General features: G+C 72.2%; 50 protein-coding genes (1 of these 50 cut by a window edge). 30 read left to right on the forward strand and 20 right to left on the reverse strand.

What is annotated here, in order from left to right:
* Positions 1-616: 616 nt before the first annotated feature.
* Positions 617-1,699: a 3-deoxy-7-phosphoheptulonate synthase gene (locus ABJI51_RS00005; protein WP_348946712.1), complete on the reverse strand. Its 1,083-nt coding sequence runs from the start codon at positions 1,697-1,699 to the stop codon at positions 617-619.
* A gap of 285 nt (positions 1,700-1,984) precedes the next feature.
* Between ABJI51_RS00005 and ABJI51_RS00010 the strand changes: the two genes are divergently transcribed.
* A complete protein-coding gene (locus ABJI51_RS00010) occupies positions 1,985-3,010 on the forward strand; it encodes a 6-phosphofructokinase (protein WP_348946713.1) in 1,026 nt (341 codons plus the stop codon).
* Positions 3,011-3,062: 52 nt separating this feature from the next.
* On the opposite strand, the gene ABJI51_RS00015 is transcribed toward ABJI51_RS00010, so the two are convergent.
* From ABJI51_RS00015 to ABJI51_RS00030, 4 genes are all read right to left on the reverse strand, one after another.
* Entirely contained in the window at positions 3,063-3,938 is an 876-nt protein-coding gene (locus ABJI51_RS00015) for a CU044_5270 family protein (RefSeq protein ID WP_348946714.1), read from the reverse strand.
* Positions 3,931-4,515, reverse strand: coding sequence for an RNA polymerase sigma factor (locus tag ABJI51_RS00020; protein WP_348946715.1), 585 nt, complete (start codon positions 4,513-4,515; stop codon positions 3,931-3,933). Before ABJI51_RS00020 ends, ABJI51_RS00015 begins: the two co-directional genes overlap by 8 nt.
* A gap of 65 nt (positions 4,516-4,580) precedes the next feature.
* Positions 4,581-6,017 carry an aromatic amino acid ammonia-lyase gene (locus ABJI51_RS00025; protein ID WP_348946716.1) on the reverse strand — a complete coding sequence of 479 codons (1,437 nt, stop codon included), beginning with the start codon at positions 6,015-6,017 and terminating at the stop codon, positions 4,581-4,583.
* A 35-nt stretch (positions 6,018-6,052) separates the two neighbouring features.
* Positions 6,053-6,535 (reverse strand): group II truncated hemoglobin, encoded by a 483-nt coding sequence (locus tag ABJI51_RS00030; RefSeq protein WP_348946717.1) that lies wholly within the window; start codon positions 6,533-6,535, stop codon positions 6,053-6,055.
* A 67-nt stretch (positions 6,536-6,602) separates the two neighbouring features.
* Between ABJI51_RS00030 and ABJI51_RS00035 the strand changes: the two genes are divergently transcribed.
* The 8 genes from ABJI51_RS00035 (at position 6,603) to ABJI51_RS00070 (ending at position 14,991) form a co-directional block, all read left to right on the forward strand.
* The gene (locus tag ABJI51_RS00035; RefSeq protein WP_348946718.1) at positions 6,603-6,935 is read left to right on the forward strand and encodes a winged helix-turn-helix transcriptional regulator; all 333 of its coding nucleotides are present in this window, start codon (positions 6,603-6,605) and stop codon (positions 6,933-6,935) included.
* 21 nt (positions 6,936-6,956) lie between these two features.
* Positions 6,957-7,622: a DUF2461 domain-containing protein gene (locus ABJI51_RS00040; protein ID WP_348946719.1), complete on the forward strand. Its 666-nt coding sequence runs from the start codon at positions 6,957-6,959 to the stop codon at positions 7,620-7,622.
* 101 nt (positions 7,623-7,723) lie between these two features.
* Positions 7,724-9,148, forward strand: coding sequence for a pyruvate kinase (gene pyk / locus ABJI51_RS00045; protein WP_348946721.1), 1,425 nt, complete (start codon positions 7,724-7,726; stop codon positions 9,146-9,148).
* A gap of 36 nt (positions 9,149-9,184) precedes the next feature.
* Positions 9,185-10,081, forward strand: a complete 897-nt coding sequence (locus ABJI51_RS00050; RefSeq protein ID WP_348946722.1) for an acyl-CoA thioesterase — start codon at positions 9,185-9,187, stop codon at positions 10,079-10,081.
* A gap of 352 nt (positions 10,082-10,433) precedes the next feature.
* Positions 10,434-11,339: a helix-turn-helix domain-containing protein gene (locus tag ABJI51_RS00055; protein ID WP_348946723.1), complete on the forward strand. Its 906-nt coding sequence runs from the start codon at positions 10,434-10,436 to the stop codon at positions 11,337-11,339.
* A gap of 12 nt (positions 11,340-11,351) precedes the next feature.
* The gene (locus tag ABJI51_RS00060) at positions 11,352-11,555 is read left to right on the forward strand and encodes a DUF397 domain-containing protein (RefSeq protein ID WP_348946724.1); all 204 of its coding nucleotides are present in this window, start codon (positions 11,352-11,354) and stop codon (positions 11,553-11,555) included.
* A gap of 151 nt (positions 11,556-11,706) precedes the next feature.
* Positions 11,707-11,907 (forward strand): hypothetical protein, encoded by a 201-nt coding sequence (locus tag ABJI51_RS00065; RefSeq protein WP_348946725.1) that lies wholly within the window; start codon positions 11,707-11,709, stop codon positions 11,905-11,907.
* A gap of 60 nt (positions 11,908-11,967) precedes the next feature.
* The gene (locus tag ABJI51_RS00070) at positions 11,968-14,991 is read left to right on the forward strand and encodes a helix-turn-helix transcriptional regulator (protein ID WP_348946726.1); all 3,024 of its coding nucleotides are present in this window, start codon (positions 11,968-11,970) and stop codon (positions 14,989-14,991) included.
* Positions 14,992-15,091: 100 nt separating this feature from the next.
* Here ABJI51_RS00070 and ABJI51_RS00075 read toward each other — a convergent pair whose 3' ends face one another.
* From ABJI51_RS00075 to ABJI51_RS00085, 3 genes are all read right to left on the reverse strand, one after another.
* Positions 15,092-16,702: a succinic semialdehyde dehydrogenase gene (locus ABJI51_RS00075; protein WP_348946727.1), complete on the reverse strand. Its 1,611-nt coding sequence runs from the start codon at positions 16,700-16,702 to the stop codon at positions 15,092-15,094.
* Between the two features lie 101 nt (positions 16,703-16,803).
* A complete protein-coding gene (locus tag ABJI51_RS00080; protein ID WP_348946728.1) occupies positions 16,804-17,730 on the reverse strand; it encodes a hypothetical protein in 927 nt (308 codons plus the stop codon).
* Between the two features lie 72 nt (positions 17,731-17,802).
* Positions 17,803-18,420, reverse strand: coding sequence for a TetR/AcrR family transcriptional regulator (locus ABJI51_RS00085; RefSeq protein ID WP_348946729.1), 618 nt, complete (start codon positions 18,418-18,420; stop codon positions 17,803-17,805).
* Positions 18,421-18,514: 94 nt separating this feature from the next.
* On the opposite strand from ABJI51_RS00085, the gene ABJI51_RS00090 reads away from it, so the two are divergent.
* Together ABJI51_RS00090 and ABJI51_RS00095 are read left to right on the forward strand one after the other, a co-directional pair.
* Complete coding sequence (locus ABJI51_RS00090) at positions 18,515-19,666, forward strand: acyl-CoA dehydrogenase family protein (protein ID WP_348946730.1); 1,152 nt, start codon at positions 18,515-18,517, stop codon at positions 19,664-19,666.
* Positions 19,667-19,679: 13 nt separating this feature from the next.
* A complete protein-coding gene (locus tag ABJI51_RS00095; protein WP_348946731.1) occupies positions 19,680-20,816 on the forward strand; it encodes a CaiB/BaiF CoA transferase family protein in 1,137 nt (378 codons plus the stop codon).
* Here the strand turns inward: ABJI51_RS00095 and ABJI51_RS00100 are convergent.
* Positions 20,813-21,343, reverse strand: coding sequence for a GNAT family N-acetyltransferase (locus ABJI51_RS00100; protein ID WP_348946732.1), 531 nt, complete (start codon positions 21,341-21,343; stop codon positions 20,813-20,815). The two genes, ABJI51_RS00095 and ABJI51_RS00100, sit on opposite strands and share 4 nt — an antisense overlap.
* 370 nt (positions 21,344-21,713) lie before the next feature.
* Positions 21,714-22,487, reverse strand: coding sequence for a crotonase/enoyl-CoA hydratase family protein (locus ABJI51_RS00105; RefSeq protein ID WP_348946733.1), 774 nt, complete (start codon positions 22,485-22,487; stop codon positions 21,714-21,716).
* Between the two features lie 102 nt (positions 22,488-22,589).
* Between ABJI51_RS00105 and ABJI51_RS00110 the strand changes: the two genes are divergently transcribed.
* The 5 genes from ABJI51_RS00110 (at position 22,590) to ABJI51_RS00130 (ending at position 25,488) form a co-directional block, all read left to right on the forward strand.
* On the forward strand, positions 22,590-22,757 hold the full coding sequence (locus ABJI51_RS00110) for a hypothetical protein (protein WP_004558947.1): 168 nt from the start codon (positions 22,590-22,592) through the stop codon (positions 22,755-22,757).
* Positions 22,758-23,083: 326 nt separating this feature from the next.
* Entirely contained in the window at positions 23,084-23,566 is a 483-nt protein-coding gene (locus ABJI51_RS00115; RefSeq protein WP_348946734.1) for a helix-turn-helix transcriptional regulator, read from the forward strand.
* A gap of 117 nt (positions 23,567-23,683) precedes the next feature.
* Positions 23,684-24,595: a lytic transglycosylase domain-containing protein gene (locus tag ABJI51_RS00120; protein ID WP_348946735.1), complete on the forward strand. Its 912-nt coding sequence runs from the start codon at positions 23,684-23,686 to the stop codon at positions 24,593-24,595.
* Positions 24,596-24,743: 148 nt separating this feature from the next.
* Positions 24,744-25,133 (forward strand): hypothetical protein, encoded by a 390-nt coding sequence (locus ABJI51_RS00125; RefSeq protein ID WP_431605550.1) that lies wholly within the window; start codon positions 24,744-24,746, stop codon positions 25,131-25,133.
* Between the two features lie 10 nt (positions 25,134-25,143).
* Positions 25,144-25,488, forward strand: coding sequence for a DUF3817 domain-containing protein (locus ABJI51_RS00130; protein ID WP_348946737.1), 345 nt, complete (start codon positions 25,144-25,146; stop codon positions 25,486-25,488).
* Here the strand turns inward: ABJI51_RS00130 and ABJI51_RS00135 are convergent.
* Positions 25,466-26,890 carry an MFS transporter gene (locus ABJI51_RS00135; protein WP_348946738.1) on the reverse strand — a complete coding sequence of 475 codons (1,425 nt, stop codon included), beginning with the start codon at positions 26,888-26,890 and terminating at the stop codon, positions 25,466-25,468. The two genes, ABJI51_RS00130 and ABJI51_RS00135, sit on opposite strands and share 23 nt — an antisense overlap.
* A 133-nt stretch (positions 26,891-27,023) precedes the next feature.
* On the opposite strand from ABJI51_RS00135, the gene ABJI51_RS00140 reads away from it, so the two are divergent.
* Entirely contained in the window at positions 27,024-27,608 is a 585-nt protein-coding gene (locus tag ABJI51_RS00140; protein WP_348946739.1) for a TetR/AcrR family transcriptional regulator, read from the forward strand.
* On the opposite strand, the gene ABJI51_RS00145 is transcribed toward ABJI51_RS00140, so the two are convergent.
* Both ABJI51_RS00145 and ABJI51_RS00150 read right to left on the reverse strand, forming a co-directional pair.
* Positions 27,609-29,198, reverse strand: a complete 1,590-nt coding sequence (locus ABJI51_RS00145) for a solute symporter family protein (RefSeq protein ID WP_348946740.1) — start codon at positions 29,196-29,198, stop codon at positions 27,609-27,611.
* Complete coding sequence (locus tag ABJI51_RS00150) at positions 29,195-29,632, reverse strand: DUF485 domain-containing protein (protein WP_348946741.1); 438 nt, start codon at positions 29,630-29,632, stop codon at positions 29,195-29,197. Before ABJI51_RS00150 ends, ABJI51_RS00145 begins: the two co-directional genes overlap by 4 nt.
* A 1,015-nt stretch (positions 29,633-30,647) precedes the next feature.
* On the opposite strand from ABJI51_RS00150, the gene ABJI51_RS00155 reads away from it, so the two are divergent.
* From ABJI51_RS00155 to ABJI51_RS00170, 4 genes are read left to right on the forward strand one after another with little or no spacing between them, the layout of a single operon-like run.
* Positions 30,648-34,577, forward strand: a complete 3,930-nt coding sequence (locus tag ABJI51_RS00155; protein WP_348946742.1) for a sensor histidine kinase — start codon at positions 30,648-30,650, stop codon at positions 34,575-34,577.
* Positions 34,574-35,026 (forward strand): roadblock/LC7 domain-containing protein, encoded by a 453-nt coding sequence (locus ABJI51_RS00160; RefSeq protein ID WP_348946743.1) that lies wholly within the window; start codon positions 34,574-34,576, stop codon positions 35,024-35,026. The genes ABJI51_RS00155 and ABJI51_RS00160 overlap by 4 nt, the downstream gene beginning before the upstream one ends.
* A gap of 7 nt (positions 35,027-35,033) precedes the next feature.
* Positions 35,034-35,753 (forward strand): DUF742 domain-containing protein, encoded by a 720-nt coding sequence (locus ABJI51_RS00165; RefSeq protein WP_348946744.1) that lies wholly within the window; start codon positions 35,034-35,036, stop codon positions 35,751-35,753.
* A 28-nt stretch (positions 35,754-35,781) separates the two neighbouring features.
* Positions 35,782-36,345 (forward strand): GTP-binding protein, encoded by a 564-nt coding sequence (locus tag ABJI51_RS00170; RefSeq protein ID WP_004561255.1) that lies wholly within the window; start codon positions 35,782-35,784, stop codon positions 36,343-36,345.
* 40 nt (positions 36,346-36,385) lie between these two features.
* Here the strand turns inward: ABJI51_RS00170 and ABJI51_RS00175 are convergent, their stop codons facing one another.
* Complete coding sequence (locus ABJI51_RS00175; protein ID WP_348946746.1) at positions 36,386-36,946, reverse strand: dihydrofolate reductase family protein; 561 nt, start codon at positions 36,944-36,946, stop codon at positions 36,386-36,388.
* Between the two features lie 160 nt (positions 36,947-37,106).
* Here ABJI51_RS00175 and icmF point away from each other — a divergent pair, with 160 nt between their 5' ends.
* The gene (gene icmF, locus ABJI51_RS00180; protein WP_348946747.1) at positions 37,107-40,340 is read left to right on the forward strand and encodes a fused isobutyryl-CoA mutase/GTPase IcmF; all 3,234 of its coding nucleotides are present in this window, start codon (positions 37,107-37,109) and stop codon (positions 40,338-40,340) included.
* Here the strand turns inward: icmF and ABJI51_RS00185 are convergent.
* Positions 40,337-40,714 (reverse strand): CPCC family cysteine-rich protein, encoded by a 378-nt coding sequence (locus tag ABJI51_RS00185; RefSeq protein ID WP_348946748.1) that lies wholly within the window; start codon positions 40,712-40,714, stop codon positions 40,337-40,339. The genes icmF and ABJI51_RS00185 overlap by 4 nt on opposite strands.
* Positions 40,715-40,747: 33 nt before the next feature.
* On the reverse strand, positions 40,748-41,455 hold the full coding sequence (locus ABJI51_RS00190) for a class I SAM-dependent methyltransferase (RefSeq protein ID WP_348946749.1): 708 nt from the start codon (positions 41,453-41,455) through the stop codon (positions 40,748-40,750).
* A 77-nt stretch (positions 41,456-41,532) separates the two neighbouring features.
* Here ABJI51_RS00190 and ABJI51_RS00195 point away from each other — a divergent pair, with 77 nt between their 5' ends.
* Complete coding sequence (locus ABJI51_RS00195) at positions 41,533-42,363, forward strand: LLM class F420-dependent oxidoreductase (RefSeq protein WP_348946750.1); 831 nt, start codon at positions 41,533-41,535, stop codon at positions 42,361-42,363.
* A gap of 7 nt (positions 42,364-42,370) precedes the next feature.
* On the opposite strand, the gene kstR is transcribed toward ABJI51_RS00195, so the two are convergent.
* Complete coding sequence (gene kstR / locus ABJI51_RS00200) at positions 42,371-42,997, reverse strand: cholesterol catabolism transcriptional regulator KstR (protein ID WP_013224372.1); 627 nt, start codon at positions 42,995-42,997, stop codon at positions 42,371-42,373.
* Positions 42,998-43,137: 140 nt separating this feature from the next.
* On the opposite strand from kstR, the gene ABJI51_RS00205 reads away from it, so the two are divergent.
* From ABJI51_RS00205 to ABJI51_RS00215, 3 genes are all read left to right on the forward strand, one after another.
* Positions 43,138-45,192, forward strand: coding sequence for an acyl-CoA dehydrogenase family protein (locus ABJI51_RS00205; RefSeq protein ID WP_348946751.1), 2,055 nt, complete (start codon positions 43,138-43,140; stop codon positions 45,190-45,192).
* 164 nt (positions 45,193-45,356) lie between these two features.
* On the forward strand, positions 45,357-48,392 hold the full coding sequence (locus tag ABJI51_RS00210) for a DEAD/DEAH box helicase (RefSeq protein ID WP_348946752.1): 3,036 nt from the start codon (positions 45,357-45,359) through the stop codon (positions 48,390-48,392).
* A complete protein-coding gene (locus ABJI51_RS00215) occupies positions 48,392-49,552 on the forward strand; it encodes an SWIM zinc finger family protein (protein ID WP_348946753.1) in 1,161 nt (386 codons plus the stop codon). Before ABJI51_RS00210 ends, ABJI51_RS00215 begins: the two co-directional genes overlap by 1 nt.
* On the opposite strand, the gene ABJI51_RS00220 is transcribed toward ABJI51_RS00215, so the two are convergent.
* Positions 49,553-50,788, reverse strand: coding sequence for an alpha/beta hydrolase (locus ABJI51_RS00220; protein ID WP_348946754.1), 1,236 nt, complete (start codon positions 50,786-50,788; stop codon positions 49,553-49,555).
* 64 nt (positions 50,789-50,852) lie between these two features.
* Here ABJI51_RS00220 and ABJI51_RS00225 point away from each other — a divergent pair, with 64 nt between their 5' ends.
* A complete protein-coding gene (locus tag ABJI51_RS00225) occupies positions 50,853-52,238 on the forward strand; it encodes a WS/DGAT/MGAT family O-acyltransferase (RefSeq protein WP_348946755.1) in 1,386 nt (461 codons plus the stop codon).
* On the opposite strand, the gene ABJI51_RS00230 is transcribed toward ABJI51_RS00225, so the two are convergent.
* Together ABJI51_RS00230 and ABJI51_RS00235 are read right to left on the reverse strand one after the other, a co-directional pair.
* A complete protein-coding gene (locus tag ABJI51_RS00230) occupies positions 52,222-52,719 on the reverse strand; it encodes a nitroreductase family deazaflavin-dependent oxidoreductase (RefSeq protein WP_348946756.1) in 498 nt (165 codons plus the stop codon). The two genes, ABJI51_RS00225 and ABJI51_RS00230, sit on opposite strands and share 17 nt — an antisense overlap.
* Positions 52,720-52,733: 14 nt before the next feature.
* Complete coding sequence (locus ABJI51_RS00235; protein ID WP_348946757.1) at positions 52,734-53,567, reverse strand: alpha/beta fold hydrolase; 834 nt, start codon at positions 53,565-53,567, stop codon at positions 52,734-52,736.
* A gap of 89 nt (positions 53,568-53,656) precedes the next feature.
* Here ABJI51_RS00235 and ABJI51_RS00240 point away from each other — a divergent pair, with 89 nt between their 5' ends.
* The 3 genes in view from ABJI51_RS00240 to ABJI51_RS00250 are tightly spaced (at most 5 nt apart) and all read left to right on the forward strand, a layout consistent with a single transcriptional unit that may run on beyond the window.
* Positions 53,657-54,706 carry an acyl-CoA dehydrogenase family protein gene (locus ABJI51_RS00240; RefSeq protein ID WP_348946758.1) on the forward strand — a complete coding sequence of 350 codons (1,050 nt, stop codon included), beginning with the start codon at positions 53,657-53,659 and terminating at the stop codon, positions 54,704-54,706.
* Between the two features lie 5 nt (positions 54,707-54,711).
* Positions 54,712-55,866: an acyl-CoA dehydrogenase family protein gene (locus ABJI51_RS00245; RefSeq protein ID WP_348946759.1), complete on the forward strand. Its 1,155-nt coding sequence runs from the start codon at positions 54,712-54,714 to the stop codon at positions 55,864-55,866.
* Positions 55,863-56,482, forward strand: partial view of a bifunctional MaoC family dehydratase N-terminal/OB-fold nucleic acid binding domain-containing protein gene (locus ABJI51_RS00250; protein WP_348946760.1) — the 5' portion only. The gene runs 289 nt beyond the window's last position; only the first 620 of its 909 coding nucleotides appear in the window; the start codon lies at positions 55,863-55,865; its stop codon lies off the right edge, out of view. The genes ABJI51_RS00245 and ABJI51_RS00250 overlap by 4 nt, the downstream gene beginning before the upstream one ends.

A 56,482-nucleotide genomic window follows, 5' to 3' on the forward strand; every position in this document is an offset into this window, starting at 1 on the left:
CACCACAGCGGCGCGACCACCCGGCCCCGGCAGCTCGCCGCCTGCCGTACTCGCGCAGCTCGCCGCTCGGTCGCCCGTCGCGCAGCCAGGCCGGGGAGCGACTCTGCCGAGGCCCGAGCCGCTGAGGTCTTGAGCTGGGTCGTGGTGCGCCCCAAGGTGGCCTTCGGTGCGTTGAGCGCACCCAAGGCCGCCTTCGGCCCGCCACCCCCGCCCTCAACGCCAGGCGCTTCGCCCCGCGGTGCCGGTCCAACGCACCGAGGGCCACCTTGGGCGCGTCCCCGGAACCGGCCGCCACCGGACACCCCGAAACTGTCGGGCCCCCGGGTAACGTGAAATCCGGGGGACCCGCCGGGAAGTGATCGAGGAGTACTTCCGGCGCCGCTGAACCCTGGACGCCCGGGCTCCGCCACGCTCCCGGCCGCCGCCCTCACGACATGAACGACTCTTTCCTGTCGCCGGACGAGGTGAACGACTCGTTCATGACGTCCGGTCACCCCGCGGCACAGCGCCGGCCCCTCCGGTGGTGCGAACGGTCCGTTCGCACCACCGGACACGCCGAAACTGTCGGACCCCCCAGGTAACGTGAAATCCGGGGGACCCCCAGGCCGGGGACCCCTCAGCGGCGCGCCCGAACAGCGGCGGCCAGCTCGTCCAGGAGCGGGGCGGTGTCGTCCCAGGCCAGGCACGCGTCGGTGATCGACTGGCCGTACGTCAGCAGCTCCGGGCGCCCCAGCTCGAGGTCCTGCCGTCCGCCGGCGAGGAAGCTCTCCATCATCAGCCCCACGATCCCGCGCTCGCCCGCAGAAATCCGGGAGGCCAGCTCGCGGACCACCGCGCCCTGCCGCACGTGGTCCTTGCCGCTGTTGCCGTGCGACGCGTCGATGATCACCCGCTCCGGCAGTCCCGCCTTCGCCAGGCGGGACAGCGTGTCCGCCACCGTGGCCGCGTCGTAGTTCGGGCCCGTGTTGTGACCGCGGAGGATCACGTGGCAGTCCGGGTTGCCCGACGTTGTCAGCAGGGCCGCCAGGCCGTCGGTGTTGATGCCCGGGAACACGTGGCTCGCCGCCGCCGCCCGGGTTGCGTCCACCGCCACCTGGACGTCGCCCTCGGTCGAGTTCTTGATGCCCACCGGCATCGACAGCGCGCTGCACAGCTGGCGGTGGACCTGGCTGGCCGCCGTCCGCGCGCCGATCGAACCCCACGTCACGATGTCGGCGATGAACTGCGGCGTGATCGGGTCGAGGAACTCGCACCCCACCGGCAGGCCGAGCGCCGACACGTCCAGCAGCAGCTTGCGCGCCAGCCGCAGGCCCTTGTTGACCGCGAACGTGCCGTCCAGGTCCGGGTCGTTGATCAGGCCCTTCCAGCCCAGCGTGGTGCGCGGCTTCTCGAAGTACACGCGCATCACGACGTGCAGCTCGCCGCGCAGCTGCTCGGCCTTCTCGGCGAGACGGCGGGCGTAGTCGAGCGCGGCGTCCGGGTCGTGCACCGAGCAGGGGCCGACGACCACCAGCAGCCGGTCGTCCCGGCCTTCGAGGATGTCGACCGTCTCGGCGCGGCCGTGCCGCACGACCTTCGCGACCGCGGCGTCGACCGGATGGTCTTCACGCAGCAGGGCGGGCGAAATGAGCGGGCTGATCGACGTGGTGCGCGCGGCGTCGAGGTCGCCGATGGTGGCGGGACCGGCGGAGAGCGTCATGGCGGGGGTGTTCCTTCCTGGTGACACCGACCCGCGGGGGACTCGCCGAGCCGGTTTCGAGATCCGGCTCGGGGTGGTTGGTCAGCGCAGGTTCACGCCGCCGTGCCCACCCGGGGCCGGCTTCGTAAACCAGAAATAGCGCTGCACGGGCTCACCGTAGCACACGCCGGGCGCCCGGCCGATTCGCCAGGTGGTAGGGGCTGCACCGATCCAGAGGAAAGCCGCTACGCTGGCTCTCGACGAAATGTGACTGTCATCTCCCGAGAACACAGACGGAGGCTTCTCATGCGTGTCGGTGTGCTGACCGGCGGCGGCGACTGCCCGGGGCTCAACGCGGTGATCCGCGCGGTGGTGCGTAAGGGCATCGAGGTGCACGGCTGGGACTTCGTGGGCTTCCGCAACGGCTGGAACGGCCCGCTGACCGGCGACAGCCGCCCGCTGGGCCTGAACGACGTCGAGGACATCCTCACCCGTGGCGGCACGATCCTGCGCTCCTCGCGGACCAACCCGTACAAGGTCGACGGCGGCGTCGACAAGATCAAGCAGGTGCTGGCCGACCAGGGTGTCGACGCGCTGATCGCGATCGGCGGCGAGGACACCCTCGGTGTCGCCAAGAAGCTCACCGACGACGGCGTCGGCGTCGTGGGCGTGCCCAAGACGATCGACAACGACCTGGGCGCCACCGACTACACCTTCGGTTTCGACACCGCGGTCTCCATCGCGACCGAGGCGATCGACCGGCTGCACACCACGGCCGAGTCGCACCACCGCGCGCTGGTCGTCGAGGTCATGGGCCGGCACGCCGGCTGGATCGCGCTGCACTCCGGCCTGGCCGGCGGCGCGAGCGTGATCCTGGTGCCGGAGAAGCACTTCAACGTCGACCAGGTCGTCTCCTGGGTCGAGCGCCGCTTCGAGAAGGAGTACGCGCCGATCATCGTCGTGGCCGAGGGCGCGCTGCCCGAGGGCGGCGAGGAGAAGCTGCTGACCGGCGAGAAGGACGCCTTCGGGCACGTCCGCCTCGGCGGCATCGGCACCTGGCTGGCCGACGAGATCGCCTCCCGCACCGGCAAGGAGTCCCGCGCGGTGGTGCTGGGCCACGTCCAGCGCGGCGGCACCCCGACGGCCTACGACCGCGTCCTCGCGACGCGCTTCGGCCTGCACGCGGTCGACGCGGTCGCGGACGGCGACTTCGGCGTGATGGTCGCCCTGAAGGGCACCGACATCGTCCGCGTGAAGCTGTCCGAGGCGACGGCCGAGCTGAAGACGGTCCCGGTCGAGCGCTACGAGGAAGCCGAAGTCTTCTTCGGCTGAGTCCCGCTTCGTGAAGGCCGCCTCGAGAACTTCGAGGCGGCCTTCACGGCTTTCACGGCCGCTGGCCGACCGCGTCGACGACGCCCCGGCTCACGACCGCACCGGTCGTCCCGTCGCCGAGGTAGGCGAAGGTCACCGGGTCGAACAGGAACTCGTCCTGGTTGCCGATCCCGGCCCCGGTCGTGCTGTTCCAGGTGATCCCGAGGACCGGCCGTCCGGTGGCGTCCTTCGCGTCGGTGCGGGCGACCAGCCCGGGCACCTTCGCCAGAGCCTCGTAGAGCGCGGCCCGCGCCGCCGGGCGCAGGTGGCTCCCGGCCAGGTCGACGGCTTCGGTGCCGAGGTCGTGCAGAGTGTCGCCTTCGCCGTGGGTGCTCCTGTGCAGGTACGCGAGCATGGCGTCGGCGTCCGTCGGCAGGTCCGGGTGGACGGCCGGGCGCGGCGCGCACCGGCTGGTCACCGTCCGCCCGCGGCCTTCCTGCACGACGCGCTTGCCGTTGCGGCAGCCCGCGAGGGGCGTTTCGTGGCCGAAGACGATCTCGAGCCCGTCGTGGGTTCCGTCCACCGACACCCAGAACTCGTTCTCCCGGCCGTCCGCGAGGCGGGTCCGGGTGTAGAGGAACTGGTCCGGCCGGGGCTCGGTGTCCGGCAGGGCGCGGGCCCTGGCGGCCGCGGCGTACAGGATCTGCACCGGGTCGGTGACTGCCCGGGGAGCCGGGGAGACCGCCGGATCACCCGGCACGACGACGACGGCGGCGACGGCCGCGGCCAGCCCGGCCGCGGCGATCGAGCCCCACACGACGGGCCGACGGCGACGCCGGGGCCGCGCGGCCGTGGCGGCGACCAGCTCGGCCCGTTTGCGAGCCAGCTCGCCAGGCGCCGGAAGCCCGGCCGGGCCGGCGAAGTCGCGCAGCAGCTGCATCTCATCCATGGGTGGAGACCTCCTCGGCGGGCGCGTGCCCCAGTTCCGCGCGGACCTTCCTGCGGGCCCGGTTCAGGCGTGACCGGACGGTGCCGACCGGGATCCCCAGCGCCGCCGCGACCTCCTCGTAGGCCAGGCCTTCCCAGGCGACGAGCAGCAGGACGTCGCGGTCGCGCCGGGCCAGCCCGGCCAGTGCCCCGGCCAGCCGTCCGGTCATCGCCTGCGCCGTCACCCGCTCGGCCACCCGGTCCGCGTGACAGCCGTGGTCGGCGGGCGGGCCGAGTGCGGCGCGCAGCCGGTACTCGCGGGCCTCCGCGCGGCGGCGCTGGCCGGCGAGGTTGGTCGCGATGCCGTAGAGCCACGGCCGCGCGCTCGGGAACGCCGGGTCGTAGCGGGCGCGGGCGCCGAACGCGATCAGGAACGTCTCGCCGATCAGGTCGTCGGCGGCCTGGCTGCCGAGCCGCCGGGCGAGGTAGCGATGGATCTGCGGGGCGTGGCGGTCGAAAACCGCCGCGAACCGCTCGGGGTGTTCCAGAGACGCGGTGATCACGTCCGCGTCGTCCCCGGTTTCACCTGGTGAACTCATGAACCGCCTGCCTGTCGTGAGGCCATCTGCCCCGTTGTTGGCAGAACGGGCGAACCGGGTTCACGCTAGATGCGCGCCAGCCGCTCCAGGACGCCGGCCGCGGCGGCGATGTCGCCGGTGAGGGGCCGGTCTTCGAGGCTGGGATCGAGTACCGCGGACGCCGCTTCGAACGCGTCGCGCACCGGCAGGTCCACCAGGTCCGCGTCCCGCATCCGCAGCGCGCGGACCGCCGCCACCAGCTCGCAGCCCAGCACCTGCTGGTAGGCCGCGCAGGCGGCCGTCGCCGCGCGGGCCGCCTGCGTCGAGAAGCTCGCGTGGTCCTCGATGCCGCGCGAGACCACCGCCGTGCCCAGCGTCGCCGGGAGCGCTGCCTGCCGCAGCTCCGTCAGCGCGTCGTGGGCCACGTACTCCAGGATCATCACCCCGGAACTGCCCGCCGGGCCCGCCGCCAGGAACGGCCGCAGCCCGGTGAACTCCGGCTCCACCAGGTCGCCCAGCCGCGCCACCGACAGCTCCGCCACCTGGTGCACGGTCGCCCGCGCCTGGTCCAGCGCCGTCGAGACGTACGCGGTGTGGAAGTGCGCGTGGTGGTAGGCGTCGCCGTGGACCGTCGAGATCATCGGGTTCTCCGTGCTGGCGTTGATCTCCACGGCCAGGACGTCGCGCAGGTGGTGGACCGCGTCCAGGGCCGGGCCCTGCACCTGCGGGAACGCCCGCAGCCCGAACGGGTCCTGCAGCCGCCGTCCCGGCTTCGGTGTCTGGTGCATGCCCAGCAGCCGCCGCATCTCCGCCGCGCACGCGACCTGCCCGGCGTGCGGACGCGCTTCGTGCACCGGCGTCGCGTACGCCTCGGGGTTGCCGTCGAGCGCGACGTAGGTCAGTGCCGCGACGGCGTGGCTCGCGCGGGTCAGCGTGTCCAGCCGCATCGCCGCGAGCGTGGCCTCGGCGAGCGTGGCGGCGTTGCTGCTCATGAACGCCAGCGCGTCGCCCGCGTGCACCGGCACCGGCGGCACGTGCCCGTGCACCCACGGCCGCTCGCCGGTGAGGGCGAGCGCCGTCTCGGCGAGCGGCGCCAGGTCGCCGGTGCCGATCGCGCCGAGCCGGTGGACCAGCGGCAACGCGCCGCTGCGGACCGCTTCGGCCAGCGCGCCGATCAGCTCGGGGCTGATCCCGGAGCGCCCGGCCAGCAGCTGGTTGAGCCGGATCAGCAGCATCGCCCGCACCTGGCCGGGCGGCATCGGCTCGCCGCTGCCGCCCGCGTGGCTGCGCAGCAGCCGCAGGCCGTGCGCGGCCGAGCCGTCGACGGTGTCGTCCTTGTTGGCCCCGACCCCGGTGGTCCGGCCGTAGACGACCCGCCGCGTGCTCAGTTCCCTGGCGAGCTTCCACGCATGGTCCGCCGCGCGCAGGGCGGCGAGCGAGACGTCGATGCCCAGCGGACCCTCGGTGCGCGCCGCGGTCACGACGTCCGCGCACCGCAGGGTCCGGCCGTCCACCCGGATCACGGCAGCCTCCTCTCCCGGCTGCCCTCACTATGCGGCTACGACGACGGCGGCTGCCAGGGCGGCATCGGCCAGTCCCAGCGCGGCACGGGCTCGTGCAGGTTCGGCTCGGCACCCGGCGCCGAGAACAGGACGGCCAGCCTGCTGCCCCACTCGACGTACCCGGCGAACGCCGCGCGGAACTCCGGGTCGGCGGGCAGGCCTGCCTCGTCGGCCGCGTCCAGCAGCAGCGTCACCCAGCGCCGCCGCTGCGGCTCGGTGATGCCGCGGCCGAGGTGGCGGCCGATCATGTGGGCGTGCCCGCCGTGGTTCGCGGTGTAGGCGGCAGGCCCGCCGAAGACCTCGCCGAGCCAGACCGCGACGTGCTCGGCGTGGTGCGGGTCCATGTGCCGGAAGACCGGTTCCAGCAACGGGTCTTCGAGGACGTGGCCATAGAAGATGGTCAGCAGCTTCACGAGGGCCTCGTGGCCGCCGGCCCATTCGTAGAGGGTGGGCGTCGGCGGGGTTTCTGGCACGATCACCGGATCAGGCAACCAGTGGTTCCCCGGCCCGGGCAACCACGTACTTTCCGGTGCGTAGGGGAGCGGGATGAAGCGGTACCACTGCGCGGTCGAGCTGGCCGTCGACCTGATCGGCGGCAAGTGGAAGCCGGTGATCCTGGCCCACCTCAAGGAAGGCGCCCACCGCTACGGCGAGCTGCGCCGCCGGATGCCCGGCGTGAGCGAGAAGATGCTGACCCAGCAGCTGCGCGAGCTGGCCGCGGACGGCCTGGTCCGCCGCGAGGAGTTCGACGGCCGCGTCCCGCACGTCGAGTACCACCTGACGGCGGTGGGGGAGGAGCTGCGCCCGGCCCTGACCGCGCTGTACGAGTGGGGCGAGCGGCGCGCGGCGGAACGCGGAGTCACGTTCGGGCCGGGGTGACCGGCCGTTATCTTCGTCCGGGTGAAGTTCAGCGGATTCGGCGAGTACGCCATCGACTTCTACGACGGTCTCGTCGAGGACAACTCCAAGCCCTACTGGGACGACCACGTCGAGACGTACAAGTCCGACGTGCGCGCGCCGATGGAGGCGCTGCTGGCCGAGCTGGCCCCGGAGTTCTCCGGCGGCTTCGGCGAGCCGAAGGTGTTCCGGCCCTACCGTGACGTCCGCTTCGCCAAGGACAAGACGCCGTACAAGACCCACTGCGGCGGGGTGATCGAGCAGGGCCGCGGCGGTGGCGCCTACTACGTCGAGGTCGGCCCGGCGGGCCTGCGTGTCGGCGGCGGCTGCTTCCACCTGGCGTCCGACCAGCTCGCCCGGTTCCGCAAGGCGGTCGACACCGAACTGCACGGCGAAGCGCTGCGGAAGATCCTCGCCAAGCTGGAACGCACCGGCTGGGAGGTCAAGGGCGACCGCCTGAAGTCGAAGCCGCGCGGGTTCGCCGAGGACCACCCGCGCCTGGACCTGCTGCGCTACCGCTCGATGTACGCCGTCCGCGGCTGGGAGCCGGACGACGTGCTGCACGAGCGGGGCGCGCTCGACCGGGTCCGCAAGGCGTGGCGGCAGCTGCGCGAGTTCAACGAGTGGGCCCGCGACCGGATCGGCCCGAGCGAGCAGCCGCGCCGCTGAGCGTGACCGCCTGCCTCTGCAGCGTGAGTTTTCTGAACACTTTCTTGAACATTCGGGATCGGTACAGACGAACGCGCGGAGAGGGACTACCCTGTGCAGACGTGAGCCGACGCGCGAAGATCGTTTGTACCCTTGGCCCCGCCACCGCCACGCCGGAGAAGATGCGGGCGCTGGTCGACGCGGGGATGGACGTGGCGAGAATGAACTTCAGCCACGGCAGCCACAGCGACCACAAGCAGGTCTACGACCTGATCCGGGCCGCGGCCGCGGAGAGCGGCCGGGCGGTCGGCATCCTCGCCGACCTGCAGGGCCCGAAGATCCGCCTCGGCACGTTCGCCGGCGGGCCGGTCGAGTGGCACAACGGCGACATCGTCCGGATCACCGTCGAGGACGTCGCCGGCACCCACGACCGCGTCTCGACCACCTACAAGGGCCTGGCCAAGGACGCCAAGCCCGGTGACCGCCTGCTCGTCGACGACGGCAAGGTCGGCCTGGTGGTCAAGGGCGTCGAGGGCCCGGACGTCGTCTGCGAGGTGACCGAGGGCGGCCCGGTCAGCAACAACAAGGGCGTCTCGCTGCCCGGCATGGACGTCTCCGTGCCGGCGCTGTCGGAGAAGGACGTCGAGGACCTCGAGTTCGCGCTCGAGCTGGGGGTCGACTTCATCGCCCTGTCCTTCGTCCGCTCGCCCGCCGACATCGACCTCGTCCACCAGGTGATGGACCGGGTCGGCAAGGGCCGCCTGCCGGTCGTGGCCAAGATCGAGAAGCCCGAGGCCGTCTACAACCTCGAAGCCATCGTGCTGGCCTTCGACGCGGTCATGGTCGCCCGCGGCGACCTGGGTGTCGAGCTGCCGCTGGAGCAGGTCCCGCTGGTGCAGAAGCGCGCCATCCAGATCTGCCGCGAGAACGCGAAGCCGGTCATCGTCGCGACGCAGATGCTCGAGTCGATGATCAACAACTCCCGGCCGACCCGCGCCGAGGCCTCCGACGTCGCGAACGCGGTCCTCGACGGCACCGACGCGGTGATGCTGTCCGGCGAGACCAGCGTCGGCCGGTACCCGATCGAGACCGTGCAGACGATGGGCCGGATCATCGAGGCGGTCGAGACCGACTCGCCGATCGTGCCGCCGCTGTCGCACGTCCCGCGCACCAAGCGCGGCGTGATCTCCTACGCCGCCCGCGACATCGGCGAGCGGCTGAACGCGAAGGCACTGGTGGCGTTCACGCAGTCCGGCGACACCGTGCGCCGCCTGGCGCGGCTGCACACGCGGCTGCCGCTGCTGGCCTTCACGCCGGAGGAGAGCGTCCGCAGCCAGCTGGCGATGACGTGGGGCACCACGACCCGGATCGTGCCGTCGGTCGACTCGACCGACCAGATGATCCAGCAGGTCGACCACGCAATGCTGGAGATGGGCAAGTACCAGAAGGGCGACCTGGTCGTCATCGTGGCGGGCTCCCCGCCGGGCACCGTCGGGTCGACCAACCTCATCCGCGTGCACCGGCTCGGTGAAGACGACCACGCTTGAGAGACCGACCGCTCAGTATGGACGTAAAGTCCGGGCATGACTGAAATGGCCAGGACGGCCGCCACCGAACTCGACCAGCCCGGTGGCGGCCAGCCCGTGCTGGACCGCCTGATCGCGCTGCTCGACCTGGAGAAGATCGAAGAGAACATCTTCCGCGGCGTCTCGCCCGCCCACTCGCCGGTGCGGGTGTTCGGCGGGCAGGTCGCGGGGCAGGCGCTGGTCGCGGCCGGGCGCACGGTGCCCGAGGAACGCCGGGTCCACTCGCTGCACGCGTACTTCATCCGCGGCGGCGACCCGAGCGTGCCGATCGTCTACGAGGTCGACCGGATCCGGGACGGCCGCTCGTTCACCACCCGCCGGGTCGTGGCGATCCAGCACGGCAAGGCGATCTTCTCGCTCTCGGCGTCGTTCCAGAAGGACGAGCCGGGCATCGAGCACGCCGAGGAGATGCCGGCGGGCGTGCCCGCGCCGGAGACGCTGCCGACGCTGATGGAGCGGGCCGAAGGCTACGCCATCGGTGCGCACGGCCGGCCACGGCCGATCGACGTCCGGTACGTCAACGAGCCGCCGTGGGTCACCCGCGAGACCGGTGAGCGGCCCGCGCGCAACCAGGTGTGGATGCGGGCCGACGGGAAGCTGCCCGACCAGCAGCTGCTGCACGTCTGCGTGCTGACCTACGCCTCGGACATGACGCTGCTGGACTCGGTGCTCGCGCGCCACGGCGTCTACTGGGACACCGACAAGGTGCTCGGCGCCAGCCTCGACCACGCGCTGTGGTTCCACCGGCCCTTCCGCGCCGACGAGTGGTTCCTCTACGACAGCGCGTCGCCGACCGCGTCCGGCGCCCGCGGCCTGGCCACGGGCCGGTTCTTCGCCGAGGACGGGACGCTCATCGCGACGGTCGTCCAAGAAGGACTCCTGCGCGTCCTCTGAACTCCCGGACGGGTAATCACCCTTACGGGCGATGAATAAGCAGGAATGTTCTCTCTGCGAATAGGGCATTCGCCCCGGGAAGGGGCCCGGGACCGATCGGGGGACGGCCCCGGACTCCTGTGCCGAATGATCGGGCGGCACGCCGCACGATCATCGTCTACCCTGCTCAGAGGCCGGTCGAAGCCACGGACGGCTGAACACCGGGCGCTCGTCGCAGTGCAGGGTGCGAGGATACAAGAGCATTCTGCAAATTGCAGATCGATGCCGTGAATCGCCCCCGTGTGAATGCTCCACGAGGTGTGCGCCCGGCTGGTTAGATACAGGAAGCACGTCGACATCCGGAGGTGCCGCGATGGCAAGGGGACAGAGCCCCACGGTTCGCCGCCGGAGGCTCGCGGGCGAGCTGCGGAGGCTCCGCGAGGCCGCGGACCTGACCATCGACGAGGTGGGCGAGAAGCTGGAGTGCTCCGCCTCGAAGATCAGCCGCATCGAGACCGGCCACGTCGGCGTCACCCCGCGTGACGCCCGGGACATGCTGGCCCTCTACGGCATCACCGGCGACGAGCAGGAAGCACTCGTCCAGCTGGCCAGGGAGGCCCGCAAGCGCGGCTGGTGGCACGCCTACAACGAGGTCTTCACCGGCACGTTCGTCGGGCTCGAAGCCGACGCCAGCTCGCTGTGCGCGTTCCAGGCACTGCTCGTGCCGGGCCTGCTGCAGACCGAGCGGTACGCCCACGCGGTGATCCGCGCGCTGCGGCCGGACGCCGAGGACGCCGAGATCCGCCGCCGCGTCGCCGCCCGGATGGCGCGCCAGGAGCTGCTGTCCGAGACGCCGCCGCCGGAGTACTGGGCGGTGATGGACGAAGCCGTGCTGCGGCGCGTCGTCGACAGCGCCGAGGTGATGGCCGAGCAGCTCTACCGCATGGTCAGCGTGGCCGAGAAACCGAACGTGACCATCCAGGTGGTGCCGTTCGGGGCAGGCGCGCACCCCGGCATGGAGGGCCCCTTCCTGATCATGGGCTTCCCCGAGCAGGCCGATCCGGACGTCGTCTACGTCGACGACAGCACGTCCAGCGGCCTGTACCTGGAGGAACCCGCAGACGTCCGGCGCTACGGGCTGATGTTCGACCATCTGCGCGCGGCCGCACTGAAACCGGACGACTCGGTGGAGCTGATCGCCGAGGCGGCCGGCCGGTTCGCCGAACAAGCGGCGGCCGGATCGGCTCCAGTGCACCATCCGGAACCGAGGACACAGTAAGGAGTGGGGACCATGGAAGCAGAGCTGTCCGGGGCGCGGTGGCGCAAGAGCAGCCACAGCGGCGGCGGCAACGACTGCGTCGAGGTCGCGTTCGTCGCCGGTGGCGCCGCGGTGCGGGACTCGAAGGACCCCGAAGGGGGTGCGTTCCGCCTGCCCGCGTCGGGCTGGCGGGGGCTGCTGGCCGCGGTGCGGTCCGGCGGCCAGTCGTCCGACTGAGGCGGTTCGCGAAGACCCCTTACCCCCGCCGAGCTGGGCTCGGCCGGGAGTAAGGGGTCTTTTCGTGCCCAGTCCTACGTGATCACCCGATGCCCGGGGTGGTGCCTCAGGACGAACCTGAGTGCTACCAACGGACAGACAGGGGAACACGATGCACAGCGATCTGATGCTCGACGCGGTCCGCGCCGAAGTGGCGTACCGGACCGAGGAACTGCGGAAGGCCGGGCGCAGCGCCTGGGCCGTCCGCGCCCGCCGCGCCGCCCGGCACGTCCGGGCCGCGCACACCGAGGTCGCGGTACCGGCGCAGCAGCGCCGCGAAGCCGCGCGGGCGACCGCCGAAACCGCCCGGTAGGCCCAGGTGACGGCGGTCATGGCGATAAGCGGTCGGAAACTGTCGGTGGGGTAGGACAGAATGCTCCTCGTGCCCCGACTCGGCTCCGGAATCCCGCTCGTCGCCCGTACCCACGAGATGCGGCGGCTCCGCGCCGCCTTCGCCAGGGCCGAACGTGGCGAAGCCGGCGCGGTGCTGCTCTCGGGGGACGCCGGGGTCGGCAAGACCCGGCTGCTGACCGCGCTCGCCGAGCATGTCGAAGGCTGCGGTGCGCTGGTGCTCACCGGCCGCTGCATCGACGTCCGCGAAGGCGGTCTTCCTTATCTTCCGTTCGCCGAGGCGCTCGCCCCGCTGGGCAGCGCGACCGACCCGGTGGTCGCCGCCGCGGTGCGGGCCCGGCCCGCGCTCGGGCGGCTGCTGCCGCAGGGCCAGGGCTTCGAGGAGCCCCGTGCGGCCGAACACCCGCCGATGACCTCCAACGACCGGGAGACGATGGTCCGTCCCCGGCCCGAGCAGGACCTCGGTCAGCTGCAGTTGTTCGACGCGGTACTGGGGGTGCTGACCGAGGTCGCCCAGGCGCGCCCGGTGGTGATCCTGCTGGAGGATCTCCACTGGGCCGACGCCTCGACCCGCAACCTGCTGTCCTTCCTGCTCAGCCGCCTGCGCGCGCAGCGGCTGCTGGTCGTGGGCAGCTACCGCGAGGAGGACGTGCACCGGCGGCACCCGCTGCGCGGCCTGCTGTCGGAGCTGGTCCGGCTGGCCACCGTCGAACGCGTCGACCTGCGGCCCTTCGGCGCCGCCGACGCCCGCCGGTTCGTCGAGGCGCTGGCCGACGAGCCGCTGTCCCCGGACGTCGTGGCCGACATCGTCGCCCGTTCCGAGGGCAACCCGTTCTTCGCCGAGGAGCTGCTCGCCACCAAGACCGAGTGCAACGACCTGCCCGCCGGGCTGGCCGAGGTACTGCTGTCCCGGCTCGAGCGGCTCTCGCCGGACGCCCGCAAGGTCGTCCGGGTCATCTCGGTGGCCAACGAGCCGGTCATGCACGCCGCGCTCGCCGAGGTCTCCGCGCTCGGCGAGCTGGAACTGGACGAGGCGCTGCGCGAAGCCGTCCAGCATCACGTCCTGGTGGTGCTCTCCGACGGCTCGTACACGTTCCGGCACGCGCTGCTGCAGGAAGCGGTGTACGGCGATCTGCTGCCGGGGGAGCGGTCGCGCACGCACGCCGCGTACGCCGCGCGCATCCAGGCGCGGCCGCAGGGTCGCGGGCACGACGCGAAGCTGGCCTACCACTCGATGCAGAGCAGCGACCTGGTCACCGCGCTGCCGGCGTTCCTGCGCGCGATGGCCGAGGCCGAGAAGCTCGGCGCGCCCGGCTCGGCCCTGCAGCACGTCGAGCAGGCACTGTCCATCTGGGACGCCGTCCCGCCGCAGGACCGGCCCGAGGGCTTCGACGAGCTGCGGCTGCTGCACGAGGCGTCCTACTTCGCCGGCACGTCCGGCGAGCCGGAACGGGCGGTCGCGTTCGCCCGCTCGGCCACCCAGGCGCTGACCCCGGACATCCCGCACGACCGCGCCGCGAAGGTGTGGCGGCGGCTGGCCGAGGCGCTGCTGGCGCTGGAAGGCACCCTCGACGAGGCGGTCGCGGCCATCGACCGGGCCTGGGACCTGGTGAAGGACACCGAGCCCAGCTCGGCACGGGCCTGGGTGCTGGCCAGCCGTGCCGGGTTCCTGCGGCTGCAGGACCAGCCCGAGGCGGCGCTGGAGAGCGCGCTCGCCGCGGTCGCCGACGCGCAGGCGGTCGGCGCGGCGGGCGCGGAGGCGTCGGCACTGGTCACCCTCGGCACGCTGGCCGACTCCGCGGGCGACGTCGCCGAGGCCCGCGAGCGGCTGCGCCAGGCCGAACGCAAGGCACGGGACGCGGGAGCGTTCAACACCGAGATCCGCGCGGCGTACTTCCTGTCGCTGAGCTACTTCGACCACGGCGACTACGCGGCGGCACTGGAAAACGGGGCACGCGGGGTGGCGCGGGCGGAGGAAACCGGGCTCAGCTGGAGCGTCTTCGGCCTGGAGCTGCGGGCCGGGCAGCTGCAGCAGCGGTACCTGATCGGTGACTGGCCGGACGAGAGCGCGGGCCGCGCCGGGCGCGGGGTGTCGAGTGCGGTCGCCGCCCGGATCCTGGCGATCTGGTCGCTGTTCGTCGTCGCCCGCGGCCGGTTCGGCGAAGCCGCGAAGCTCCTCGACGGGCTGCGGCAGCACTGGACGGCGGACGTGCAGATCCCGCTGTCGGCCGGAGCCGCCGGGATCGAGCTGGCGTACTGGCGGGGCGAGCACGCCGAGGCGGTCCGCCAGGCCGAAGAGCTGGTCGGCTGGCTGGAACGGATCGAGCCGGGGCTGCTGGCGGGCATCCGGGTGTCGGCGCTGGGCGTGTCCGCCGCGGCCGCGCTGGCCGCCGGCGCGCGGGTCCACGGCGACCCGGCCGCGGCCGAAGCCGCGGTGGCGGCCGGCGAGCGGCTGCTGGCCCACGGCCGGATGTGCGCGGTCATCGGGCAGCCGCGGTCGGGAACGCTCGGACCGGAGGGCCGGGCCTGGCTGACCCGCCTCGAGGCGGCGGCCTCCTGCCTGCACGGCCGGGGCGACGCCGCGCAGTGGGCGGCCGCGGCCGAGGCGTTCGGCTACGGCGCCGTCTACGAGCAGGCGATCTGCCGCTGGCACGAGGCCGAGGCCCTGCTGGCCGCGGACGCCGACGCGAGCGAAGCCCTGGAGTCGGCCCACGCGGTGGCCGTCCGCCTGGGCGCGATCCCGCTGCGCGACGCGGTCCGCGACCTCGCGCACCGCGCCCGCGTCGAGCTGGCCGGCGCGCAACCCCCACCCCCGGCCCGCCCGGTCACCGACCCGCTGACCGACCGCGAGCGAGACGTCCTGGAGCGCGTCGCGCTGGGCCGCACGAACCGCCAGGTCGGCGAAGAGCTGTACATCAGCGAAAAAACGGTGAGCGTCCACCTGTCCCGCGTGATGGCCAAGCTGGGCGCAAGCCGCCGCGCGGAAGCGGTGGCCATCGCCTACGACCGAGGTCTCCTCACGGCCCCGACCGCAGAACACGCGTGATCAGACCCGTAACCGGCGTGATTGGGGCCGTAACTCGCGTGATTGAAGCCGTTACGGCCCCAATCACGCGAGTTACGGCCCTGATCACGTGAGTTACGGGTCAGCGGGGGAGGCGGCGGAGGGCTTTGAGGCCGAAAGTCATGCCGCGGGACCACAGCGAACCCGGGACCGCGCGCGGCGGGCGCAGGGCCAGGCCGCGCTGCAGCGCGATCGACTGGGACTCCGTGTACTTCAGCAGGCCTTCGGCGCCGTTGCGGCGGCCGACTCCCGAGTCCTTCATCCCGCCCATCGGGACGCCGACGCTGCCGAACGTCGCCGCGTAGCCCTCGTTGACGTTCACCGTCCCGGCCTTGAGCCGGGCCGCGACCTCCCAGCCCGCGCGGGCGTTGCGGGACCAGACGCTGGCGTTGAGCCCGAACGGCGTGTCGTTGGCCCGGTCGATCGCGTCGGTGACGTCGGTGTAGCCGTAGATCGACACCACCGGCCCGAACGTCTCCTCCGCGAACAGCACCATCTCGGGCGTGACGCCGGAAAGCACCGTCGGCTCGTAGAACAGCGGCCCGAGGTCGGGCCGCGCACGGCCGCCGGTGAGCACCGAAGCGCCCTTCGCGCGCGCGTCCTCGACGTGCGCCGACACCGTCGCGAGCTGCTCTTCCGACGTCAGCGACCCCATCTGGGCGTGGTAGTCCAGCGCGCCGCCGAGCTTCAGTGCGGCGGTGCGGGCCACGAACGCCCGGGTGAACTCGTCGCGGATGTCCTCGTGGACGTAGATCCGCTCGACCGACACGCACAGCTGCCCGGCCGAGGAGAAGCACGCCGTCACCGCGCCCGCCGCGGCCTTCGCGACGTCGGCGTCGGGCAGCACGATCATCGGGTTCTTGCCGCCGAGTTCCAGCGAGTACGACGTCAGCCGCCGCGCCACCTGCCCGGCCAGCTCCTTGCCGGTCGGCGTGGACCCGGTGAAGCAGAGGTAGTCCGACTCCTCGATCAGCGCGGTGCCGATCTTCGACCCGCGGCCGAGCACGATCTGCCACGTCCCGGCGGGCAGCCCGGCCTCCTCGGCCAGCTCGTGCAGCCACAACGCCGAAAGCGCGGTTTGGTTGTCCGGCTTCTGCACGACGGCGTTGCCCGCCGCCAGCGCGGGCAGGACGTCCATCGCGGTCAGGGCCAGCGGGTAGTTCCACGGCGAGATGATCCCGACGACGCCCTTCGGGTGCCGGATCTCGCCGGCGCGGGTCAGGCCGGGGATGACACCGGCGACGCGCCGCGGAGCGAGGATCTTCGGCGCGTGCCTGCCGTAGTAGGCGGCGACCAGCGCGGTCGCGCTGACCTCGTCGAACGCGTCGAGCCGCGCCTTGCCCGCCTCGACCTGCACCAGGTCGAGCACCTCGTCCTGCCGGGCCAGCACCAGGTCGTGCAGCCGGGTGAGAACGCGGGCGCGGTCGGCGGGGGAGCGGCCCGCCCACGCCCGCTGGGCGGTCCGCGCGCTCGCGAACACCGCGCGGACGTCGGCGTCGGTGGCCTGGGGCAGGCTCGCGATCGGCTGCCCGGTGAAGGGCGCGCGCATCCGGATCGGCGCCGAGTCCGCGCCGCCGGTCACGCGGGCGACGAGTGCGGCCGCCCGCGCCGCGCCGGGCGCTCCGGCGACACCGCCGACGGTCGGAGGCAGGGACGTGTCTTCGACTGCGTTCGCGGGGGTCGTGCTGGTCATGACGTCTCCGTTCGCGGAGTCCGCGCCACGGCGCGCAGAGGTTACCGACGAGTACACCATACCGTCGGTACGTCAGTTGTCCAGTCTGATGTGAATAAGATTCACGTATTGGGCGGGTTGAGCGGCGGGAGCTGGTAGTTCGGCTCGGTCGGCTCCTGCTTCCCCGGCGCCGGATGCGGGTACGCCTGCGTCGCCCCGCCGTAGGGATCGTCGAGGCGCGAGGACAGCGAGTCCGGCTGGGCGGGGAAGGGCTGCGAAGGCGGGCCGCTCTGCGCCGGGAAAGGCTGCGACGGCGGAGAGCCGGGATACTGCGGCCCGACATCCCGCGGCTGCTGCACCGGATACTGCGGCGGCACTGGATAAGGCCGCGACTGCTGCTGCGGGTACGGCTGCCCGTACGGCCCCGGCGGCGGTCCAGCCGGAACCGGAGCCGGGGCAGGCGCCTTCCGCAGTCCGGCCAGCACGGCGAACACCAGCGCCGCCAGCGCGACGACCCCGCTGCCGAGCAGCACCCAGAACCCCGTCCCGGTCGAGTACTGCGACCGGATGGACCCCTGGTCGGACTCGTAGCTCAACGTCGCCGAGACGTCCATGCCGAGCATCCACACCGCCGCGGTCACCCCGGCACCCCCGGCGACCAGGGCCGTCCGGGCGCCCGAGCGGACGCCCTCGCCCGCCGAGCGCCGGGTGCCCGCGAACGCCAGGCCCGCGCCGGCCAGCAGCACGACCGCGCCCGCGGCGAGCGGGATGCCGTAGCGGGCGACGTGGGTGTTCTCGTAGAACTGCTTCGCCTCGTCGCTCGGCTCGACGTTGAACGAGCGCGACCACGCGCTGATCGTCTGGCTGGTCTCGGTCTTGCCGTTGACGACCTGCTCGAACGTCGTCTGCGGCAGGAACGACCCGGCCAGCACGAGCACCGCGGCGAGCGCGCCGAGCATCCCGGCGAGCAGCCGGAGGAGCGCGCCCGGGTCGGCGGGCGGCTGCGCGGGCGGCGGGCCGTAGGAGTAGGGGTACGGGCCGGTAGTCATCGAGGCTCCCCTCTGTCCGGGGGATTGGACCACGAATCCGGCCGCGGAATAAGGGGATTTCGGCCCTGCTGGTCAGCTCGGCGCAGTCGTGGCGTCCTGGTAGAGCAGGACGGCGATGCGCTTCCACTCGTCCAGCAGCTGGCGGCGCCGGTTCGGGTCGCCGCCGAGTTCGGCGTCCAGCGCCAGCCCGCGGGTGAGGTTCACGGTGAGCCAGAACAGCATTTCCGCGCGCTCGGGCGGCAGCTCGCCGGCGACCTGGGTGACGTGCTCCAGCGTGGCGCGGCCGAGCGCGCGGTCGACCGGCCGGATGGCCGCGCGCAGCTCGGCGTCGGTGCGGGCGGCGACCCACAGCTCGGTGACGGCGGTGGAGAGCGTGCCGGAGTAGCCGGTCCACAGCAGGTCGATCGCCGCCGCGACGCCGGTGCCGCCGCCGGGCAGGTCGTCCAGCGACGCCGCGAGCCGGCGCCGCAGCTTCGTCGTCAGGTGCTCGACGGCGGCCGCCATCAGCTCGGCTTTCGTCGTGAAGTGGTGCTGGACCGCGCCCTTCGAGACCCCCGCGCGGGCGCAGATCTCCTGCACCGACGTGCGGGCGTAGCCGAGGTCCACCAGGCAGTCGATGGTGGCGTCGAGCAGCGCGGTGCGGGTCTGCTCGCGCCGCTGCGCCTGGGTCCGGTGCGCCGTCTCGGTCACCGCGGCCTCCCTGCTTTACCTACCGGACGGAATGGATGTACATTCCGATCAGAACTTACATGCCGAGCGTCATGTTTTCCAGCAGGAGGGTCCCGTGCCGCTGCAACTGCCCAAGAGCTCCTGGAACACGACCGAGCTCGACGACCTCCGCGAGCTGGCGCGGTCCTTCCTGCAGAAGGAGGCCGTCCCGCACCAGGAACGCTGGGCGGCGGAGAAGAAGGTCGACCGCGAGCTGTGGACCAAGGCCGGCGAGGTCGGCCTGCTCTGCCTGTCCGTCCCCGAGGAGTACGGCGGGGGCGGCGGCACCTTCGCGCACGAGGCCGTCCTCTACGAAGAGCAGGCCAGGGCCGGCGACAGCGCGTGGGGCGTCACCGTCCACAATGGAATCGTCGCGCACTACCTGCTCGCCTACGCCTCGGAAGAGAAGAAGCGCGAGTGGCTGCCGAAGCTGGCCAGTGGCGAGATGGTCGGCGCGATCGCGATGACCGAGCCCGGCACCGGCTCCGACCTGCAGAACATCAAGACCCGCGCGGTCCGCGACGGCGACCACTACGTCCTCAACGGCGCGAAGACGTTCATCACCAACGGGTTCCACGCCGATCTCGTTGTCGTCGCGTGCAAGACCGACCCGGACGCGGGCGCGCAGGGCGTCTCGCTGATCGTGGTCGAAACCGACACCCCGGGCTTCCGCCGCGGCCGCGTGCTGGACAAGGTCGGGCTCAAGGGCCAGGACACCGCCGAGCTGTTCTTCGACGACGTGCGGGTGCCCGCCGCCAACCTGCTCGGCGACGCCGAAGGGCAGGGCTTCGTCCAGCTCATGCTGCAGCTTCCGCAGGAACGGCTGATCATCGCCGTCACCGCGGTGGCCGGGCTGGAGGCCGCGGTCGACCTGACGCTGGAATACACCAAGGAGCGCACGGCGTTCGGGCGGCCGCTCTTCTCCTTCCAGAACACCAAGTTCACCCTGGCCGAGGCGGCGACCGAGGCCGCGGTGGCGCGGGCGTTCCTCGACCAGTGCATCGAACGCCATCTGCGCGGTGAACTCGACGTCCAGGGCGCGGCGATGGCGAAGCTGTGGACCACCGAGCGTGTCAACAAGGTCGTCGACGACTGCGTGCAGCTCTTCGGCGGCTACGGCTACATGACCGAGTACCCCATCGCGCGCGCCTGGGCCGACGTCCGCATCTCCCGGATCTTCGGCGGCACCAGCGAAATCATGAAGGAAATCATCTCCCGCTCGCTCTGAAAGGGTCCCGCTCATGAAGGCAGGTCCGCTCGGTGGCCTGAAGGTGGTCGAACTCGCCGGTCTCGCGCCGGGGCCGTTCGCCACGATGATCCTCGCCGACCTCGGCGCCGACGTCGTCCGCGTCGACCGCGCGCAGCCGGGGGAGGACGTCCTCGGCATCCAGACCGACCCGCTCGCCCGCGGCCGCCGGTCGGTCGGCATCAACACCAAGACGCCCGAGGGTGTCGAGCTGGTGCTGAAGCTGTGCGACACCGCCGACGTCCTCATCGAGGGCTTCCGGCCGGGCGTCGCCGAACGGATCGGGCTCGGCCCGGACGTCGTGCACGCCCGCAACCCGCGCCTGGTCTACGGCCGGATGACCGGCTGGGGCCAGGACGGGCCGCTCGCCACGGCGGCCGGGCACGACATCAACTACATCGGCATCGCCGGTGCTCTGGAACCGATCGGGCGGGCGGGCGAACGACCGGTGCCGCCGCTGAACCTCGTCGGCGACTTCGGCGGCGGCGGCCTGCTGCTGGCCATGGGCATCCTCGCCGCGCTGTACGAACGGAACACCTCCGGGCGCGGCCAGGTGGTCGACGCGTCGATGGTCGACGGCGCCGCCCTGCTCACCACCAGCCTGCACGGCATCAAGGCGGCCGGGCTCTGGGCAGGGGAGCGCGGCGAGAACATGCTCGACGGCGGCGCGCCCTTCTACGACACGTACGAGACGGCGGACGGCAAGTACGTCGCCGTCGGCGCGATCGAGATGCGGTTCTGGGGCGAGCTGGTCAAGGTCCTCGAACTGGACCCGGCCGAGCTGCCGCTGCACATCGACAAGACGCAGTGGCCCCGGCTGCGCGAGATCGTCGCCGCGGCGATCGCCAAGCACACGCGCGACGACCTCGTCGCGCGCGCGGAAGGCACCGACGCCTGCATCACGCCGGTGCTCTCCCCGGAGGAAGCGCCGTCCCACCCGCACAACGCGGCCCGCGGCACGTTCGTCGAGATCGGCGGCATGGTCCAGCCCGCGCCGGCGCCACGGTTCGGCCGGACCCCGCCGGACACGCCGGAAGCCCCGCGCCCCAAGGGATCCGACACCGAAGCCGTGCTCGCCGAACTGGGCGTCACGGACCTCGGCGCGCTGCGGGCGGCGGGCGTGATCGCCTAGGTCTTCGCGAGGTCGGAGCGCACGACCGAGTAGACGACGCTGTCGCGCCACTCGCCGTCTCGGAAGCCGTAGCCGCGAAGCACGCCTTCGCGCGTGAAGCCGGCCTTCTCGAGCGAGCGTTGTTCGGCGCGGTTGCCGACCTCGGTCGTCGCTTCGACGCGGTTCAGCTGCGTGTGGGCGAAGAGGTATTCGACGAGCAGGCGCTGCGCTTCGGTGCCGTAGCCGTGCCCGCGTGCTTCGGGCATCAGGACGAGACCCATGTTCCAGCAGAACGACGTCGGCCCGGTGCGGCTGCGGTGCCACGAGACGAGGCCGAGCACGCGCCCGCCGAGCGTCGGCACGAGCATGCCGCCCTCGGTGGTGAGCATCCCGGTTTCGTGCCACCGGCGGCGCAGATAGCCGGGATCGTGCCAGCCGAACCACTGGTGCTCCCCGGCGGCGACGGGATCGTTGGTCAGCTCCTCCAGCAGCCCGAGATCGCCCTCGGCCACCGGCCGCAGCACGACTCCGGAGACATCGTCGTCCATCCGCCGACCCTATCGGCCGCCCGACCGGAAGCCGTATGGCCACACGCAAGAGCCCCCAGTCGAGTCACGCCCGTGCGCGGAGAGGCATCACCCGTGATCGAGAAGCCGACACGCGTGATTGAGCGGTCGACACGCGTGATCGAAGGGGCGACACGGCAGGCCGGTCGTGTCGACTCTCCAGTCACGCGTGTCGACCCTTCAATCACGCGAGTCGACCCTCCAGTCACGCGTGTCGACTCTCCGATCACGCGAGTCGACTCTCCAGTCACGCGAGTCGACTCTCCAATCACGCGAGTCGACCCTCCGATCACGCGAGTCGACCCTTCAATCACGCGTGATGCCTCTCCAATCACGCGACATGCCTCTGGCGTCAGGTGAACTTGCCGTGGCGGCCTTCGCCGCCCGCGAAGCGGGCCGCGCCGTCGACCGCTTCCGCCGCCAGTACTCCCGTTCCCATCGCCGCGGTGAACTCCGCGGCCAGGGCGGCTTCCTCCGGCATTCCCCACTGCGCGAGTGCCGAAAGGCGGTCGCCGCGCAGGCAGGCCTGGGGGAACGCCGCCAGCTGCCGGGCCAGCTCCTGTGCCGCCGTCACCGCTTCGCCCGCCGGGACCAGGCGGTTGGCCAGGCCGATCTCCAGTGCCTCGGCCGCCGCCACCGGACGTCCGGTGAGGATCAGGTCCATCGCGCGGGACTGGCCGATCAGCCGCGGCAGCCGGACCGTCCCGCCGTCGATCAGCGGCACGCCCCAGCGGCGGCAGAACACGCCGAACACCGCCGTGGCGTCGGCGACCCGCAGGTCGCACCACAGCGCCAGCTCGAGCCCGCCCGCGACGGCGTGCCCGTGCACCGCCGCGATCACCGGCTTGCCGAGCGTCATCCGGGTGGGACCCATCGGGCCGTCCCCGTCCGGGTGAGTCCGGTTCATCCGTCCGGTCCCGATCGCCTTGAGGTCCGCGCCCGCGCAGAACGTGCCGCCGGCGCCGGTGAGCACCGCGACGGCCGCGTCCGGGTCGGCGTCGAACGCGCGGAACGCGTCCGCCAGCTCCGCCGCGGTCGGCCCGTCGACGGCGTTGCGCGCGGCAGGCCGGTCGAGGGTGATCGTCGTCACGGCGCCTTCGCGCTCGACCTGCACGGTGCCGGGCATCGCCGCTCCTGGGGATGATCGAGGTGTCTTCCGGGTACGCCTTCCCTAGAGTATTGGGGTGGCCACTCCCAGGACGGGGACGGCGAGCCGGGGAGGAAGCGCATGTCGGGCGGCGTGAAGAAGATTCTCATCGTGGGTGTGGTCGCGCTCGTGCTCTTCTTCCTGATCACCCAGCCCACCCAGTCCGCGGACTTCGTGCACCGCGTGCTCGGCTGGCTCAAGGACGGCGCCGAAGCGATCGTCACGTTCTTCCGGACGCTCTTCTCCTGACCTCCGGGCACTACCGTCCGTGTTAGCGGACGGTAAATCACGCAGTGTCACCGATCCCGGAATCCGGACCGGACACTCGACCATCCGGGTGGATTGCGGCCGGAAACGCGCAGGTCGTCGAATTCGTGGCGAACGGGGTCTGGCGAAGGAGACCACCTCGGCCCTACGGTGCTCACATTGCGTGATCGGGTGGTTCGCCATCCCCCTCGGAGAACCCTGGTACGCAGGCAGTTTCCACTCAGCAAGGTGCAGGTTGGTGCGTGCGGCACCACCGCGTGGGACAGGCGTCGAGTGCCTGTCCGTCGGGGACCTACAAGGAGGCAGGGATGACCGGAGATCCCGGAGTGGACGCGTTGATCCGGCAGTGGGCCGCCGAGCGCGAGCAGACCCCGGAGGAGCAGGAGGTCGACCGCATCGCGTCCGCGTGGCTGGCCGACGCGCCGCCTCAGGCCGCGGGCATTCCCGGCCAGCGTGCCCGGTCCGGACCGTCCCGGTTCGTCCCGGTCGAGTCGACCGACCCCGGCTACCTCGACGCGATGCGCCGCCGGCTGCCGGAAGTGCCCGAAGAGCTGCTGACGGCGGCCGCGGGCTGGTGGCAGATGGTCGGCGGCGTCGCCGAGGCCGAGGAGTGGTGGGACGCCGGCATCAGCCCGCTCGACCAGCGGGCCCTCGACTACCGGGCGGCCGGGCTCGCGCCGTCCGACCTGAGCCGCAGGCTCGGCCCGATGACCGTCCTGCAGCACCTGCGCCGCGGCAGCGCCCCGGCGTGGTGCGTGGCGCGGCTCGCGCGCCAGCAGAAGTCCGCCTGACGTCCGACACGGCCGGGTGAACCGGCGTGGTGGGAGGATTTCGACGGCCCGCGTAACGCTAACCTGCGCGGGCTCGTTGAAAAGTCGTCGACATCCACGCCGGAGGACCGGAGTTTCGTGCGCAGGAGTACCGGAAAGACCGAGGACGACCGGATCGGCACCGTCGACCAAGCCGCCCCCGCCGCACCGGCACCGCGCCCGCCCGCCGTGGCCGTGCTCACCCGGCTGCTCGTGGTCCTCGCCGTGCTGGCGGTCGCCGGCGGCGGGATCTGGCTGGTCACCCGCGCGTCGACGCCGGAGGCGAGCCCCCTCACCACCGAAATCCCCGCGTTGCAGGTCAAGGCCGCCGACGTCCGCCCGGGCTCGGTCGCCCCGGCAGGCGGCGCGGTGGCGGGCGGCGCCGACCAGCAGACGGCACCGCAGCAGGCCCGCCCCCGCGAGACGGGACCGGCGACGCTCTCGCAGTGGGCGAGCCAGGTCGCGGCGGTCACCGGCGTCCCGGCCCGCGCGCTGCAGGCGTACGGCAACGCCGAGCTGGCGCTGCGCGCGATCCAGCCGAACTGCAAGATCTCCTGGGCGACGCTGGCAGGCATCGGCCGCATCGAGTCCAACCACGGCCAGTACGCCGGCGCGGTCCTGGGCGCGGACGGCCGCCCGTCCAAGCCGATCATCGGCGTCCCCCTCGACGGGTCGGCGGGAGTCCAGGCCATCGGCGACACCGACGGCGGCCGCTTCGACGGCGACCCGGGCGTCGACCGGGCGGTCGGCCCGATGCAGTTCATCCCGGGCACGTGGCGCAAGTGGGCCTCCGACGGCAACGGCGACGGCCTCGGCGACCCCCAGCAGATCGACGACGCGGCCCTGGCGGCGGCCCGCTACCTCTGCGCGGGCGGCCGCGACATGGCCAGCCCGGCGGGCTGGTGGGCCGGAATCCTGTCGTACAACAACTCGACGGAGTATGCGCAGAAGGTGTTCGGCCTGGCGGACGGGTACGCCAAGGCGGCACAGGCGGTGCGCAAGCAGGGCTGACGCGGTGCCCGGATGACATGAACGACTCTTTCCTGTCGTCAGACGAGGTGAACGACTCGTTCATGACGTCCGGGCATCCCTGAGAGGCGGGCCACCCCGGGAACGGTCGGCCGGGATCTCTCAGCCGCGCAGTGCTAGCGTCGGGGCCGTGCCAGCTTCCCCTCCGCCGGCGGGTTCCCCCTGGGGGCGCCGGATCGCGATCGTCGCGACCTGCCTGGTGAGCCTGCTCGTCTGCTGCGGGCTCGCCTGGTGGCAGTGGGACCGCTTCACCTCGGCGAACGGCACCTTCCAGAACCTCGGCTACGTCCTGCAGTGGCCGCTGTTCGGCCTCTTTCCCGCCTTCATGTTCTGGCGGATCCGGCGGCTGCGCGAGAAAGCCGAAGCGCAGCCGGAAGAGCCCGCCCCGAAGGCCGAGGTACCCGCTCCCCGTCCCCGTCCCGACGCACCGGCGTACGCCACGGACGAGGACGAGGAGCTGGCCGCGTACAACCGTTACCTGCGCGAGCTGAACGCCCGCGACCAGCAGGCCGCAGAGTGAGGAACGACCGATGACCACCAGCACCGAAGGCGCCGCCCAGACCGCGGTGCCGCTCACCGGCCCCCTGGCCCGGTTCCGCACCGCCGCCTACGTCACCGGCGTCGGCCTGCTCGGCCTGTGCTTCGTGATGGTGCTGCGGTACGGCTTCGGCAACCCCACGCCGTCGGCTGTCTACTCGCCGATCCACGGTGTCCTCTACATGATCTACCTCGTGCTCACCATCGACCTGGCCATCAAGGCCCGCTGGTCGATCAAGGGCACCGTGCTCGTGCTGCTGGCCGGCTGTGTCCCGTTCGTCTCGTTCCTCGTCGAGCGCCGGGTGACCCACCGGGTCAAGGCCGGGCAGAAGCTGTGACGCGGCGGAACGTCAGCGCCACCAGGAACGTGCCCGCCGCGAACAGCGCGGCCGTGCCGAACGCCGCCGTCATCCCGTCGACCGTGAGCTGAGCGCCGGTCGCGGTCGACGAGCGGGTCGCCGAGCCGAACACCGTGATCAGGATGCCCAGGCCGAGCGTGCTGCCGACCTGCTGCATCGTCTGCAGCACGCCGCCCGCCGCGCCCGCGTCCTCGGCGGGCACGGTCGCCATGACGATCACGTTGAGCGGCGCGAACACCAGCCCGCCGCCGAGTCCCATCAGCAACAGCGGTCCCAGCAACGCCGGGAAGTACGTGCTGGCCGGGGTGAGCAGGCTGAGCCAGGCGACGCCGCTCGCCATCAGCACCGAGCCGGTGACGGCCAGCGGCTTCGGGCCGTAGCGGCCGAGCAGCCGCGGCACGAGCCGGCTCATGGTGAAGATCAGCGCCGCCATCGGGAGGAACGCGAACCCGGTGGCCAGCGCGGCGAAGTGCCCGATGTCCTGCATGAACTGCGTCAGGAAGAAGAACATCGACATCATCGCCATCGGGCCGAGGAAGAAGTTGACGTAGGCCGCGCTGCGGTTGCGTTCGGCGAACAGCCGCAGCGGGACCAGCGGCATCGCGGTCCGGGCTTCGATGGCGACGAACACCGCCAGCAGCGCCAGGCCGGCGGCGAGCGCGCCGAGCGTCACCGCGTTGCCCCAGCCGTCGGACGCGGCGTGCGTGAAGGCGAACACGAGCGCGCCGACGCCGAGGGTGCCGGTGATCGCGCCGGGCAGGTCCAGGTGCGCGTGCCGCCGTTCGGGCTCGGGCACGAACCGCGGCGCCAGCAGCACGATCGCCAGGCCGAACGGCACGTTGATGAACAGCGCGGCGCGCCACGAGATCCACTCGGTGAGCAGGCCGCCGACGATCAGGCCGATCGCGAACCCGCCGCTGGACATCGCGGAGAACAGCGACAGCGCCCGGACGCGGGCCTTGGCCTCGGTGAACGTGGTGGTGACCAGCGCCAGGGTGCTCGGGCCCGCCATCGCGGCGCCGACGCCCTGCAGGACGCGGGCGGCGATGAGCAGCGTTGCCGAGCCGGCGAGGCCGCCTGCCAGGGACGCGAGAGTGAACACGGCGGTGCCCATGACGAACATGCGGCGCCGCCCGAACAGGTCGCCTGCCCGGCCGCCGAGCAGCAGGAGGCCGCCGAAGACCAGGCTGTAGGCCGTCATCACCCAGGACAGGCCGGTGGGCGAGAAGCCGAGGTCGGCTTGGATGCGCGGGAGTGCGACGTTCATCACGGTCGCGTCGAGGATGAGCATGAGCTGGCAGGTCAGGATGATCGCCAGGATCAGCCCGCTGTGCCTGCGCCGAGCCGGTGCGGGCGCACGGTCGACGGTCAAGTGCGACAAGGGATACTCCCCCAAGGAGTAGAGAAGAAGCGGAGACGTTCTCCACTTGGCTGTGATCCGATAATATGGAGAGCGTCTCCGGATGCGCAAGTGAATTCGGAGAATCTCTCCGGTTAGAGGCGAGGAGGCCGGGATGCCGGGCGGCGACACGGGACGTCCGATGCGCGCGGACGCGCGGCGCAACTACGAGCGCATCGTCGCCGCGGCGAACGACCTGTTCACCGCGCACGGCGCCGACGTGCCGCTGGACGACATCGCCAAGAAGGCAGGCGTCGGCGCGGGCACCCTCTACCGGCACTTCCCGACCCGCGAGAAGCTCTTCGAAGCGGTCTACCGCGACGAGATCGAGGTGCTGGCCGAACGCGCGTTCGTGCTGCACGAGCAGCTGCCGCCGTGGGAGGCCCTCGAGACGTGGGTACGCGAGCAGGTCAAGTGGGTGGTCGAGCGGCACAAGCTCGCCACGATCCTCAAGGAGTCCATCGACGCCGGCTCGGAAACCTTCCGGTACTGCCAGAAACGGCTCCGCGAGGCGACCGGCGTGCTCACCGAGACGGCGCAGGACGCCGGGCTGATCCGGAAGGACGTCTTCGGCGTGGACGTCCTGCGTCTCGGCCACGGCGCGGGCATGGCCGTGCGCAACTGCTCGCCCGAGGACGGCGAGCGGGTGCTCGGCGTGATCTTCGACGGCCTGCGCGCCGGGTCCCGGCCGCCGGGCTGATCAGCCGCCGATGCCGGTCAGCGACCGGACTTCCATCTCGGCCTGCTTCTCCGCGTCCGCCTTCGGCTTGCCGACCAGCGTGCCGACGAACCCGCAGAGGAACGAGAACGGGATCGACACCAGTCCCGGGTTCTTCAGCGGGAACCAGGCGAAGTCGACGCCCTTGAAGATCGCGTCCGGGGCACCCGAGACGACCGGCGAGAAGAGCACCAGCACCAGGCACGCGATCAGGCCGCCGTAGATGCCCCACAGCGTGCCCGTCGTGTTGAACCGCTTCCAGAACAGCGAGTACAGCAGGGTCGACAGGTTCGCCGACGCGGCCACCGCGAACGCCAGCGCCACCAGGAACGCGATGTTCTGCCCGTTGGCCAGCACGCCGCCGGCGATCGCCAGCACGCCGACCACGACCGCGGTCAGCCGCGCCACCCGGACCTCGTCGGCCGGCTCGGCCTTCCCGTGCTTGAAGATGTTCGCGTAGACGTCGTGGGCGAACGACGCGGACGCGGTGATCGTCAGCCCGGCCACCACCGCGAGGATCGTCGCGAACGCCACCGCGGCGATGACACCCAGCAGCAGCGCCCCGCCGACGTGCAGGGCCAGCAGCGGCGCCGCCGAGTTCTCCCCGCCCGGCGCGTTCTTGATCTCGTCCGCGCCGACGAGCGCGGCCGCGCCGAAGCCGATCACCAGCGTGCACAGGTAGAACACGAACATGCACGCCGTGGCCCACACGACCGAGCGGCGGGCCTCCCGCGAGTCCGGCACGGTGTAGAAGCGCATCAGCACGTGCGGCAGCGCCGCCGCGCCCAGCACCAGGGCCAGCGACAGCGACACGAAGTCCAGCTTGGTCGTGTCGTTCCTGCCGTAGGAGCCGCCCGGTTCGAGGAGCTTGTCGCCGAGCGGGCTGTTCTCGGCCGCCGAGGAGAGCAGGTTCGAGAACGAGAAGCCGAACTTGCCGAACAGGAACACGGTGAGCAGCGCGCCGCACAGCAGCAGGATGGTGGCCTTGATGATCTGCACCCACGTGGTGCCCTTCATCCCGCCGACCAGCACGTACAGCACCATGACCAGGCCGACGACGCCGATCACCAGCGCCTGGCCGAGCTTGGAGTGCACGTTGAGCAGCAGGGCCACCAGGCCGCCGGCGCCCGCCATCTGCGCCAGCATGTAGAAGAAGGAGATGACCAGCGTCGACGTCGCCGCCGCCGCGCGGACCGGGCGCTGCTTCATCCGGAAGCTCAGGACGTCGCCCATGGTGAACCGGCCGGTGTTGCGCAGCAGCTCGGCGATGAGCAGCAGGTCGACCAGCCAGGCGACGAGGAACCCGATCGAGTACAGGAACCCGTCGTAGCCGTGGATCGCGATCGCGCCGGCGATCCCGAGGAAGGACGCCGCCGACAGGAAGTCCCCGGACAGGGCGATGCCGTTCTGGCGGCCGGTGAACGCGCTGCCCGCGGCGTAGTAGTCCGCGGTCGAGGAGTTCCGGGTGCCTGCCCGGTAGACGACGTACAGCGTGATGGCCACGAACAGGGCGAACACGGCCGTGTTGACGATCGGGTCGCTGGCGGGCGTCCCCGCGGCGAGGGCGGTCACCGGCGCGTCCGGCCGGACTCGCCCGCACGGGCCCGCAGCTCGGCGACGCGCGGGTCGATCCGGCGGCGCGCGTAGCGCAGGTAGAGCCAGGTGACCAGCGCGGTGCTGGCGAACTGCCCGATGCCGAGCACGATGCCGACGTTGACCTCGCCGATCACCTTCCGGCTCATGAAGTCGTGCGCGTAGGCGGCCAGCAGCACGTACGTCATGTACCAGGCGAAGAAGGCGAAGCTCATCGGGAAGACGAAGCCGCGGAACCGGCGGCGCAGCGCGGTGAACTCGGGACTGGCCTGGATCGCGCGGTAGTCGGGGCCGGTGCGGGCGGCGGGCCTGCCGTGCTGGACGCCGGACGGGTGATCCCCGGAGAACAGGACGGGCAGCTGTCCCGTTTCCTCGAGGGCGTTGCCCGGTGCGGGACGCGCGACGTCGTACATGGTGCCTCCGGCAGAGTGCCTGCGTGGCGGCGGTTTCCCGGCGCCCGCGGCGGGGCGCCGGCCGCCCTTGCGGTCTGCGAGCCGACATCGTAACTACGCCGTCCGGGTGCTGCGCGAGGCGGCCGGGCGGTCCATCCGGCCAGGCCGGATGGTATTCGTTTTCCCGTCGAATGGGTGGATCGGCGAAACTCGGCCGAAGATCACGGGCAGATCACCCGGAATGATGAAAAGAATTGTGACGGCACGTTGTGGCGTTCGGCGGACACTGCGGCGAACGGGCTAATGGGCGCAGATGACCCGGCAGAGTGATCGCGGAGCGTAGTCGAATCCGGGTTGCGATGGTGCTTGTGGGTGTCCCTCAGGGTGGGGAAGTAGGCGAAGATCCACTGGTCAGCGCGATGTTCCGAAAGAAATCACCGGGTCGGGGCATGGGAGCACGGAAAGCCACAACATCGGGCATACCTTGGGGCTTGACCCACTCCTCGGGGGTACGGAGTGTAGATCGTCCGAGGGACACTGCTGCTCCGGGTGGGCTAACCGGGTGACGTCCACCCGTCGGTGGGCCACGCGTCCGGTAACCGGGATTCCCTCATTGGGGGCCGCCCGGCCGAAAGCGCGGGCCCGCTCTCGGCTCGAAATGACATTTTCGCTGGTCAGCGCCCGAACGGGGAACACAATTGACCGGCAGGGCATCGGGGGTACGATTCTTTGGCCCAGCTGACCGCAGCGATCGATAGGCACCGATTAAGTTGATCTCGCGACCCGTGCAGAACGCAACTTGCGACGTGCACGTGCAGAGTCCCGGGCACGGGACGACGAGGCGGCGGTGCCTGCCCGGCGACGGGCGCGCGGACGGCGGGGCGGCCGGGGCCGAGCGAGGGCGCCCGGCACGCGGCGGCGCAGGGACGGCACGACCGTCCGGCCGCCCGCCGCGAGCCGGGACGCCGCGCCGCCGACGCGGATCCATGACGCCGGACAGGGAGTCACTTACGTGACCGTTGCAGGAGAAGGTCAGGTGCCCGTCGGGGAGCTGCTCGGCCGAGCACCCCGGCGGTCGAAGGGGAAGGCCGCGTGGCAGGCGCTCGTGCGCTGGCGCGACTGGAGCCTGCCCGTCAAGCTTTCGGCCGTCACCGTCGTGCCCATCGTGCTCGCGCTGGTGCTCGGCATCACGACGATCGCCGCGCAGGTGGGCCGCTCGGGCGAGTACCAGCGGCTCGACCGCCTCGTCGCCCTCGGTGGCCAGGTGCGCGCGCTCGCCGGGGCGTTGCAGCAGGAGCGCACGGTCACCTCGGCGAAGCTGACCGAGGGCACCGTCGGCGGCACCCCCGAGCTGGCCGCGGCCCGCAAGGCGACCGACGCCGCGGTCGGCCCGTTCACCGCGGCGCAGGAGCGCGCGGCCGCGATCGAGCCCGGCGTCGCCGGTGCCGCGGGCGCCGCGACCGCGCAGGTCGGCAACCTCGCCTTCCTGCGCCGTCAGGTCGACGGCGGCCAGCTCGACCCGGCACAGGCCATCACCGCGTACTCCGGGCTGATCTCCTCGCTCGTCGGCCTCGACACCGCGGCCACCGCGGGCGCCGGCGACGGCACCCTCGGCGGTACCCCCGCCGGCCTGCACGAACTGCTCGTCGCGGGCGAGCAGGTGTCGGTCAGCCAGGCACTCGTTTCCTACGGCATCGCCCGCAAGGCGCTGTCGCCGAGCGACATGGCCACCCTGCGCGCCGCCGAGCTGCGGCTTGCCGACCGGCTGGTCGACTTCCGCTCGGCGGCGGGCGACACGCTGCAGCGCGACTTCGCGGCGATCGCCGAAGGGGCGCAGGCGCAGAGCCGCGCCCGGATGGTCGAGTCCGTGCTCAACGCGCCTGCCGACGCCGTGGACGACGCGTTCCGCACGCTGCCCCCGGCCGACTGGACCGCCGCTTCGACGGCCATGCGCACGCAGATCGCCCAGGTCGCCGACCGCCTCGGCACGTCGGCCTCGGCGACCGCGGCGGAGCTGGTCGACGAGTCCAGCAGCGGGGCCGGCCTGCTCGCCGTGCTGCTGTTCGGCGCGATGGTGCTCGCCGTCGCGGTCGTCTTCCTCATCACCCGCCAGCTGCTGCGCTCGCTGAAGGTGCTGCGCCGCAGCGCGCTCGACGTCGCCGAGACCGCGCTGCCGGAGGCGGTCCGCAACATCCAGGAGGGCCGTGCGCAGGGCACCGACGTCCGGCCGGTCCCGGTGCACACCGACGACGAGGTCGGCGAGGTGGCGCGGGCCTTCGACAAGGTGCACCACCAGGCGCTGCGGCTGGCCACCGAGCAGGCCGCGATGCGCACCGGCTACGGCAGCGTCTTCGTCAACCTGTCCCGGCGCAGCCAGAGCCTGGTGCAGCGGCAGCTGCAGCTGATCGAGCAGCTGGAGCGGGACGAGGAGGACGCCGACCAGCTGGCGACGCTGTTCCAGCTCGACCACCTCGCCACCCGGATGCGGCGCAACAACGAGAACCTGATGGTGCTTTCCGGCGCCGAGCCGGGCCGCCGGTCCGGCAAGCCGGTCGGCACCACCGACATGCTCCGCGCCGCGGTGTCGGAGATCGAGCAGTACCAGCGGGTGCAGGTGCAGCCGCCGCCCCCGGCCCGGGTCGTCGGCTACGCGGCCAGCGACCTGATGCGCCTGGTCGCCGAGCTGCTCGACAACGCGACCGCGTTCTCCGCGCCGGAGACGTCGGTGACGGTGGCGTCGCGGCTGGGCGAGGACGGCTCGCTCCACATCGACATCCTCGACAAGGGCATCGGCATGAACGAGGCCGAGGTCGCCGAGGCGAACGCCCGGCTGACCGAGGCGGGCTCGGTGGACCTGGCGACGTCCCGGCGGATGGGCCTGTTCGTCGTCGGCAGGCTGGCAGGCAGGCACCGCATCGGGGTGTCGCTGCACGGCGGCAAGGACATCGTGGGCGTGCGTGCCACGGTCGTCGTCCCGCCGGAGCTGGTGATGCCGGTGACCGACGGCCCGGCGACCGGCCCGATCGGCGCCGTCCAGCCGCACCCGACCAGCCCCGCGGCGGGTCACCGGCTGCCGCGCCGCCCGGTCAACGGCAGTGCCCGGCCCCGGCCGGTGGTGCCGCCGCAGCCGGCGATGGGCGAGGAGCGCTGGCCTTCGGCGAGCGACCTGGCGGGCCTGTCGGGCGTGCGGCCGCCGTCGGACACGGAGATCTCGGGGACGGCGCTGTTCGCGCCGATCCCGAAGGACGAGGACACCCCGCCGCCCCCGCGTCCGACGCTGCCGCCGGTGCCCGCGGTGCTGCCGCTGCCCGCGCAGCCGCCGAAGGCGGACAACCTGCCTTCGGGCAAGGACCTGTTCTCCGCCAACGAAACGACGTTGAGCGACTGGTGGCAGCAGGCGACGGAGGCCTCGGCCCCGCCTGCCGCCCCGGCACCGGACCGCTCGGAGACGACCCCGATCTTCGACGAGATGCTGTCGGCCTGGTTCCGTGAGGACAAGCCGTCGGCGCCCGAGGCCGAGTCCGCCGAGGAGCCGGCGGAGGAGCCGCAGGAGCGGCGCAGCTGGGACTTCGCGAGCGACGAGAACTGGCGCACGGTCCAGGCTCGTTCCCAGGCCGCGCCGACGGCGTTCACCGAGGCGGGCCTCCCGCGCCGCCGCCGCGGCGAGCAGCTGATGCCGGGCAGCGCGGTCCCCCCGCCACCCCCGGCAGCGGTCCCCGAGCCCGCCCCGGAGCGCCCGGAACTCCCGGTCCGCGACCCGGCGGAGGTGCGAGGGCGCCTGAGCAGCTTCCAGCGCGGCGTGACCCGCGGACGCCAGCACGCGCGCCAGGCGAAGGCAAAGCGCCCGGAGGTGACCCCGGGACAGCCCGCGGCTGGTACGGCGGCAACGTTCGGGACGGCTTCCCAGCCTGCCCCGGGAGCCGCGGTGCAGCAGGGTGCGGGCAGTGCGCAGGCGGAGACGGGTGCGCGGCAGGCGGCCGGTCAGCCACAGGCGGCGGGCACCGGGCAATCGGCTGGTGCACCGCAGGGCGCGGCCCAGCGGCCGGGTGCGGTCCAGCCACAGGTGGCGGCTGCCGGGCAGTCGGCCGCTCAGCCGCAGGGCGCGGGTGGCCAGGGAACCGCTGGTGCGCAGCAGGCGACCGGCCAGTCGCAGGGTGTGACTGGCGGGCAGTCGGCCGCTCAGCCGCAGGGCGCGGGCGGCCAGGCAGCCGCTGGTGCGCAGCCGGAGGTCGGTGCGCAGCAAGCGACGGACCACCCGCAGCCGGGCGTGACCCAACCGCAGGTGGCGGGCCAAGCGAGCGAGGCCCAAGCCACCGAGCCGGGTTCGGCTCAGGAACCGGCTGCGGGGTCCTCCCAGGCCGATTCGCAGCCGGAGGCAGCCACGCCCCAGGCCGAGGACCAGCAGGCCGAGAAACCGCAGCCCAAGAAACCGCAGCAGCCGGAGGCCCCCACCCCGTCGGCCGCGAGTCAGCAGACCAGCCAGGACAACCGGCAGCCGGAACCACCAGCCCCCCTCCCGCAGCCGCGGCAGCAGGAAACCCTTCCCCAGCGAGGGCAGTCGTCGATCTTCCAGGAGTCCGGGCAGCTCCCGGTCGCCAACGGACGTCCTGCTGCTCCGCCGTCCTCCTTGCCGTCGCGGAAGCCGCACGGTGCCGATGCTCCGCGGCAGGAAGAAGTCACCGCCGAGTGGAACTTCGGTACCGACGAAGGCTGGCGTGCCGTGCAAGCGGTGTCCCAGTCGACACCCTCCACGTTCACTTCGGCAGGATTGCCCCGGCGCCGTCGGGGGGAGCAGCTGCTCCCCGGCAGCGCCGGACCGCCCACCGGGGCCACGGCCCCCCGACCACAACGGGACGCACACGACGTGCGCGGCCGCTTGCGGAGCTTCCAGCAGGGCATCGAGCGTGGACGCCACCGCACCGCACAGGCGGCCGAGACCAACCACGAGACTATGGAGGGTGAATGACCTCGCCGGGTAACGCGCAGCCGACGCAGAACAACTTCGGCTGGCTGGTGAACGACTTCGCGGAGCGGGTGCCCGGCGTGGCGCACGCCGTGGTCGTCTCGGCGGACGGCTTGCTGCTGACCGCGTCGAACCGGCTCCCGCTGGACCGGGCCGACCAGCTCGCCGCGGTCGCCTCGGGCCTGGTCAGCCTCACCCAGGGTGCCGCGCGCTGCTTCGAGGCCGGTGCCGTCAACGAGACCGTCGTCGAGATGGAACTGGGGATCATGGTGCTGATGTCGATCAGCGACGGCTCGTGCCTTGCCGTGCTCGCCGCCCCCAACTGCGACATCGGCCAGGTCGCCTACGAGATGACGATGCTCGTCGACCGGGTCGGCCAGATCCTCACCCCCGAGCTGCGCGCCCAGCTTCAGGGCTCTGGGGGGTCGCTGATCGGCGAACCGGTGGGATGATGTCGCGATGAGCACGGGGTCCGGGTCTTTCGGGGAACCACCGGAGGCGGCCAGCACCGCCTCCCACGCAGGGGACGACGGCACGTTCGCCGACGTCCTCAACGGGTTCACCCTGGATTCCGGCCGTGCCCGCCGGAAGCGCAAGAAGAGCAAGGAGTCCCCGCCACCCCCGGCCGCCGGTGCGCACCCGGCCGCGGAACCGCCGGCGCCCGCGCCGTCGGCCGACCAAGGAGATCGAGTGACCTCTTTAGTCTCTCCACCCGGCAGTACCGACGCGGACGGTCCCCGGCCGGGCGGGCTGTTCGACCCCGGCCCGCCCAGCGGCGAGTTCATCATGCCCGCCGTGTTCGAACAGCCGCCCGCGATCGAGGACCAGACGGCGATCGTGCGGCCGTATGCGCTGACCGGCGGCCGCACCCGGGCCAACTACGCTCTGGAGCTGGAGACACTGATCTCCGCGAAGGACTACGCTGCCACCGGTGGCTTCCCCGAGGTGGCCGCGGAGCAGATCGAATGCATCTCGATCATGGAAGAGTGCCGGACCCCGCGTTCGGTCGCCGAGATCGTGGCGGCCCTGCGGGTGCCTCTGGGCGTGGCCCGGGTGCTGATCAGCGACGCGGCGGACGCGGGGCTGGTCACGGTGCACAAGACGATTACCGGCAATGACGGCGCCGAGGCACATCTGGTGTTGATGGAAAGGGTTTTGAGTGGACTCCGTCGGCTTTAAGGCACCGCGGGACACCGCGCCCCCCACCATGACTTCCGCCAAGATCGTGGTGGCCGGCGGTTTCGGTGCGGGGAAGACGACGTTCGTCGGGTCGGTGTCGGAGATCGTGCCGCTGACCACCGAGGCGATGATGACCGACGCCAGTGTCGGCGTCGACAACCTCGATCACACGCCGGGCAAGTCGACGACCACGGTGGCGATGGACTTCGGCCGGGTGTCGCTGGACGCGGACCTGATCCTGTACCTGTTCGGCACGCCGGGCCAGCAGCGGTTCTGGTTCATGTGGGACGACCTGGTGCGCGGCGCGATCGGCGCGGTCGTGCTGGCCGACACGCGACGGCTGGCCGACTCGTTCGCCCCGATCGACTTCTTCGAGGACCGGGGCCTGCCCTACATCGTCGGCATCAACACGTTCGACGGCGTGCTGGAGCACGACATCAACGACGTCCGCGAGGCGCTGTCGATCGACCCGAACATCCCGATCGTCCGCTGCGACGCCCGGGACCGCGAGTCGACGAAGCAGACGCTGATCACGCTGGTCGAGTACGCCATGCGGCAGTGGATCGCCCTGCGGGCGGCCAACGCCCGGTGACGACGGCCCGGGGCGGGTTGCCCCGGGCCGCACCCGCCGCTCACGCGCGGCGGAACCGCAGCAGCACGGCCCGCCCGTCGAAGGTGCGGGTCTCGACCAGCTCAAGGCCGAGCCGCGGGGTGCCCGCGGCGAACGGCCGCTTGGTGCCGCCGAGGACGACCGGGTGCACGATCACCTGGTACTCGTCGATCAGGCCGCGGGCGGTCAGCTCGGCGGCCAGCTCCGCGCCGCCCATGAGCAGCAGGTCCTTCCCTTCCTCGGCCTTCAGGGCGGTCACGGCCTCGGTCAGGTCGCCGCCGAACACCCGCGTGTTCCAGTCCGCCTTCTCCAGGGTCCGCGAGAACACGACCTTCGGCGTCTCGCGCCAGACGGGCGCGAACGCGAGGTCGTGCGGGTGGTCGGAGATCGATTCGGCGTTCGGCCAGTAGCCGGACATCATGTCCCAGACCTTCCGCCCGTAGGCGAACTCGCCGCAGCGCTCGTTCTGCGCCTGCGAGTGGGCGGACAGCTCCGGGCCCATGACCGGCCAGTCGAACTCGCCGTTGGGGCCTTCGACGCAGCCGTCGAGCGAAGTGTGGACCATGTAGACGATCTCGCGCATTTTTCCGTCTCCTCGTGCCGGGGTCTGACACGAGGAGGTCGCAGCCGCGGCCGGGGACCGGACACTCCTCGCATGTGACGGTCGTCACAGTCCCCCTCCTGGGAGCTGCATCACTTTCCGTCGGGTTTCCAACAGTAGGAAGCCCAAGTATTTTGGAAGGATGACCAGCGAGCTGTACCGTCCCGTGCACCCCGTCCGGTTCGTCACCGCGTCGAGCCTGTTCGACGGGCACGACGCGTCGATCAACATCATGCGGCGGATCCTGCAGTCACAGGGCGCGGAGGTCGTCCACCTCGGCCACAACCGGTCGGTCGACGAGGTCGCCACCGCGGCCATCGCCGAGGACGTCCAGGGCGTCGCCATCTCGGCGTACCAGGGCGGGCACGTCGAGTACTTCTCCTACCTGGTCGAGCTGCTGCGCGAGCGCGGCGCCGGGCACATCAAGGTCTTCGGCGGCGGGGGCGGGGTGATCGTGCGCGAGGAGATCGAGCTGCTGCACTCGCGCGGCGTCGCCCGCATCTTCTCGCCCGAGGACGGCTACGAGATGGGCCTGCCCGGCATGATCAACTTCATGATCCGGGCCTGCGACGTCGACCTGGCCGCCGAGGGCCCGGCGCTGGACAAGGTGCTCTCCGGCGACGTCGCCGCGCTGTCGCGGGTCATCACCCAGCTGCAGGCCGACCGGCTGGACGCCGCCCTGCTGGACGGCATCACCGAAGCCGCGGGCAAGCGCGAGGTACCGGTACTGGGCATCACCGGCACCGGCGGCTCGGGCAAGTCCTCGCTGACCGACGAGCTGATCCGCCGCTTCCGCCTCGACCAGGAGGACAAGCTGCGGATCGCGGTGCTGGCCGTCGACCCGTCGCGGCGCAAGGGCGGCGGCGCGCTGCTCGGCGACCGCATCCGGATGAACTGCCTGGACGGCTCCCCGGTCTACTTCCGGTCGCTGGCCACGCGCACGACGTCGGGGGAGATCCCCGCCGGGCTGCGCGAGTCGATCCTGGCCTGCAAGGCCGCCGGGTTCGACCTGGTGATCGTCGAGACGCCGGGCATCGGCCAGGGCGACGCCGGGATCGTCGACTTCGTGGACGAGTCGCTGTACGTGATGACGCCGGAGTTCGGCGCCGCGTCGCAGCTGGAGAAGATCGACATGCTCGACTTCGCCGACGTCGTCGCGATCAACAAGTTCGAGCGCCGCGGCGCCGAGGACGCCCGCCGGGACGTCGCCCGCCAGCTGGTCCGCAACCGTGAGGCCTTCTCGCAGGGCCCGGAGGACATGCCGGTCTACGGCACGAGCGCGGCGAAGTTCAACGACGACGGCGTCACCGCGCTGTACCAGCACCTGCGCGGCATGCTCGCTGAGCGCGGCTTGACCGTCTCGGCCGGCACGCTGCCGAAGGTCGAGGGCAAGGTTTCGACCGACGCGAGCACGATCATCCCCGGCAACCGGGTCCGCTACCTCGCCGAAATCGCCGAGACCGTCCGCGGCTACCACGCGAAGACCGAACAGCAGGTCGCCGCGGTGCGCAAGCGCGACGCCCTGCGCGTCGCGCGCGAAGAACTGGCCAAGGCAGACGCCTCGACCGACGCGCTGGACGGGCTGCTCGCCGCGGCCGAGTCCGATGTGGACGGTGAGTCGACAAAGCTGCTCGAACGCTTCCGCGCGCTGGCCGAGGAGTACCGCCAGGACGAGCTGGTCGTGAAGATCCGCGACAAGGAGCTGCGCACGCAGCTGTGGCGCGACACGCTGTCGGGCAACCGGATCCCGCGCGTCGCCCTGCCGCGCTACGCCGAGTCCGGTGAGCTGCTGTCGTTCCTGCGCCGGGAGAACCTGCCCGGCTACTTCCCCTACACCGCAGGCGTTTTCCCGTTCAAGCGCGAGGGGGAGGACCCGGCCCGGATGTTCGCCGGCGAGGGCGACGCCTTCCGCACGAACCGGCGGTTCAAGCTGCTCTCGGCCGACTCCGAGGCCAAGCGGCTCTCGACGGCGTTCGACTCGGTGACGCTCTACGGCCACGACCCCGACACCCGGCCCGACATCTACGGCAAGGTCGGCACGTCCGGCGTGTCGATCGCGACGCTCGACGACATGAAGGTCCTCTACGACGGCTTCGACCTGACCGCGCCGAACACGTCGGTGTCGATGACCATCAACGGACCCGCGCCGACGATCCTGGCCTTCTTCCTCAACACCGCGATCGACCAGAAGATCGAGGCGTTCCGGGCCGAGCACGGCCGCGAGCCGTCGGAGGCCGAAGCCGCCGAGCTGCGCGAGTGGGTGCTGCGCAACGTCCGCGGCACGGTGCAGGCCGACATCCTCAAGGAGGACCAGGGCCAGAACACCTGCATCTTCTCCACCGAGTTCAGCCTGCGGATGATGGCCGACATCCAGGAGTGGTTCATCGAGCACGGCGTCCGCAACTTCTACTCGGTGTCGATCTCCGGCTACCACATCGCCGAGGCCGGGGCGAACCCGATCTCGCAGCTGGCGTTCACGCTGTCCAACGGCTTCACCTACGTCGAGTCGTACCTGGCGCGCGGCATGCACATCGACGACTTCGCGCCGAACCTGTCGTTCTTCTTCTCCAACGGCATGGACGCGGAGTACTCGGTGCTCGGCCGGGTCGCGCGCCGGATCTGGGCGGTGGCGATGCGCGAGCGCTACGGCGCGAACGAGCGGTCGCAGAAGCTCAAGTACCACGTCCAGACGTCCGGGCGGTCGCTGCACGCGCAGGAGATGAGCTTCAACGACATCCGCACGACGCTGCAGGCGCTGTGCGCGCTGTACGACAACGCGAACTCCTTGCACACCAACGCCTACGACGAGGCGATCACGACGCCGTCGGAGTCGTCGGTGCGCCGCGCGATGGCCATCCAGATGATCATCAACAAGGAGTGGGGCCTGTCGAAGAACGAGAACCCGCTGCAGGGTTCGTTCGTCATCGACGAGCTGACCGACCTGGTCGAGGAGGCCGTCCTGGCCGAGTTCGACCGGATCAGCGAGCGCGGCGGCGTCCTCGGCGCGATGGAGACGGGCTACCAGCGCGGCAAGATCCAGGACGAGTCGATCCTGTACGAGCGCAAGAAGCACGACGGTTCACTGCCGATCATCGGCGTCAACACGTTCCGCAACCCGAACGCGGGTGAGGACGACGTCGAGGTCGAGCTGGCCCGCGCGACGGAGGCGGAGAAGCAGTCCCAGCTGGAGCGCCTGGCGGACTTCCAGCGCCGCCACCACGAGGAGGCCCAGCAGGCCCTGAAGGCCCTACGCGAAGCGGCCACCCGCGGCGGCAACCTGTTCGGGGTCCTGATGGACGCCGCGCGGGTGTGCTCGCTGGGCCAGATCACCGAGGCGTTCTTCGAGGTGGGCGGCCAGTACCGGCGCAACGTCTAGCGCCGGCGCCAGAAGGTCGGCCGCCACCAGTAGAGCGACGTCAGGTCGGCCGGCCACGGTGCCTCGGAGACATCCATGGGCTCGAAGTCGTCCACGGCGAGGTCGACGGGACGCCAGCCGTCGTCGAGCGGTTCGTCCGGCGCCGCCATGCGGACGATCCCGGTGAAGCGGTGTTCCATCGCGCCCAGCTCGGCGTAGGCGCGCTGGGCGTCGATCAGCGAAAGGCTGTTCGCGCCGCCGGGCCGGTCGGGCCACCGCAGCTGGATGTTGTCGTCTTCCCAGAAACACACCCGGCAGATCTCGTGGTTGCCGGGCGGGTCGGCGAACATGCGGTGGCCGCAACACGGGCACGGGTACGGAGCGGGGGAGTCCACAAGGGATCACTGTCGACGCCCCGCCGTCGCGGGTCAACTCGATTGGCGGATCGCCTTCAGCCGCCACACCGGGACCAGTACGTGGCCGTCCGCGTCGGTGCCGAGGCGGGCGAAGCCGGAGGTGTCGGCGTCCGGGTCGAGCAGCTGGCGGGCGCTTTCCTCCAGCTCTTCGCGCGTGAACGCCGTCGTGTAGAGCGTCCGTTCGAGCCGGTCGATGGTCCAGGCCTTCCCGACCGTCTCGCGCAGGTTGGCCTCGCTGATCAGGTGCGGTGCCGGGAACGTGTTCGGCACGTCCGTCGAGAAGCAGAACAGGTGCAGCCGGGCGCCCGGGCGGGTCGCGCGGGTCAGGGCGGCGAGGTACTCGTGCCGCTGTTCCTCGGTGAGGCAGTGGTAGAGCGCGCTGTCGAGGACCGTGTCGAAGCGGCCTTCGTACCCGGCCAGCTTCGTCGCGTCGGCGACGGCGAACTCGACGTCGACACCCTGCGCGGCGGCGCGGGCGCGGGCCTGCTCGACGGCCGACGGCGCGCCGTCCAGTCCGGTGACGTGCAGGCCGCGCGAGGCGAGGTAGACGGCGTTGTCGCCGAGACCGCAGCCGATGTCGAGTACCTCCCCGGTGAACTCGCCCGCGTCGGCCAGCGCCTTGACCTCGGGCTGCGGTGCGCCCAGGTCCCACGGCATCTTCCGGCCCATCGGCGTCACGCCCTGGTACAGCTCTTCGAAGTCGACGTCCTGGACGTCCATGGCGGCCCCCTATTCAACGTGTGATGAGATACCTCCCATGGTGCACCCCTTGTCAAGCCGGGGGTAGTGGTGGAGGCATGAAGTTCGGGATCTCGACGTTCGTGACCGACGAGGGCATCCGGCCGGACGTGCTCGGCGCGGCACTGGAGGAACGCGGGTTCGACGTGCTGTTCATGGCCGAGCACTCGCACATCCCGGTGAGCCGCGAAACGCCGTACCCGGGCGGCGGTGATCTGCCGCGCGTCTACTACCGCACGCTCGATCCGTTCGTGGCACTCGCCGCGGCGGCCACCGCGACGTCGGAGCTGCTGCTCGGCACCGGGATCGCGCTGCTGCCCCAGCGCGACCTGATCCACACGGCCAAGGAGGTCGCGTCCCTGGACCTGGTCTCCGATGGGCGGGTGCTGTTCGGCGTGGGCGTCGGCTGGAACCGCGAGGAAATGCGCAACCACGGCACCGATCCGAAGACCCGCGGCGCACTGATGGACGAGCAGCTGGCCGCAATCAAGGAGATCTGGACCCAGGACGAGGCCGAGTTCCACGGGCGCTACGTCGACCTGGACCCGATCTTCAGCTGGCCGAAGCCGGTGCAGCGGCCGCACGTGCCGATCTACATCGGCGGCGAGAGCGAAGCCGCCCTGAACCGCCTGGCGAAGTACGGCGACGGCTGGCTGCTGCGCGGCTTCACGCGGTTCGAAGAGGTCCAGCGGGTGCGCCGGTGGCTGAACGACCAGGGCCGCGCGGACGTGCAGTTCGCGGTCTTCGGCGGGGACACGCGGGACAAGGTGATCGACGGCTTCCGCGAGGCCGGCGTCGAGCGGTACACGTTCCTGCTGGAGACGCTGCCGGAAACCGAGACGCTCAAGGCGCTCGACGAGCTGGCGGAGGTGGCCACCCGACACCGCTGACCGGCGGTCACTTGTCCAGCAGCAGGTGTACCGACAGCTCGAGGCGGTTCGCGACGTCGGCCGCCGACGCGCGGCGGGTCACCCAGGCCACCAGGTTCGCCATCCAGACGTCCGCGACCACGTGGAAGATGTCGCGGTCGGCCTCGGTCGGCTCGGCGATGCCCATCGCCTTGGCGAACATGTTCTCCATCAGGCGGCCGACCTGTTCGACCTCGGCGGCCGCGGACGTGTCGGCGAACATGAACGCGCGCACCATCGCCTCGGTCAGGTGCGGGTCGCGCTGCATCAGGCGCGTGTTGCGGCCGAGCACGAACATCAGCCGCTCGGCGGGCGTGTCGCCCGGGATGGCCTGGCGCTCCAGCTTCTCCTGCGCGCGCTCGAACTCGCGCGCCAGCCCGGACACCAGCAGGTGGATCTTCGACGGGAAGTACCGGTACAGCGTGCCGAGTGCGACGTCGGCCTTCTCGGCGACGGCCCGCATCTGCACGGCGTCGTAGCCGCCCTTGGAGGCCAGGGCGAGAGTGGCGTCGATGATCCGCCGCCGCCGGTCGCGCTGGGCGGCCGAGCCGAGCTCGTCGGCGCCGATCGCGCTCAGGCCGTTGCCGCGGGCCTTGGTCTTGCCGGGCATCGGCATACCCCCGTCCTTCGGAACTTGTTCCAGTTCATGACAGAGGGTACCTGTCCTGGCGGCACGTTCGACAACCGACCCACTGGCCGAAAAACTGTAACACGTTCTACACTCGCGAGTAGTGTCCCGTCCCGCGAGGAGGCCCCATGGCGGTCGCGCTCACCGAGGAACAGGCCGCGCTGGCCGAGGCGATCCACGCCTGGTCCGCCGCGCACCACCCGCGAGAGGCGGTCCGCGCCGCCGAAACCGGGCCCGCCGCGGCGATTCCGGCGGGGTTCGCCGCGCTCGGCCTGTTCGGCGTCGCGCTCCCGGGCGCGGCCGGGGGCGCCGACGGCAGTATGGCCGACCTCGCCGCCGGGCTCGCCGCGGCCGCCGAAGAACTCGTTCCAGGACCGGTGCTCGGCACCGCGCTCGGCGGGGTCCTGCTCGCCGCCGTGCCCGAAGCGAAGGAACTGCTGCCGGCACTGGCCGAGGGTGAGGCCACGCTGGCGGTGCTGCTCGACGCGCCGTCGCTCGAGGACGGCGTCACCGGCCCGGTGCCCGGCGCCGATGCCGGGACCTGGCTGCTGGTGCCGACCGACGGCGGCCATGTGCTGCTCGCGCCGGGCACACCGGGGGTGAGCGTCGAGCCGCTGCCGCCGTTCGACTTCTCGCGCCCGCTGGCGCGGATCCGGTTCTCCGGGGTCCGGTGCGACGTCCTGACCGTCCCGCCGGTCGCCCCGGTGGCCGCGACGCTGGCCGCCGCCGAAGCCGCCGGGGTGGCCCGCCGGTGCCTGGACATCGCCGTCGGGCACGCCAGGGTCCGCGAGCAGTTCGGCAAGCCGATCGGCGCGTTCCAGGCGGTCAAGCACCTGTGCGCCGAGATGCTGTGCCGCGCCGAAGCGGCCGAAGCGCTGGCCTGGGAGGCGGCGAGCGGGCAGCACCCGCTTTCGGTGGCGAGCGCGGCCGTCGTCGCCCTCGACGCCGCCGTCGCGAACGCCAAGGACTGCATCCAGGTGCTCGGCGGGATCGGGTTCACCTGGGAGCACGACGCCCACCTCTACCTGCGCCGGGCGGTGGCCCTGCGGCAGTGGCTCGGCGGCGCGTGGCGGCGGCAGGCGGCTTCGCTGGCGCTGTCGGGCACCGAGCGCACGCTGAGCGTCGACGTCGGCGACGACCCCGCCCTGCGGGAGGAGGTCGCGCGGATCGCCGCGCTGCCCACGGAGTCGCAACGCGCCGCGCTGGCCGAGGCGGGACTGCTGACCCCGCACTGGCCGCCGCCCTACGGCCGGGGCGCCGGCGCCGCGGCGCAGCTGCGGATCGACGCGGCGCTGGCGGCCGCCGGGATCCGCCGTCCCGACCTGGTGATCGGCGCGTGGGCGGTGCCGACGATCCTCGAACACGGCAACGACGAGCAGCGCGCCCGGTTCGCCCGCCCGACCCTGCGTGGCGAGATCACGTGGTGCCAGCTGTTCAGCGAGCCCGGCGCCGGCTCCGACCTGGCCGCGCTGCGGACGGCGGCTCGGCGCGTCGACGGCGGGTGGCGGCTGTCGGGGCAGAAGGTGTGGACGTCGCTGGCTCGCGAAGCCGACTGGGGTATCTGCCTGGCCCGCACCGATCCGGACGTGCCAAAGCACAAGGGCATCACGTACTTCCTGGTCGACATGCGCGCCGAGGGCATCACCACGCGGCCGCTGCGCGAGATCACCGGCGAAGCCGTGTTCAACGAGGTGTTCCTCGACGACGTGTTCGTGCCCGACGCCGACGTCGTGGGCCCGCCGGGCGGCGGCTGGCGGCTGGCCCGCACGACGCTGGCCAACGAGCGGGTGGCCATCGGCAGCGGCTCGGCGGTGGGCGAGAGCGTCCGGTCACTGGTGTCCACTGTGGACGCGGCCGCGCTGGACGACGTCGCGCTGGACCGGCTCGGCGCGCTGGTGGCCGACGGGGTCGCGGGGTCGGTACTGGACCTGCGCGCGGCGCTGCGGCGCCTCGGCGGGCAGGACCCGGGCGCGGAGTCGAGCGTGCGGAAACTCCTCGGGGTGCAGCACCGCCAGGACGTCGCGGAGTTCGCGCTGGAGCTGGCCGGAACGGGCGCGCTGCGCGCGGACGGCCCGGCACAGCACGAGTTCCTGCTGACTCGCTGCCTGTCGATCGCGGGCGGCACGACGCAGGTCCTGCGCTCGTTGACGGCAGAACGCCTGCTCGGCCTGCCCCGCGGCTGATGCCCCTCCGATCACGCGTGATGCCTCCCTGATCACGAGTGATGCCCCTCTGATCACGCATGATGCCCTTCGCCGCACGGTGGGTTGCGTCGTGCAACGGTGCGAAAGGACCGTTCGTGCCGCCGGGGGCAAAACTGTCGGGGTCGTGTTCTAGCGTGGCTGTCGTGGAGTTCAGCGCAGACACCCAGGCCACCTACCTTCCCGCGGATCCCCCGCGGGACGGTGTGCTGGCGTTGTGGGGCGAGGACGTGGCCGGCGGGACCACGATCGAGCTCGTGCTGCCCCGCGGCGCGAAGTTCGCCCGGACGAAGGTGGCCGCGGAGCTCGTCCCGCTGGAACGCGCCCTGCCCCGGCTGCTGGCGGTGGGGGAGGAGGCGAGCCCGGCGGTCGCGGCGTGGTCGGCCGCGGTCAACGCCGGGGTCAACCTCGTGGCGCGCGGCCGGTTGCGGCCCGCCGTCTCCCCGGCCGGGGCGGCGGCTTGGCGGATCGGCCCGCTCGACGCGGCCGACGAAGAGCTGCTGCGCGGGCTGGCCGGTGCGTTGCCACCGGAGGCGTACGCGCTGCCGCTGACGGGGCTGAAACGCATCCGCCTGCACTCGCCGGACTCCCTGGTGCGCGCGCTCTGGGACGCGACGGCGGACCTGCTGGTGCGCAGCCCGGCGGCGCCGGTCGGGCTGGACGATCCGGCGTTCGCGGCCCGCGAACCGGCGCTGCTGGGCCCGGACGGCGCCGCCTGGCTCGCCGAGCTGGAGGCCCGCGAACCGCGGGGCGTCCAGGTGCTCCTGCGCGTCGAGGGCCGCGACGACGACTCGTTCGCCGGCGTGCTGGCGGTGCGGAGCATGGCGGAGCCGAGCCTGGTGGTGGAGGCGGCCACGCTGTGGGACGCACCGGACGCGGTGCTGAACCGGCTCGGCGACCAGGTGGAGACGCAGCTACTGCTCGGCCTGCGCCGCGGCGCGCGGGCGTGGGCACCGCTGGGCCGGGTGCTGGCCGAACCGGCACCCGCGGAGCTGCCACTGTCGGACGAGGAGGTCGTCGACCTGCTCACCGACGGCGCCCGCGAGCTGGGCGGCGCGGGCATCGAAGTGCTGTGGTCGAAGGGGTTGTTCGCGGGCGAGGTCAAGGCACGGGCGAGCGCGACGCAGGCACCGGCGAGCGTGGCGGAGGCGGAGTTCGCGCTGCGCGACCTGCTGGAGTTCCGCTGGCAGCTCAGCCTGGGCGGCGAGCAGCTGACCGAGGCCGAGGTGGCGGCACTGGCGGAGGCCAAGCGCCCCCTGGTCCGGCTGCGCGGCCAGTGGGTCCGCGTGGACCCGCAGCTGCTGGCGAAGGTGCGCGGCAGAACACGGAAGCTCGAGGCAGGCGAGGCACTGGCGGCGGCGCTCACGGGCGAGCTGGAGGTCGACGGCGAGCGCGTCGAGTTCGCGGCCCCACCGGCCCTGGGCGGGCTGGCCGAGCGCATCCGCACCCGCGCGGAGTCCGCGGTGAACCCACCACCGGGCCTGCACGCGACGTTGCGGCCGTACCAGCAGGCGGGGTTGTCCTGGCTGGCGACGATGACGGGGCTGGGTTTGGGTGCGTGCCTGGCCGACGACATGGGGCTGGGCAAGACGATCCAGCTGATCGCCCTGCACCTGCACCGTCACGCACCGGGCCAGCCCGGCGAGGCCGCGGGGCCGGTTGCGCTTGCGGGCAGCGAGCCCGCGCTTACCGGCCCGCCGCTCGCGGGCGACGAGCTTCGGGCGGCGGGGCCACCGCTGCAGCTCATTGACGGCAAACCCGGGCCCGCGCCGACCGGCTCCGCACTGGCCGGTGGCGAGGTTCGGGCGGCTGGGGCACCGCGGCAGTCTTCCGGTGGCGAGGTTCGGGCGGCTGGGGTACCGCCGCAGTCTTCCGGTGGCGAGGCCGGGGCACCCCCGCAGCTCTCCGGCAGCGAACCCACCTCCACCGGCGGCGGACCCACCCTGGTCCTCTGCCCAACCTCCCTCCTCGGCAACTGGGAACGCGAGTTCGCCCGCTTCGCCCCGCACATCCCGGTCCGCCGGTTCCACGGCGGCGGCCGTCACCTCGACGACCTGGCCCCGGACGAGGTCGTCCTCGCCACCTACGGTGTCCTCCGGCGGGACCGCGAAACCCTGTCCGAAGTGGACTGGGGCCTGGTCGCCGCCGACGAGGCGCAGCACGTCAAGAATCCGCTCTCCGCCACCGCCAAGGAACTGCGCAAGATCCCCGCCCGGGCGAAAGTCGCCCTGACCGGTACCCCCGTGGAGAACCGGCTCACCGAGCTGTGGTCCATTGTGGACTGGACCACCCCCGGGCTGCTCGGCCCGCTCGATCGCTTCCGCCGGACCGTCGCGCGGCCCATCGAACGCGACCGCGACAAGGCCGTCACCGAGCGGCTCGCCGCCACCGTCCGGCCGTTCCTGCTGCGGCGGCGCAAGACCGATCCGGACATCGCGCCGGAGCTGCCGCGCAAGACCGAGACCGACCGGTTCGTGCCGCTCACCGCCGAGCAGACCACGCTCTACGAGGCCGTCGTGCGGGAAAACCTCGCCGAGATCCGGGAATCGCAGGGCATCAAGCGGCGCGGCCAGGTCCTGCAGCTGCTCACCGAACTCAAGCAGATCTGCAACCACCCCGCGCAGTTCCTCAAGGAGCCGCACGGGGCACTCACCGGGCGGTCCGGCAAGCTCGCGGCCTTCGAGGAACTCCTCGACGTCATCCTCGACGAGGGGGAGAGCGTGCTCGTCTTCAGCCAGTACGTCCAGCTCTGCCGGCTGCTCGAACGACGCCTCGCCGACCGCGGGCTGCCCACCCAGCTGCTCTCCGGGGACAGCTCGCCCTCGAAACGGCAGGACATGGTCGACCGGTTCCAGGCCGGGGAGGTCCCCGTCTTCCTGCTGTCGCTCAAGGCGGGCGGGGTCGGGCTCAACCTCACCCGGGCCACGCACGTGATCCACTACGACCGCTGGTGGAACCCGGCGGTCGAGGACCAGGCCACCGACCGCGCCTACCGCATCGGGCAGGACCGGCCGGTCCAGGTGCACCGGCTGATCGCCGAGGGCACGCTCGAAGAGCGGATCGCGCAGGTGCTCGAAAAGAAACGGGGGCTCGCCGAATCGATCGTCGGTGCGGGGGAGGACTGGATCACCGAGCTGTCCGACGACGAGCTCGCCGACCTCGTCCGGCTCGGGAGCGGGTGATGCCACCGAGGCGGAACTTCGGCACCACCTGGTGGGGCCGTGCCTGGGTCGAGGCACTGGAGCAACGCGCGAAGCTCGACCCGAACCGGCTGCCCCGCGGACGGACCTACGCGCGCAAGGGCACGGTCAGCGAGCTGCACGTCGGCGCGGGCGAGGTCACCGCGCGGGTGCGCGGGAGCCGTCCCACGCCGTACCGGGTGACCATCACCATGCGCACCTTCACCGACGGCGAATGGGACACGCTGCTCGGCGTGGTCGGCACCCAGCTCGGGCACGCCGCGGCGCTGCTCGACGGCGAGCTGCCGGGCGCGCTCGCCGAGCAGGCGCGCGAGGCGGGCGCCGACCTGCTGCCCGGCCCGGGCGACCTGCGGCCGCGGTGCTCGTGCCCGGACTCGGCGAGCCCGTGCAAGCACGTCGCCGCCGTGTACTACCTGGTGGCCGATGAGGTCGACCGCGACCCGTTCACGCTGTTCCTGCTGCGTGGCCGTCCCCGGGCGGACGTGCTGGCCGAACTGCGGGCCCGCCGGTCGCCGGCCCGCGGCGAGAAGCCGAAGCTGCCCAAGGCGGCCGACGCAGGCGTGACACCACGCGCGGCCTACGCGCGGCGCCCGGAGAAGATCCCGGTGGTGCCACCGCCACCGCGGGTGGCCGGTCCACCGGCGGTCCTGGACCTCGACCCGCCGCCGAGCACCGGCTGGACGGCGGCGGCCCTGTCCGGCCTCGCCGCGGACGCGGCCGCCCTGGCGCGGGACCTGCTGGTCGGCGGTCCGGACGCGGCGGAGCTGACGTTCGAGGAGGACCTGGCCCGCCGCGCCGCCGGACGTCCGGCGGCGGAGGTCACCGCACTGGCGGCCGCCGCCGGAGTGCCCCCGCGCGACCTGGCCCGCTGGGCCCATGCCTGGCGTGAAGCGGGCCGCGGCGGCCTGGCCGCGCTGCGCGAGAGCTGGCAGCCGGGGCCGGGCCCGCTGGCCGAAGCCCAGTCGGTCCTGGCCGACGCGGGTCTTCCGGGAACGCCCAAGACCTGGCGCAACCGCCTGACGCAGGGAGACCTCCAGCTGCGCTACGGCCGGGACGGCCGCTGGTACCGCTTCGTCCGCGAAGGAGCGGAGTGGTGTCTCGACGGCCCACCGGCGGCGAGCCCGCTGGACCTCGTGTACTGACTACCGGTTCTCCGCTTTCCAGGCGTTGTACGTGTGATCCAGGAACCGCGCCACCCCGCGGACCACGTGCGCGCTGCGCACCGACGTGAAGACGTCGAACGCGTGCTGCGCCCCCGCCAGCTCCGCGTACGCCACCGGCTGCCGGGACTTCTCGCGCAGCCGCCGGACGAACTCGCGGGCCTCGCGGACCGGGACCAGGGAGTCGTCGCGGCCGTGGATCACGAAGAACGGCGGTGCCTCCGAGGAAATCCGGTCCAGCGGGGAGGCCGCGATGTAGTCGTCGAGGTGGTTGACCGGGTCGCGGTCCGGGGCGAACACCCGCCGCGCGATCAGGCTCTCCAGGCGGTACTTGCTCGCGCCGGACCCCGAGGTCGCCGCGAAGTCGTACACCCCGTAGTGCGGCACGCAGGCCTGGACGCTCGTGTCCGCGTCCTCGAACTCCGGCTGCAGGGCCGGGTCGTTCTGGGACAGCGCCAGCAACGCCGCCAGGTGACCGCCCGCCGAGCCGCCCGTCACCGCCACGAACCGCGGGTCGCCGCCGTAGGAGGCGATGTGCGACCGGATCCACGCCAGTGACCGCTTCGCCGCCACGATGTGCGCCGGCCAGCGGTGGGCAGGCGAGAGCGGGTAGTTGATCGCCACGCACACCCAGCCGCGGCGGGCCAGGTAGCGCATCAGCGGGCGGCCCTGCTCCTCCTTGTTGCCGATCACCCAGGCACCACCGTGGACCTGGAGCAGCACGGGCGCGCCCGAAACCGGCTCAACAGGCCGGTAGACGTCCAGCAGGAACCGCTTGCCGCCCGGGGCGTAGGCGATGTTGCGGTCGACGCGGACGTCCGGGGCGCCCATCCGGAACGGCAGCGCCAGCTCGCCCCACGGCAGCCCGAGGTCGGACCGGCCCAGCTCGGACGCGTAGTCCTCGCCCAGCGCCGACGTCAGCGCCGACTCGATCTCTTCGCGGGCGCCGTGCCCGGTGCGGATCAGCGTCGCCAGCCCGGCGGCCGACGCCGCCGCCATCGCCAGCCCCGCCTGCGTCGACCGGTCGCGGACGCCGTGGCGGGCCAGGTGGACCGCCGTGTCGGCGACCGTCAGCGCCAGGAACTGGGGCGCCAGCTCGCCGGTCAGCCATCCCGCGAAGAACACCGGGATCGTCGTGGACCGGGCCCGCAGCGGGCGGAGCGCGTTGGCCGTCAGACCGAGCTGGACCGCGCGGCGGATCAGGAAATTCGGCTGCACCACCGTGATGATACCGGTGAGTAGGGTGACGCGCTCCCCGCCGGAAGTGGCTTACCCTGGCGCCATGCAGAGATTGAGCGGCCTCGACGCGAGCTTCCTGTACCTCGAGACGTCGTCGCAGGTCCTGCACATCTGCGGGCTGCTCACCCTCGACGGCTCGACCGTTCCCGGCGGCTACACCTTCGCCAAGCTCAAGGACCGGCTCGACGAACGCGTCCGGATGATCCCGGCATTCCGCCGCAAACTGCACAATCCGCTGTGGAATCTCGGTCATCCCGTGTGGATCGAGGACGAGGAGTTCGACCTCGACCACCACGTGCACCGCATCGGCGTGCCCGCCCCCGGCGACCGCGCCGAGCTGGCCGAGCTGTGCGCGCACATCGCCGGGCAGCAGCTGGACCGCGCGCACCCGCTGTGGCAGCTGTACGTCATCGAAGGCCTGGCCGACGGCCGGATCGCCGTCCTGCTGAAGATGCACCACGCCAGCGTCGACGGCGTGAGCGGCGCCAGCCTCATCACCTACCTCGCCGGGCTCGCCCCGGACGCGCCGCTGCCGGAGATCGAGCAGCCGCACAACTCGGCGATGCCCGCGCCGCTGGAGCTGCTGCGCTCCGGCGTCGAGACGTTCGCGCGCCGCCCCGCCGAACTTGCCCGGCTGTTGCCCGACCTGCTCGGCCTGGTGCCGCGGTGGCTGGGGAAAGCCCTGCAGGGCAAGGGGATGCCGGTGCCGTTCACCGCGCCGCGGACCTCGCTGAACGGCACGATCACCGGGCACCGCAGCGTCGCCTTCGCCCAGCTGGACCTGGACGAGATCAAGGAGGTCAAGAACGCCTTCGGGGTCACGGTGAACGACGTCGTGCTCGCGCTGGTCGCCGGTGCGCTGCGCGAGTTCCTGGCCGCGCGGGGCGATCTGCCGTCGGACCCGCTGGTGGCGACCGTGCCGGTCTCGGTGCACGACCGCACCGCCCGCGAGCACGGCAGCAACAAGGTGTCGGCCTTCTTCGCGTCACTGCCGACGCACCTGGCCGACCCGGCCGCGCGGGTGTTCTTCCTCGCCGAGGCCAACCGGCGGTCGAAGGACCACCACTACGACATCGACGCGGACATGCTGCAGGACTGGGCGCAGTTCTCGGCCGCGACGGCGTTCGGGCTGGCCGTGCGCGCGTATTCCGCGCTGCGGCTGGCGGAACGGCACCCGGTGGTGCACAACCTGGTCGTCTCCAACGTGCCCGGCCCGCCGATGCCGCTGTACTTCCTCGGCGCGCGGATCACCGGCCTCTACCCGCTGGGGCCGGTCTTCCACGGCGCCGGGCTGAACGTCACCGTGCTGTCGAACGCGGGCAAGGTGCACGTCGGCCTGATCGGCGCGCGCGAGCTGGTCAAGGACCTCTGGCCGCTGGCCGACGCGCTGCCGGACGCGCTGGCGGAGCTGCTCAAGGCCGCGGGCTGAGCACCACGACCGGGATCTCCCGGTCGGTCCAGGCCTGGTACTTCGCGAAGTCGGCGTACAGCTCGACCAGCCGCGGCCACAGCTCGGCACGCTCCGGGGGCCCGGCGACCCGCGCGGTGACCGGGACGTCCCGGCGGCCCTTGAGGTGGACGCGGGTTTCGGGGTGCGCCACCAGGTTGAAGTACCACTGCGGGTGCCGCGGCAGGCCGCCCTGCGAAGCGACGATGACGAAGTCCTCGCCGTCCTGCAGGTAGAGCAGCGGCGTGGTGAACAGCTTCCCGGACCTCCGGCCGCGGTGGTCGAGCAGCAGGGTTGGGACCGGCTTGCGGAAACCGGCGCCGACCCGCCAGGTGCTGCCGACCCGGCCGCCGGTCAGGCGGAAGATCGCCACCTGCGCCTTCGCCATGTACTTCATGGCCTTGGCCGTCACGGGCGAGTCGAGGTTGTCGGGTTTCTGCTCGGGCAGGCTGAAACGTCCCATCGTGGGTTCCTTCCTCAGAGGGAGTGGACGGCGGCGAGCAGGGCGGGCACCCAGCGGTCGGCGGCCAGCACGCAGGCGGCGTGCCCGGCCGCGACCTCGAAGGCGGCCGCGCCCGGGATCCGGCGGGCCAAAGATCGCTGGTGCTCGGGCGCGATGAACCGGTCCCGGCCGGTCACCACCACGGCGGTGGGCTGCCGCAGCGTGTGCAGCCACGGCGTGGAATCGAACCGGCCGATCTCGTCGACGGCGACCGCGATCTCCCACGGCCGTGTCGACCGAAACTCCCGCAGGCCCCACCGGTGGTCTTCGAGCCGGTCGCGGGGCGCGCCGGGCGCGACCGGCACCCGCACCCGCTCGCGCAGCCGGCGGATCGTCCGCCCGAAGACGTCGAGGGCGACGCTCTGGCGCAGCCCGCGGCGGAAGTTGCTCGCGGTCGAGCACAGCACCAGTCCGGTAACACGTTCTCCTTCGGTGCGCGCGACGAGCTGCGCGACCATCCCGCCCATCGAGTAGCCGGCGACGGCGAACCGCCCGATCCCGAGGGCGTCCGCGACGGCCGTGACGTCCTCGGCGCAGTCTTCGAGGCGGAACTCGGGGGAGCGGATGCCCTGGCCGTGCCACCGCTGGTCGAACACGACGACGCGGTGGTCGCGCGCCAGGTGTTCCAGGGCTGGATACCAGGTCAGCAGGCCCGTGCAGGCCACCGAATGCAGCAGCAGGAGCGCGGGCGCGTCCCGCGGGCCGACGTCGGTGACCACCGTGCGCCCGCGGCCGGGCAGGTCGAGCGGGACCGGGTCGGGGACGCCGGCGGTCGGCGGCACGGTGATCAGCCGCCGCGTCGCCGCCATCGCGCTCCTCCTCCGGGGGTTGCCGTGCCCGCCCTTTCCGGATAAGACTAGAACAGGTTTCACTATTGCGCCCGATCCGGAGGACAGGCGTGGACTTCAGCCTTGACGATACGCAGACCGAGATCGCCGCCCTTTCCGCGAAGGTGCTCGGCTCCGGCGACGACCCCTGGCAGGCCCTCGCGTCGGCGGGCCTGCTCGCCCTCGCGTTGCCCCCGGAGCTGGAGGGTGACGGCCTCGGCGTCGCGGAGGTCGCGCAGGTCCTCACCGAGGCCGGGCGTGCTGCCGCGCCCGTCCCGGCGTACGCGGCGCTGGCGCTGGGGGTCCTGCCGGTCGAGACGCTCGGCACGCCCGCGCAGCGCGCCGACCTCCTGCCACCGGTCGCCGCCGGGGAGGCGTTGCTGACCGCGGCACTGCACGAACCGTCCGCGCCGCTGACCACGGCCCCCGCCGCGACCGCGCGGGCGCACGACGGGAAGTGGCTGCTCAACGGCGTCAAGACCGTGGTTCCGTACGCGGAGCAGGCAGCCCGGATCCTCACGCCCGTTTCCACGCCGCACGGCACGGCCGTGTTCCTGGTGGACCCGCACGCCGACGGCGTCACGCTCGTCCCCACCCGCACTTCGGCCGGGACGCCGGAATGCACCGTGCGCCTGGCGGACGTCGCCGTCGAGGAGTCCGGCCTGCTGGCCGGCCGGGAGGCCGTCGCGGTGCTGCACCGGTTCGCCCTGGCCGGGGCCCTCGCGCTCGGCGACGGTCTGCTCGCCGGGGCACTGGCGCTCACGGTGCAGCACGTCGGCACGCGGACCCAGTTCGGCCGTCCACTTGCGACGTTCCAGGCGGTCGCCGGCCAGGTCGCCGACGTCTACGTCGCCGCGCGGACCGTCCACCTGGCGGTGACCTCCGCGGTGTGGCGGCTGGCGGCAGGCCTCGACGCGGACGCCGAACTCGACATCGCCGCCTACTGGTTCGCCTCGCAGGCTCCGGAAGCGCTGGCCACCTGCCACCACCTGCACGGCGGCGTCGGCGTGGACGAAACCTATCCGCTGCACCGGTATTCCTCGATGGTGAAGGACCTCGGCCGGGCGCTCGGTGGCGCCGCGCACCGGCTCGGCAGGCTCGGCGAACGAGTGGCGGGGTGAGCGGAATGCACGTCGAACTGACTGCGGCGCAACGACAACTGCGCGCCGAGCTGCGCGAGTACTTCGCCGGGCTGATCAGCCCCGAGGAACGCCGGGCGATGCGGCGCGAGCGGCACGGGCCGGTGTTCCGCGAGATCGTCCGGCGGATGGGCCGCGACGGACGGCTCGGCGTCGGCTGGCCGGTCGAGTACGGCGGGCAGGGTTTCGGCGGCATCGAGCAGCACCTGTTCGTCGACGAAGCCGCGCGCGCCGACGTCCAGCTGCCGTCGGTGACACTGCAGACGGTCGGGCCGACGCTGCAGGAGTTCGGCACCGACGAGCAGAAGGCCTTCTTCCTGCCGCGCATCCTGGCCGGGGAGATCCACTTCGCGATCGGCTACACCGAGCCGGAAGCGGGCACCGACCTCGCCGCGCTGCGGACGACGGCGGTGCGAGACGGCGACACCTACGTCGTCAACGGCCAGAAGATCTTCACCACCGGCGGCCACGACGCGGACTACATCTGGCTGGCCGTGCGGACCGCGCCCGATGCCCCACGGCACAAGGGCATCTCGATCCTCATCGCCGACACGAGCGACCCCGGCTACTCGTGGACGCCGATCATCACCTGCGACGGCGCCCACCATGTCAACGCGACGTACTATTCGGACGTCCGCGTTCCGGCGAACCGCTTGGTGGGCAAGGAAAACGAAGGATGGCGCCTGATCACCACGCAGCTCAACCACGAGCGCGTCATGCTCGGCCCGGCCGGGCGGATCGGCGGGCTGTACGACCGCGTGCGGGACTGGGCGGCCGCGCGCGCCCTGCTGGACCTGCCGGACGTCCGGGCCGTGCTGGCCGACGCGCTGGCCGTCACGCGGGTCAACGAGCTGCTGAACTGGCAGGTCGCGGTGTCCTCGGCGAGCGCGCCCGTGGGGGTCGCCGACGCGTCGGCGACCAAGGTGTTCGGTTCCGAGGCCATCCAGCGGATCGGCCGGGCACTGGAGGAGGTCGTCGCCCGCCACGGCGATCTGTCCGATCCGGACACCGCGGAACTCGCGGAATGGCTGGACATCGCGGCGAAACGCAACATCGTGCTGACGTTCGGCGGCGGCGTCAGCGAAATCCAGCGGGAGCTGATCGCCTCGATCGGCCTGGGACTGCCGAGGGTGCCACGATGACGATCGAAGAAGCGGCCGCGGAGATCGCCGCCCGCGGGGAGTGCGCGCCGCGCCTGGCGCGTGATCCGGTCAACCAGGCCATGATCAACAACTGGGTCGAGGCCATCGGCGACCGCAACCCGGTCTACACCGATCCGGAGTTCGCCGCGCGCAGCGTCCACAAGGGACTGGTCGCGCCGCCCGCGATGGCGCAGGTGTGGACCATGGGCGGCCTGAACGTCCCGCGCGGGACCGACGACCCGCTCGGCCTGATGATGGAACTGCTCGACGAAGCCGGGTTCACGTCGGTCGTGGCGACCAATTCCGAGCAGACCTATCACCGCTACCTGCGCCACGGCGAGCAGGTCGAGGCACGGACGCGGCTGGAGAGCGTCGTCGGTCCGAAGAGGACCGCGCTCGGCGAAGGCTGGTTCGTCACGACGCGGATGACCTGGTATGTCGGCGAGGAAGCCGTCGCGGAGATGATGTTCCGGGTGCTGAAGTTCCGCCCGCCCGCCCCGAAGCCGCCGCCGTCGCCGGTGCTGCGGCCGGTGATCAGCCGCGACACCGAGTTCTTCTGGGACGGCCTGAAGCAGGGCGAGCTGCGGATCCAGCGGTGGGGCGAGACGCTGCGGCA

This window comes from Amycolatopsis melonis, assembly GCF_040064235.1.
GTDB classification, from domain to species: Bacteria; Actinomycetota; Actinomycetes; order Mycobacteriales; family Pseudonocardiaceae; genus Amycolatopsis; species Amycolatopsis melonis.

Bases quoted from the DNA above. Each gene is read 5' to 3' on its own strand.
- ABJI51_RS00150 (WP_348946741.1), bottom strand. From the start codon at position 29,632: ATGTACGACGTCGCGCGTCCCGCACCGGGCAACGCCCTCGAGGAAACG.
- ABJI51_RS00105 (WP_348946733.1), bottom strand. From the start codon at position 22,487: ATGCCCGGCACCGTGCAGGTCGAGCGCGAAGGCGCCGTGACGACGATC.
- ABJI51_RS00245 (WP_348946759.1), top strand. From the start codon at position 54,712: ATGCACGTCGAACTGACTGCGGCGCAACGACAACTGCGCGCCGAGCTG.
- ABJI51_RS00005 (WP_348946712.1), bottom strand. From the start codon at position 1,699: ATGACGCTCTCCGCCGGTCCCGCCACCATCGGCGACCTCGACGCCGCG.
- ABJI51_RS00060 (WP_348946724.1), top strand. From the start codon at position 11,352: ATGGAAGCAGAGCTGTCCGGGGCGCGGTGGCGCAAGAGCAGCCACAGC.
- ABJI51_RS00235 (WP_348946757.1), bottom strand. From the start codon at position 53,567: ATGGCGGCGACGCGGCGGCTGATCACCGTGCCGCCGACCGCCGGCGTC.
- ABJI51_RS00065 (WP_348946725.1), top strand. From the start codon at position 11,707: ATGCACAGCGATCTGATGCTCGACGCGGTCCGCGCCGAAGTGGCGTAC.
- icmF (WP_348946747.1), top strand. From the start codon at position 37,107: ATGACCAGCGAGCTGTACCGTCCCGTGCACCCCGTCCGGTTCGTCACC.
- ABJI51_RS00095 (WP_348946731.1), top strand. From the start codon at position 19,680: ATGAAGGCAGGTCCGCTCGGTGGCCTGAAGGTGGTCGAACTCGCCGGT.
- ABJI51_RS00165 (WP_348946744.1), top strand. From the start codon at position 35,034: ATGAGCACGGGGTCCGGGTCTTTCGGGGAACCACCGGAGGCGGCCAGC.
- ABJI51_RS00115 (WP_348946734.1), top strand. From the start codon at position 23,084: ATGACCGGAGATCCCGGAGTGGACGCGTTGATCCGGCAGTGGGCCGCC.
- kstR (WP_013224372.1), bottom strand. From the start codon at position 42,997: ATGCCGATGCCCGGCAAGACCAAGGCCCGCGGCAACGGCCTGAGCGCG.
- ABJI51_RS00195 (WP_348946750.1), top strand. From the start codon at position 41,533: ATGAAGTTCGGGATCTCGACGTTCGTGACCGACGAGGGCATCCGGCCG.
- ABJI51_RS00100 (WP_348946732.1), bottom strand. From the start codon at position 21,343: ATGGACGACGATGTCTCCGGAGTCGTGCTGCGGCCGGTGGCCGAGGGC.
- ABJI51_RS00175 (WP_348946746.1), bottom strand. From the start codon at position 36,946: ATGCGCGAGATCGTCTACATGGTCCACACTTCGCTCGACGGCTGCGTC.
- ABJI51_RS00225 (WP_348946755.1), top strand. From the start codon at position 50,853: ATGCAGAGATTGAGCGGCCTCGACGCGAGCTTCCTGTACCTCGAGACG.
- ABJI51_RS00055 (WP_348946723.1), top strand. From the start codon at position 10,434: ATGGCAAGGGGACAGAGCCCCACGGTTCGCCGCCGGAGGCTCGCGGGC.
- ABJI51_RS00035 (WP_348946718.1), top strand. From the start codon at position 6,603: ATGAAGCGGTACCACTGCGCGGTCGAGCTGGCCGTCGACCTGATCGGC.
- ABJI51_RS00070 (WP_348946726.1), top strand. From the start codon at position 11,968: ATGCTCCTCGTGCCCCGACTCGGCTCCGGAATCCCGCTCGTCGCCCGT.
- ABJI51_RS00190 (WP_348946749.1), bottom strand. From the start codon at position 41,455: ATGGACGTCCAGGACGTCGACTTCGAAGAGCTGTACCAGGGCGTGACG.
- ABJI51_RS00160 (WP_348946743.1), top strand. From the start codon at position 34,574: ATGACCTCGCCGGGTAACGCGCAGCCGACGCAGAACAACTTCGGCTGG.
- ABJI51_RS00020 (WP_348946715.1), bottom strand. From the start codon at position 4,515: ATGAGTTCACCAGGTGAAACCGGGGACGACGCGGACGTGATCACCGCG.
- ABJI51_RS00230 (WP_348946756.1), bottom strand. From the start codon at position 52,719: ATGGGACGTTTCAGCCTGCCCGAGCAGAAACCCGACAACCTCGACTCG.
- ABJI51_RS00015 (WP_348946714.1), bottom strand. From the start codon at position 3,938: ATGGATGAGATGCAGCTGCTGCGCGACTTCGCCGGCCCGGCCGGGCTT.
- ABJI51_RS00010 (WP_348946713.1), top strand. From the start codon at position 1,985: ATGCGTGTCGGTGTGCTGACCGGCGGCGGCGACTGCCCGGGGCTCAAC.
- ABJI51_RS00215 (WP_348946753.1), top strand. From the start codon at position 48,392: ATGCCACCGAGGCGGAACTTCGGCACCACCTGGTGGGGCCGTGCCTGG.
- ABJI51_RS00075 (WP_348946727.1), bottom strand. From the start codon at position 16,702: ATGACCAGCACGACCCCCGCGAACGCAGTCGAAGACACGTCCCTGCCT.
- ABJI51_RS00140 (WP_348946739.1), top strand. From the start codon at position 27,024: ATGCCGGGCGGCGACACGGGACGTCCGATGCGCGCGGACGCGCGGCGC.
- ABJI51_RS00110 (WP_004558947.1), top strand. From the start codon at position 22,590: ATGTCGGGCGGCGTGAAGAAGATTCTCATCGTGGGTGTGGTCGCGCTC.
- ABJI51_RS00050 (WP_348946722.1), top strand. From the start codon at position 9,185: ATGACTGAAATGGCCAGGACGGCCGCCACCGAACTCGACCAGCCCGGT.
- ABJI51_RS00130 (WP_348946737.1), top strand. From the start codon at position 25,144: ATGACCACCAGCACCGAAGGCGCCGCCCAGACCGCGGTGCCGCTCACC.
- ABJI51_RS00080 (WP_348946728.1), bottom strand. From the start codon at position 17,730: ATGACTACCGGCCCGTACCCCTACTCCTACGGCCCGCCGCCCGCGCAG.
- ABJI51_RS00205 (WP_348946751.1), top strand. From the start codon at position 43,138: ATGGCGGTCGCGCTCACCGAGGAACAGGCCGCGCTGGCCGAGGCGATC.
- ABJI51_RS00170 (WP_004561255.1), top strand. From the start codon at position 35,782: ATGACTTCCGCCAAGATCGTGGTGGCCGGCGGTTTCGGTGCGGGGAAG.